The 53807-nt window shown below is 67.9% G+C and carries 59 protein-coding genes and 1 other RNA gene (1 of these 60 running past the window's edge); 22 read left to right on the top strand and 38 right to left on the bottom strand.

What is annotated here, in order from left to right:
* Positions 1 to 35: the 5' portion of an LPS export ABC transporter permease LptF gene (gene lptF, locus ACYQ6W_RS16960; protein ID WP_459676939.1), read on the bottom strand. Its footprint begins 1141 nt before the window's first position; 35 of the gene's 1176 nt are visible here — the first part of the coding sequence; its start codon is at positions 33 to 35; its stop codon lies beyond the left edge, outside the window.
* Between the two features lie 145 nt (positions 36 to 180).
* Between lptF and ACYQ6W_RS16955 the strand changes: the two genes are divergently transcribed.
* Positions 181 to 774 (top strand): hypothetical protein, encoded by a 594-nt coding sequence (locus ACYQ6W_RS16955; RefSeq protein WP_459676938.1) that lies wholly within the window; start codon positions 181 to 183, stop codon positions 772 to 774.
* On the opposite strand, the gene ACYQ6W_RS16950 is transcribed toward ACYQ6W_RS16955, so the two are convergent.
* Positions 771 to 1820, bottom strand: coding sequence for a GlxA family transcriptional regulator (locus ACYQ6W_RS16950; protein ID WP_459676937.1), 1050 nt, complete (start codon positions 1818 to 1820; stop codon positions 771 to 773). The two genes, ACYQ6W_RS16955 and ACYQ6W_RS16950, sit on opposite strands and share 4 nt — an antisense overlap.
* A gap of 33 nt (positions 1821 to 1853) precedes the next feature.
* Between ACYQ6W_RS16950 and ACYQ6W_RS16945 the strand changes: the two genes are divergently transcribed.
* Positions 1854 to 2480, top strand: a complete 627-nt coding sequence (locus tag ACYQ6W_RS16945; RefSeq protein ID WP_459676936.1) for an isochorismatase family protein — start codon at positions 1854 to 1856, stop codon at positions 2478 to 2480.
* Positions 2481 to 2483: 3 nt separating this feature from the next.
* On the opposite strand, the gene nudC is transcribed toward ACYQ6W_RS16945, so the two are convergent.
* The gene (gene nudC, locus ACYQ6W_RS16940; protein ID WP_459676935.1) at positions 2484 to 3428 is read right to left on the bottom strand and encodes an NAD(+) diphosphatase; all 945 of its coding nucleotides are present in this window, start codon (positions 3426 to 3428) and stop codon (positions 2484 to 2486) included.
* A gap of 69 nt (positions 3429 to 3497) precedes the next feature.
* Between nudC and ffs the strand changes: the two genes are divergently transcribed.
* The 6 genes from ffs to ACYQ6W_RS16910 all read left to right on the top strand — a co-directional run bounded on the left by ffs (position 3498) and on the right by ACYQ6W_RS16910 (position 7800).
* An RNA gene (gene ffs, locus ACYQ6W_RS16935) (signal recognition particle sRNA small type) lies at positions 3498 to 3595 on the top strand.
* 79 nt (positions 3596 to 3674) lie between these two features.
* The gene (locus tag ACYQ6W_RS16930) at positions 3675 to 5651 is read left to right on the top strand and encodes a DNA polymerase III subunit gamma/tau (RefSeq protein ID WP_459676933.1); all 1977 of its coding nucleotides are present in this window, start codon (positions 3675 to 3677) and stop codon (positions 5649 to 5651) included.
* Positions 5648 to 5971, top strand: a complete 324-nt coding sequence (locus ACYQ6W_RS16925; protein ID WP_459676932.1) for a YbaB/EbfC family nucleoid-associated protein — start codon at positions 5648 to 5650, stop codon at positions 5969 to 5971. The genes ACYQ6W_RS16930 and ACYQ6W_RS16925 overlap by 4 nt, the downstream gene beginning before the upstream one ends.
* An 18-nt stretch (positions 5972 to 5989) precedes the next feature.
* Entirely contained in the window at positions 5990 to 6583 is a 594-nt protein-coding gene (gene recR, locus ACYQ6W_RS16920; RefSeq protein WP_459676930.1) for a recombination mediator RecR, read from the top strand.
* Positions 6584 to 6721: 138 nt separating this feature from the next.
* On the top strand, positions 6722 to 7183 hold the full coding sequence (locus ACYQ6W_RS16915) for a glycine zipper domain-containing protein (RefSeq protein WP_459676929.1): 462 nt from the start codon (positions 6722 to 6724) through the stop codon (positions 7181 to 7183).
* Positions 7184 to 7335: 152 nt separating this feature from the next.
* Positions 7336 to 7800 (top strand): CsbD family protein, encoded by a 465-nt coding sequence (locus ACYQ6W_RS16910; RefSeq protein WP_459676928.1) that lies wholly within the window; start codon positions 7336 to 7338, stop codon positions 7798 to 7800.
* Positions 7801 to 7825: 25 nt separating this feature from the next.
* On the opposite strand, the gene ACYQ6W_RS16905 is transcribed toward ACYQ6W_RS16910, so the two are convergent.
* Genes ACYQ6W_RS16905 through ACYQ6W_RS16895 form a run of 3 tightly spaced genes read right to left on the bottom strand, consistent with a single transcriptional unit; the run spans position 7826 to position 11461 of the window.
* A complete protein-coding gene (locus ACYQ6W_RS16905; RefSeq protein ID WP_459676927.1) occupies positions 7826 to 8635 on the bottom strand; it encodes an arginyltransferase in 810 nt (269 codons plus the stop codon).
* A gap of 55 nt (positions 8636 to 8690) precedes the next feature.
* The gene (locus ACYQ6W_RS16900; RefSeq protein WP_459677121.1) at positions 8691 to 9152 is read right to left on the bottom strand and encodes an RDD family protein; all 462 of its coding nucleotides are present in this window, start codon (positions 9150 to 9152) and stop codon (positions 8691 to 8693) included.
* Positions 9153 to 9157: 5 nt separating this feature from the next.
* On the bottom strand, positions 9158 to 11461 hold the full coding sequence (locus ACYQ6W_RS16895) for a penicillin acylase family protein (RefSeq protein ID WP_459676926.1): 2304 nt from the start codon (positions 11459 to 11461) through the stop codon (positions 9158 to 9160).
* Between the two features lie 204 nt (positions 11462 to 11665).
* On the opposite strand from ACYQ6W_RS16895, the gene ACYQ6W_RS16890 reads away from it, so the two are divergent.
* The 4 genes from ACYQ6W_RS16890 (at position 11666) to crcB (ending at position 14583) form a co-directional block, all read left to right on the top strand.
* Positions 11666 to 12502: an alpha/beta fold hydrolase gene (locus ACYQ6W_RS16890; RefSeq protein ID WP_459676925.1), complete on the top strand. Its 837-nt coding sequence runs from the start codon at positions 11666 to 11668 to the stop codon at positions 12500 to 12502.
* A gap of 181 nt (positions 12503 to 12683) precedes the next feature.
* A complete protein-coding gene (gene speD, locus ACYQ6W_RS16885; RefSeq protein ID WP_459676924.1) occupies positions 12684 to 13145 on the top strand; it encodes an adenosylmethionine decarboxylase in 462 nt (153 codons plus the stop codon).
* Positions 13146 to 13239: 94 nt separating this feature from the next.
* Positions 13240 to 14106, top strand: coding sequence for a polyamine aminopropyltransferase (gene speE, locus ACYQ6W_RS16880; RefSeq protein ID WP_459676923.1), 867 nt, complete (start codon positions 13240 to 13242; stop codon positions 14104 to 14106).
* 90 nt (positions 14107 to 14196) lie between these two features.
* On the top strand, positions 14197 to 14583 hold the full coding sequence (gene crcB / locus ACYQ6W_RS16875) for a fluoride efflux transporter CrcB (RefSeq protein WP_459676922.1): 387 nt from the start codon (positions 14197 to 14199) through the stop codon (positions 14581 to 14583).
* A gap of 11 nt (positions 14584 to 14594) precedes the next feature.
* Here the strand turns inward: crcB and ACYQ6W_RS16870 are convergent, their stop codons facing one another.
* The 14 genes from ACYQ6W_RS16870 to aroA all read right to left on the bottom strand — a co-directional run bounded on the left by ACYQ6W_RS16870 (position 14595) and on the right by aroA (position 27160).
* Positions 14595 to 14915, bottom strand: coding sequence for a HigA family addiction module antitoxin (locus ACYQ6W_RS16870; RefSeq protein ID WP_459676921.1), 321 nt, complete (start codon positions 14913 to 14915; stop codon positions 14595 to 14597).
* 9 nt (positions 14916 to 14924) lie between these two features.
* A complete protein-coding gene (locus ACYQ6W_RS16865; RefSeq protein ID WP_459676920.1) occupies positions 14925 to 15206 on the bottom strand; it encodes a type II toxin-antitoxin system RelE/ParE family toxin in 282 nt (93 codons plus the stop codon).
* Positions 15207 to 15271: 65 nt separating this feature from the next.
* Positions 15272 to 16582 (bottom strand): bifunctional folylpolyglutamate synthase/dihydrofolate synthase, encoded by a 1311-nt coding sequence (locus ACYQ6W_RS16860; RefSeq protein WP_459676919.1) that lies wholly within the window; start codon positions 16580 to 16582, stop codon positions 15272 to 15274.
* A gap of 13 nt (positions 16583 to 16595) precedes the next feature.
* The gene (gene accD / locus ACYQ6W_RS16855; protein ID WP_459676918.1) at positions 16596 to 17483 is read right to left on the bottom strand and encodes an acetyl-CoA carboxylase, carboxyltransferase subunit beta; all 888 of its coding nucleotides are present in this window, start codon (positions 17481 to 17483) and stop codon (positions 16596 to 16598) included.
* Between the two features lie 39 nt (positions 17484 to 17522).
* The gene (gene trpA / locus ACYQ6W_RS16850; RefSeq protein WP_459676917.1) at positions 17523 to 18353 is read right to left on the bottom strand and encodes a tryptophan synthase subunit alpha; all 831 of its coding nucleotides are present in this window, start codon (positions 18351 to 18353) and stop codon (positions 17523 to 17525) included.
* Complete coding sequence (gene trpB, locus ACYQ6W_RS16845) at positions 18350 to 19561, bottom strand: tryptophan synthase subunit beta (RefSeq protein WP_459677120.1); 1212 nt, start codon at positions 19559 to 19561, stop codon at positions 18350 to 18352. Before trpB ends, trpA begins: the two co-directional genes overlap by 4 nt.
* 20 nt (positions 19562 to 19581) lie before the next feature.
* Complete coding sequence (locus tag ACYQ6W_RS16840) at positions 19582 to 20271, bottom strand: phosphoribosylanthranilate isomerase (RefSeq protein ID WP_459676916.1); 690 nt, start codon at positions 20269 to 20271, stop codon at positions 19582 to 19584.
* Complete coding sequence (gene pyrF, locus ACYQ6W_RS16835; RefSeq protein WP_459676915.1) at positions 20268 to 20978, bottom strand: orotidine-5'-phosphate decarboxylase; 711 nt, start codon at positions 20976 to 20978, stop codon at positions 20268 to 20270. The genes ACYQ6W_RS16840 and pyrF overlap by 4 nt, the downstream gene beginning before the upstream one ends.
* Positions 20979 to 20982: 4 nt before the next feature.
* Positions 20983 to 21336, bottom strand: a complete 354-nt coding sequence (locus ACYQ6W_RS16830) for a LapA family protein (RefSeq protein WP_459676914.1) — start codon at positions 21334 to 21336, stop codon at positions 20983 to 20985.
* Between the two features lie 434 nt (positions 21337 to 21770).
* A complete protein-coding gene (gene ihfB / locus ACYQ6W_RS16825; RefSeq protein ID WP_459676913.1) occupies positions 21771 to 22070 on the bottom strand; it encodes an integration host factor subunit beta in 300 nt (99 codons plus the stop codon).
* A 117-nt stretch (positions 22071 to 22187) separates the two neighbouring features.
* Positions 22188 to 23093, bottom strand: a complete 906-nt coding sequence (gene sppA, locus ACYQ6W_RS16820; RefSeq protein ID WP_459676912.1) for a signal peptide peptidase SppA — start codon at positions 23091 to 23093, stop codon at positions 22188 to 22190.
* Positions 23094 to 23187: 94 nt separating this feature from the next.
* The gene (gene rpsA / locus ACYQ6W_RS16815) at positions 23188 to 24909 is read right to left on the bottom strand and encodes a 30S ribosomal protein S1 (protein WP_459676911.1); all 1722 of its coding nucleotides are present in this window, start codon (positions 24907 to 24909) and stop codon (positions 23188 to 23190) included.
* A gap of 245 nt (positions 24910 to 25154) precedes the next feature.
* Positions 25155 to 25802 (bottom strand): (d)CMP kinase, encoded by a 648-nt coding sequence (locus ACYQ6W_RS16810; RefSeq protein WP_459676909.1) that lies wholly within the window; start codon positions 25800 to 25802, stop codon positions 25155 to 25157.
* Positions 25799 to 27160 carry a 3-phosphoshikimate 1-carboxyvinyltransferase gene (gene aroA, locus ACYQ6W_RS16805; protein WP_459676908.1) on the bottom strand — a complete coding sequence of 454 codons (1362 nt, stop codon included), beginning with the start codon at positions 27158 to 27160 and terminating at the stop codon, positions 25799 to 25801. The genes ACYQ6W_RS16810 and aroA overlap by 4 nt, the downstream gene beginning before the upstream one ends.
* A 115-nt stretch (positions 27161 to 27275) precedes the next feature.
* Here aroA and ACYQ6W_RS16800 point away from each other — a divergent pair, with 115 nt between their 5' ends.
* Positions 27276 to 27614 carry a TIGR02300 family protein gene (locus ACYQ6W_RS16800; protein WP_459676906.1) on the top strand — a complete coding sequence of 113 codons (339 nt, stop codon included), beginning with the start codon at positions 27276 to 27278 and terminating at the stop codon, positions 27612 to 27614.
* Between the two features lie 252 nt (positions 27615 to 27866).
* Positions 27867 to 29342 (top strand): sensor domain-containing diguanylate cyclase, encoded by a 1476-nt coding sequence (locus ACYQ6W_RS16795; RefSeq protein ID WP_459676905.1) that lies wholly within the window; start codon positions 27867 to 27869, stop codon positions 29340 to 29342.
* Between the two features lie 15 nt (positions 29343 to 29357).
* Here ACYQ6W_RS16795 and ACYQ6W_RS16790 read toward each other — a convergent pair whose 3' ends face one another.
* The 15 genes from ACYQ6W_RS16790 to urtA all read right to left on the bottom strand — a co-directional run bounded on the left by ACYQ6W_RS16790 (position 29358) and on the right by urtA (position 42280).
* Complete coding sequence (locus ACYQ6W_RS16790) at positions 29358 to 29843, bottom strand: GNAT family N-acetyltransferase (protein ID WP_459676903.1); 486 nt, start codon at positions 29841 to 29843, stop codon at positions 29358 to 29360.
* Positions 29836 to 30201: a cupin domain-containing protein gene (locus tag ACYQ6W_RS16785; RefSeq protein ID WP_459676902.1), complete on the bottom strand. Its 366-nt coding sequence runs from the start codon at positions 30199 to 30201 to the stop codon at positions 29836 to 29838. Before ACYQ6W_RS16785 ends, ACYQ6W_RS16790 begins: the two co-directional genes overlap by 8 nt.
* 103 nt (positions 30202 to 30304) lie before the next feature.
* A complete protein-coding gene (gene ureG / locus ACYQ6W_RS16780; protein WP_459676901.1) occupies positions 30305 to 30931 on the bottom strand; it encodes an urease accessory protein UreG in 627 nt (208 codons plus the stop codon).
* A complete protein-coding gene (locus ACYQ6W_RS16775; RefSeq protein ID WP_459676899.1) occupies positions 30928 to 31665 on the bottom strand; it encodes an urease accessory protein UreF in 738 nt (245 codons plus the stop codon). The genes ureG and ACYQ6W_RS16775 overlap by 4 nt, the downstream gene beginning before the upstream one ends.
* Positions 31601 to 32086 (bottom strand): urease accessory protein UreE, encoded by a 486-nt coding sequence (locus ACYQ6W_RS16770; RefSeq protein ID WP_459676898.1) that lies wholly within the window; start codon positions 32084 to 32086, stop codon positions 31601 to 31603. The genes ACYQ6W_RS16775 and ACYQ6W_RS16770 overlap by 65 nt, the downstream gene beginning before the upstream one ends.
* Positions 32087 to 32088: 2 nt before the next feature.
* A complete protein-coding gene (locus ACYQ6W_RS16765; RefSeq protein ID WP_459676897.1) occupies positions 32089 to 32544 on the bottom strand; it encodes a hypothetical protein in 456 nt (151 codons plus the stop codon).
* Between the two features lie 310 nt (positions 32545 to 32854).
* Positions 32855 to 34561 carry an urease subunit alpha gene (gene ureC / locus ACYQ6W_RS16760; protein ID WP_459676895.1) on the bottom strand — a complete coding sequence of 569 codons (1707 nt, stop codon included), beginning with the start codon at positions 34559 to 34561 and terminating at the stop codon, positions 32855 to 32857.
* Positions 34562 to 34564: 3 nt separating this feature from the next.
* The gene (locus tag ACYQ6W_RS16755; RefSeq protein WP_459676894.1) at positions 34565 to 34876 is read right to left on the bottom strand and encodes an urease subunit beta; all 312 of its coding nucleotides are present in this window, start codon (positions 34874 to 34876) and stop codon (positions 34565 to 34567) included.
* Positions 34877 to 34886: 10 nt separating this feature from the next.
* Positions 34887 to 35189 carry an urease subunit gamma gene (locus ACYQ6W_RS16750; protein WP_459676893.1) on the bottom strand — a complete coding sequence of 101 codons (303 nt, stop codon included), beginning with the start codon at positions 35187 to 35189 and terminating at the stop codon, positions 34887 to 34889.
* 15 nt (positions 35190 to 35204) lie between these two features.
* Positions 35205 to 36062: an urease accessory protein UreD gene (locus ACYQ6W_RS16745; protein WP_459676891.1), complete on the bottom strand. Its 858-nt coding sequence runs from the start codon at positions 36060 to 36062 to the stop codon at positions 35205 to 35207.
* Positions 36063 to 36369: 307 nt separating this feature from the next.
* Positions 36370 to 37065 (bottom strand): urea ABC transporter ATP-binding subunit UrtE, encoded by a 696-nt coding sequence (gene urtE, locus ACYQ6W_RS16740; protein ID WP_459676890.1) that lies wholly within the window; start codon positions 37063 to 37065, stop codon positions 36370 to 36372.
* Positions 37066 to 37221: 156 nt separating this feature from the next.
* Positions 37222 to 37986 carry an urea ABC transporter ATP-binding protein UrtD gene (gene urtD / locus ACYQ6W_RS16735; protein WP_459676889.1) on the bottom strand — a complete coding sequence of 255 codons (765 nt, stop codon included), beginning with the start codon at positions 37984 to 37986 and terminating at the stop codon, positions 37222 to 37224.
* Positions 37983 to 39149 carry an urea ABC transporter permease subunit UrtC gene (gene urtC / locus ACYQ6W_RS16730; RefSeq protein WP_459676887.1) on the bottom strand — a complete coding sequence of 389 codons (1167 nt, stop codon included), beginning with the start codon at positions 39147 to 39149 and terminating at the stop codon, positions 37983 to 37985. Before urtC ends, urtD begins: the two co-directional genes overlap by 4 nt.
* Positions 39146 to 40816 carry an urea ABC transporter permease subunit UrtB gene (gene urtB / locus ACYQ6W_RS16725; protein ID WP_459676886.1) on the bottom strand — a complete coding sequence of 557 codons (1671 nt, stop codon included), beginning with the start codon at positions 40814 to 40816 and terminating at the stop codon, positions 39146 to 39148. Before urtB ends, urtC begins: the two co-directional genes overlap by 4 nt.
* 135 nt (positions 40817 to 40951) lie before the next feature.
* Entirely contained in the window at positions 40952 to 42280 is a 1329-nt protein-coding gene (gene urtA, locus ACYQ6W_RS16720; RefSeq protein ID WP_459677118.1) for an urea ABC transporter substrate-binding protein, read from the bottom strand.
* 240 nt (positions 42281 to 42520) lie between these two features.
* On the opposite strand from urtA, the gene ACYQ6W_RS16715 reads away from it, so the two are divergent.
* Positions 42521 to 45901, top strand: a complete 3381-nt coding sequence (locus ACYQ6W_RS16715; protein WP_459676885.1) for a hybrid sensor histidine kinase/response regulator — start codon at positions 42521 to 42523, stop codon at positions 45899 to 45901.
* Positions 45898 to 46791, top strand: a complete 894-nt coding sequence (locus ACYQ6W_RS16710) for a response regulator (RefSeq protein ID WP_459676884.1) — start codon at positions 45898 to 45900, stop codon at positions 46789 to 46791. Before ACYQ6W_RS16715 ends, ACYQ6W_RS16710 begins: the two co-directional genes overlap by 4 nt.
* A gap of 202 nt (positions 46792 to 46993) precedes the next feature.
* On the opposite strand, the gene ACYQ6W_RS16705 is transcribed toward ACYQ6W_RS16710, so the two are convergent.
* Complete coding sequence (locus ACYQ6W_RS16705; protein WP_459676883.1) at positions 46994 to 47320, bottom strand: hypothetical protein; 327 nt, start codon at positions 47318 to 47320, stop codon at positions 46994 to 46996.
* A gap of 112 nt (positions 47321 to 47432) precedes the next feature.
* Positions 47433 to 47636 (bottom strand): cold-shock protein, encoded by a 204-nt coding sequence (locus ACYQ6W_RS16700; RefSeq protein WP_459676882.1) that lies wholly within the window; start codon positions 47634 to 47636, stop codon positions 47433 to 47435.
* Positions 47637 to 47870: 234 nt separating this feature from the next.
* Here ACYQ6W_RS16700 and ACYQ6W_RS16695 point away from each other — a divergent pair, with 234 nt between their 5' ends.
* The 6 genes from ACYQ6W_RS16695 (at position 47871) to ACYQ6W_RS16670 (ending at position 52147) form a co-directional block, all read left to right on the top strand.
* Positions 47871 to 48239 (top strand): DUF6481 family protein, encoded by a 369-nt coding sequence (locus ACYQ6W_RS16695; RefSeq protein ID WP_459676881.1) that lies wholly within the window; start codon positions 47871 to 47873, stop codon positions 48237 to 48239.
* 68 nt (positions 48240 to 48307) lie between these two features.
* Positions 48308 to 49645 (top strand): O-antigen ligase family protein, encoded by a 1338-nt coding sequence (locus ACYQ6W_RS16690; protein ID WP_459676880.1) that lies wholly within the window; start codon positions 48308 to 48310, stop codon positions 49643 to 49645.
* Positions 49646 to 49667: 22 nt separating this feature from the next.
* Positions 49668 to 50555: a GNAT family N-acetyltransferase gene (locus ACYQ6W_RS16685; protein WP_459676879.1), complete on the top strand. Its 888-nt coding sequence runs from the start codon at positions 49668 to 49670 to the stop codon at positions 50553 to 50555.
* Positions 50552 to 51094, top strand: coding sequence for an isochorismatase family protein (locus tag ACYQ6W_RS16680; protein WP_459676878.1), 543 nt, complete (start codon positions 50552 to 50554; stop codon positions 51092 to 51094). Before ACYQ6W_RS16685 ends, ACYQ6W_RS16680 begins: the two co-directional genes overlap by 4 nt.
* Before the next feature lie 73 nt (positions 51095 to 51167).
* Entirely contained in the window at positions 51168 to 51920 is a 753-nt protein-coding gene (locus ACYQ6W_RS16675; protein WP_459676877.1) for a hypothetical protein, read from the top strand.
* Positions 51917 to 52147: a hypothetical protein gene (locus ACYQ6W_RS16670; RefSeq protein WP_459676875.1), complete on the top strand. Its 231-nt coding sequence runs from the start codon at positions 51917 to 51919 to the stop codon at positions 52145 to 52147. Before ACYQ6W_RS16675 ends, ACYQ6W_RS16670 begins: the two co-directional genes overlap by 4 nt.
* Here the strand turns inward: ACYQ6W_RS16670 and gltX are convergent.
* Complete coding sequence (gene gltX, locus ACYQ6W_RS16665) at positions 52144 to 53490, bottom strand: glutamate--tRNA ligase (RefSeq protein WP_459676874.1); 1347 nt, start codon at positions 53488 to 53490, stop codon at positions 52144 to 52146. The genes ACYQ6W_RS16670 and gltX overlap by 4 nt on opposite strands.
* Between the last annotated feature and the right edge of the window lie 317 nt (positions 53491 to 53807).

Below are 53807 nucleotides of genomic sequence, written 5' to 3'. Positions count from 1 at the left end.
AGCGGGTTACGTATCGGAAAGGAGGCGAATGCCATCAGCGGTGTTCATATCCTTCGGGCCCTGCTGAGCGGCATGTCAGGGGCGCGCGCTTGTACTGGAGGCCGCGCAGATTCACAAAAACGACCTTTCGCGGCCCGTGCGTCCCTGCCATAGCGGGGCGATTCCGGCTATAGGATGTCGATGAAGAAGACGAAGCCGCCGAGAGTGCGGCCGCCGGCCCACCGCCTGCGCGACGCGCTGCTCCTGCCCTTGGCTCTGCTGCTCGTGCTCTTCGAGCTGACCTTGCAGACGATTGCCCGGGCCGTGCGTCACTTCGGGCCGCTGCGCCGGCTGGAGGCGGCGATCGCGCGCTTGCCGCCCTGGGCCATCCTGCCGCTCTTCCTCATCCCCGAAGCCATGAGCCATGTCGGCGGTTTCTACGCCGCCTATCTTCTGGCCCACCGCAAGCTCGTGGCGGCGACGCTGGTCGCCATTCTGGTCAAGGGCGTGGGCCTCGCCGTCGCACTCTGGATCTATCAAGCCTGCCGTCCCGCTCTGATGACGATCAGATGGTTCGCATGGCTGCATGGCAAGGTTGCGGCAGCCCGCATGTGGGCAATGATCCGCATCGGCCCCGCGCTCCGCCGCGTGCGGCGGGCGCTGGCCGCGTTGCGGGCGCTGGTCCCCTGGCACCGGCGCCGGCCGGAACCAGGGGCGGCGCATAGCGGCCGGCGCTTCGCCGCCATCCGCGTGCATGTTCGCCTCCGCGTCCGGCGGTTGCGGCGCTTCCGCTAGGCGGGCGCCGCCGCCGAGAAGTGCCGCCGGTAGTCGCTGGGCGCAACGCCGAGCTGGCGCAGGAAAGCCCGGCGCATCCGCTCCTCGTCTCCGAAGCCGCAGCGGCTCGCGATGCGGGCGACCGGCGTCGCCGTTTCCGTCAGCATGCGCCGCGCCGCTTCCAGCCGAAGGGTCTCGACGGTGCGGGCGGGCGTGGTGCCGCAGCGTGCGGCATAGGCGCGGGCGAAGCTGCGTGGCGACATGCCGACCTGTTCCGCCAATGCCTCGACGCGCAGATCGGCCGTCAGATTCTCCCCGATCCAGGCATGCAGGGCCTCGAAATCGCCCTGGCGGTCGGCGCTCTGCGCCGCGAGCAGTCGGCTGAACTGAGCCTGGCCGCCCGGCCGCTTGAGAAAGACGACGAGACTCTGCGCGACGGCGAGTGCCACGGCGTGGCCGAGATCCTCTTCCACGAGAGCGAGGGCTAGGTCGATTCCCGCGGTGACGCCGGCCGAACTCCACACCGTGCCGTCTTGCACGAAGATCGGGTCGGTCTCGACGCGCAGGCTCGGATAGCGCGCGGCGAGGTTACCGCACTCGGCCCAATGGGTTGTGGCGCGACGGCCCTCCAGCAGCCCGGCGGAGGCGAGCAGGAAGGTGCCCATGCAGACGGATGCCGTGCGCCGGGCCCGTGCGGCGGTGGCACCAAGCCAGGCGCGGAGGGCGAGGTTGTCCTCCTCCTGCCGCACCGTGTCCCCGCCCGGCACGATGAGCGTGTCGGGCGCGGCCGCGGCGTTCCAGGCTTCGGTCTCCAGGATGATGCCGGTGTCGCTGCGCACGGGGCCGCCCCGTTCGGAAACGGTGCGCAGCCGGTAGGCCGGGCGGCCGGTGCGCGCTTCATGCTCCTCGGAGGCCAGGGTGAAGACCTGAGCCGGTCCCGCGATGTCGAGCAGCAGGGCGCCGGGGAAGGCGAGGATCATGATCTCGCGCGGGGCGGCGGCGCTGGCAGGAAAGGAGGGCTGCTTGTCCTTCAGGTCGGAGGCGGACGGGTTCAGCATGCCGCTCATACGCATCCTCCTGAACCGGAACGGATCATCGCCATGACCGACGCATCCTCCCCTGTCAACGCGGGGCCTGCCCGCACCCTGCTCGATCTCGGCAATGCCGTGCCGCCGCAGCCCAAGCTTGGCGACAGCGTGCTGATCGTCATCGACGCGCAGGAAGAATATCGCAGCGGCGGCCTGCCGCTGACCGGGATTGAGGCGGCGGTCGGCCATCTCGCGGCGCTGATCGGGGCGGCGCGTGCGGCGGGTGCTGCGGTGATCCACATCGCCCATCGCGGCGCCGAGGGCGATTTCTTCGATCCGGTGGGCAAAGGTGCCATCATGGCCGAGGTCGCGCCGATCGAGGGCGAGCCCGTGCTGTGGAAGCCCGAACCCTCCGCCTTCACCGGCACCGATCTCGCGGACCGGCTGGAGGCGCTCGGCCGCCGCAGCCTCGTCATCGCCGGCTTCATGACGCATCTCTGCGTCAGTTCCACCAGCCGGGAAGCGATGGAGCGGGGCTATGCGGTGACGGTCGCCGCGGACGCCACGGCGACGCGGCCGCTGCCCGACGCGCTCGGCGGCGTTGATCTCACGGCGGGGGAGGTGCAGCGCGCCGCGCTTGCAGCGCTTTCCGACGCCTTCGCGCGGATCGAACCGGCTGCCGCCGCGCTGCAGGCCTGACGCTCAATCGCCTTCGGCCAGCCAGTCCTCGATCAGGCGGCGGGCGATGCTGTCCGGCCCCGGCAGGCGGAAGCCATGCGCTTCCGCGTTGCGGCATTGCTCGCGGGTGAACCAGCGCGCATCGGCCAGTTCCGCGTCATGGAAGGTGATCTCTTCGGATAGGCCTTCGGCATGGAAGCCGAGCATGAGGGATTGCGGGAAGGGCCAGGGCTGGCTCGAGTGATAGGTGACGGTCCCGACGGCGACACCGGTTTCCTCGGCGACCTCGCGCCGCACCGCTTCCTCCAGGCTCTCGCCCGGCTCCACGAAGCCCGCGAGGGTGGAATACATCCCCTCCGGGAAGCGACTGGCATGGCCGAGCAGGGCCCGGTCGTCCTTCAGCACCAGCATGATCACCGCGGGGTCCGAGCGCGGGAAGTGGTCCGTCCCGCAATTCGTGCAGTGCATGACGTGGCCCGCGCTTTGGGGCACGCAAGCGCCGCCGCAGACGCTGCAGAAGCGTGTGCGGCTCTGCCAGTGGATGAGCCCGCGCGCATAGGCGAGGATCGCCGCTTCGCCCTCCGGCAGGCTGCCGCCCAGGCCGCGAATGTCGGCAAAGGCCGCGCCGTCGGTCGGCAGCAGGATCTCCGGGGCCTCGTGCTGGTTGAGGTCGAGGGCGAAGACCGGCCGGCCCTGCCAGGCACCAAGGAAGATCCAGTGCTCCTCCTGCGGCGCGAAGCGCGCCGCCTCGGCGCCCGTGAAGAATCGCGCGGTGCTGCCGAGAAATAGGCTCTGCGTCCGCCAGATGGGGGCGATCAGCGCCTCGGGGTGCGCGCGGGCTTCGGCGAGGAAGGCCGCATCGGTGCGGCGTTCGGCCATGCGGTCGAGCGGGGCGCCCGTATAGACGTTCGGGCGCCGGGGGCGAATCGGGGGGAAGGGTAGGTTCTGGGCCACGCGCGTTGTTCGCATGGCATGTCCGGCCCGACAAGCGGCGATGGCGCTTGCGAGGCGCGGCCGGCGCGCGTAGATAGCGCCTCAGGGGGGTCGGCGGCGGACGAGCGCCTTGCCAACCCGGTCAGGTCCGGAAGGAAGCAGCCGTAACGAGTTCCGCTCGGGTCGGTGTCCGGCCCCCCGCTTTCCCAACATCCCCATCGGCCCGACCCATCCCCGCTTCGGCACTTGCCTACCGGCCGCTCCTGTCGTGTAGAAGGGCGCGTGGCCGAGAACGACACCCCTGACGATCCCTTGCCCGAACCGCCGGCCCCCGAAGGGGGCGGCCTCTTCGGCGATGCGCCGGCCGGCCATCAGGCCGAAGCCCCGTCGGCTGCCTATCGCGTGCTGGCACGGGCCTATCGTCCGGCCCGATTCGAGGATCTGATCGGGCAGGAGGCGATGGTGCGCATTCTGCGCCGCGCCTTCGCGACCGGACGCATTGCCCATGCCTTCATGCTGACCGGCGTGCGCGGCACGGGGAAAACCACCACCGCCCGCATCATCGCCCGCTGCCTCAACTGCACCGGGCCGGACGGGCAGGGCGGCCCGACCGCCGATCCCTGCGGGGTCTGTCCCAATTGCCGCGCCATCATGGCCGATCGTCATCCGGATGTGATCGAGATGGACGCGGCCAGCCGCACCGGCGTGGATGACGTGCGCGAGATCATCGAGGCGACGCGCTTTCGCCCGATGGAAGCGCGGGTGAAGGTCTTCATCATCGACGAAGTCCACATGCTGTCGCGGAACGCCTTCAACGCGCTGCTCAAGACACTGGAAGAGCCGCCACCGCACGTGAAGTTCGTCTTCGCGACGACCGAGCTGCGCAAGGTGCCGGTCACCGTGCTCTCCCGCTGCCAGAAATTCGACCTGCGTCGCGTGCCTGCGGCCGAACTCGCCGCCCATTTCGGGCGCATCGCGGCGAAGGAAGGGGTCGCCGTGGAGCCGCCGGCGCTGGAACTGCTGGCGCGCGCCGCCGATGGTTCGGTGCGCGACGGCTTGTCGCTGCTCGATCAGGCGATCGTGATGGGGGCGGCCGAGGGGGGTGCGATTACTGCCGAGGCGGTGGCCGACATGCTGGGCCTCGCCGATCAGGGCCTCGTCTTCGATCTTCTCGAACATGTGATGGCAGGCCGCGCGCCCCAGGTGCTCGCCATTCTGGATCAGGCGCATGAGCGCGGCGCGGATGCCAGCCTCGTGCTGCAGGACCTGCTGGCGCTGACCCATCTGCTCAGCCGCCTCAAGGCCTCCCCCGATCTGCGCGACAGTGCCGAGTTGCCGCAGTTGCAGCGCCAGCGCGGCGCGGCGCTCGCCGAGCGGCTGTCGCTGCCGGTGCTGGGCCGCGCCTGGCAGATGCTGCTCAAGGGCGTTTCCGAAGTCGAACAGGCGCCAGACCGGCGGGCCGCCGCCGAGATGGTGCTGATCCGCCTCTGCTACCTCGCCGACCAGCCGACGCCGGGCGATCTCGTCCGCCGTCTGACGGGCCAGGGAGAGAGCGTGCGGCCGAACGCCGCGCCGCCGGGCCTGCCCGAAGGGGGCGATGGCGCTCCGCGGGCGATGATGGGCGGCGGCGGCAGTGCGGTGCTGCGCGCCGTACCCGCCGTGGCAGCCCCCGAGGCCGCGGCAGTGGCCGCCCCCGAGACGGCGCTTGCGCCGCCTGTCCTCGATGGACCGCCGCCGCACGACCCGATACCCGCGAGCTTTCGCGACGTCATCTCCCTGGTGCGCGACCGCGGCGAGATGACGCTCTACGGCCATCTCCTGCACTCCGTGCATCTCGTCCGCTATGCGCCCCCGGTGATCGACATTCGGCCCGAGCGGGATGCGCCGCGGGATCTCGCCAGCCGCCTCGCGGCACTCCTGGCGGAGACCACTGGCCAGCGCTGGACCATCGCGCTGTCGCATCAGGATGGCGAGCCGACGATCGACCAGCAGCGTCAGGCGGCCGATCTGCAGCGGGAGGAGGAAGCGGCGAGCCACCCGCTCGTGCGCGCCATCATGGAAGCCTTCCCAGGTGCGCGGCTGCAATCGGTACGCGATCCGCTGGCTGACGAATACCGGCTGCCGCCGGCCGTGGCCGCGGCGCCCGACATCGCCGAGGGCAGTGACCCGGATGATCTCGTCCTGCCGGACGACATGCCGGACTTCGCGCCCTTCGACGCCGAGTTGATCGACGAGATGGATATGGAGAACGACCGATGAAGAATCTCGCGGGCCTCATGAAGCAGGCCTCCCAGATGCAGCAGAAGATGCAGGAGATGCAGGCGGCGCTCGAGCAGGCCGAGGTCGAGGGTCAGGCCGGCGCCGGCATGGTGACCGTCGTGCTCAGCGGCAAGGGCGACATGAAGCGCGTCAAGATCGACCCGAAGCTGGCCGATCCCGCCGAGATGGAGATGCTCGAGGATCTTCTGCTCGCGGCCCATGCCGATGCTCGCCGCAAGGTGGACGCGATGTCGGCCGAGCAGATGCAGAAGGCGACCGGCGGGCTGCAGCTGCCGCCCGGCATGAAGCTGCCGTTCTGAGGAGCGGGGCCCGCCGGCATGGGCGGCCCTGAAATCGACCGGCTTGTCGGGCTGCTCGCGCGGCTGCCGGGGCTCGGCCCGCGCAGCGCGCGGCGCGCCGTGCTCAAGCTGCTGCAACAGCCCGAAACCCGCATGCTGCCTCTGGCGCAGGCGCTGGTGGAGGCGGCGCGCGCCGTCCACCCCTGCGGCATCTGCGGCAATCTCGATGCCCAGGACCCCTGCGGCATCTGTGCCGATCCAGGCCGCGACCGCACGCTGATCTGCGTGGTCGAAGGCGTGGGCGATCTCTGGGCGATCGAACGGGCGGGGGCGCATCGCGGCCTCTACCACGTGCTCGGCGGCGTGCTGTCGCCGCTGGCCGGGATCGGGCCGGAGGACTTGGACGTCGGTGGCCTGCTCGCGCGGCTGGAAGACGGGACGGTGCGCGAGGTCATTCTCGCCCTCGGCGCGACGGTGGATGGCGCGGCCACGGTGCATTGGCTGGGCGATCGGCTGGCTTCGGCCGGTGTCACTGTCAGCCGCGTCGCCCAGGGCGTTCCGATCGGCGGGGCGCTGGAGGTGCTGGACGACGGCACGCTGGCGACGGCGCTGCGCGCCCGCAGGCCTGCCTGAACCCCGCCACAAAGGTCGTTTCAATATGTTAAAGTCTCTGCGCCGCCCGGGGCTGGCCAGCGATTTCGATTTTCATTTAAGAGGTTGATCCGCGGTCCTCCGTCAGGAGGGCACAGCATCCTAAAGGGGAAACACACGATGATCCGGCTGAACACCATCAAGATCCTGGCGCCGCTCGCGGCCCTCGGCGTGCTGGCTGGCTGCGCCGCACCGACACCGACGGGCCCGACGATCACCGCCGTTCCCCCGGCCGGCAAGAGCCTCACCCTGTTCCAGAACGAGGACTACACCTGCCGTAACTATGCGCAGCAGGCGGTGGCCTATCCGGCGGCGACCCAGAACAGCCAGGGCAATGGCGTCGCGACTGCCGCCATCGGCACGGGTCTCGGTGCGGCGGCGGGTGCGCTGCTGGGTGCCGCCGCCGGCAATGCCGGCATGGGTGCGGCGATCGGCGCCGGCGCCGGTCTGCTCGGCGGTTCCGCCGTGGGTGCGAGCCAAACCCAGCACAAGGCGCAGGGCCTGCAGCAGATCTACAACAACGCCTATGCCCAGTGCATGACCTCCAAGGGCAACGGCATCGTCCCCGGCTACGGCTACTGACCGACGACGCCTAACGCGCGACGCGGGAGCATCGGACGCCGATATCGGCGGGGCCGGTGCTTCCCATCGCCGGAATCCCTCCCATCTGATGGTTCATGCCGGGTGGCGTCGCCTTGCGGGCGCGCCACTTCCATCAGAAAGGAGCGTTCCGCATGAACAAGGATCACATCGAAGGCGCTTTCGACGAAGCCAAGGGCACCGTGAAGGATGCCGTGGGCGGCGTGATGGGCGACGCGAAGACCCAGGCCGAAGGCAAGGCCGACAAGATCGCCGGCCGCGCCCAGCAGGTTTGGGGCGACGCGCGTGACGCCGTCGACGATCTGGCGGCCGACGCGGCGGAGGCCGCGGCCGAACTCGCCGATCATGCCGAGCCGGCCTTCCGCCAGACCGCCGAGGCCGTGCGCCAGAAGGCCAGTGCGCTGGGCGGCAAGGTCTACGAAGCCGGTTCCGCCGCAGGCAGCACCGTCGCTCATACCGTCAAGGAACAGCCTATCCTGACGCTGATCGGCGCCGCGGCGATCGGCTATCTCGCAGGCTATCTGCTGCACTCCTCGTCGAGCCCCTTCGCGCCGGAGCCGGAGCCGCGCTACCGCCGCATGGCGCGTCGCTGGAGCTGAAGCGTCGTCACGCGGGGCGGCGCGGTCAGCCCGTGCCGCCCTCCGCGGGCCAGACGCTGGAGACGGCTTCGCTGAAGCGCGCTTCCTCGGTCGCAGGCGCAGGCTCGGCCGCCTCGTCGGCCATGATCCGCCAGGCGCCACCGCTGAGGATCTCGAAGGGCCGAAAGCGGGTCTTGTAGGCCATCTTCCGGCTCTCGGAGACCCAGTAGCCGAGATAGACGTAAGGCAGGCCCATCGACCGGGCCTGCGCGATCAGATGCAGGATCGTAAAGCTGCCGAGGGATTTGAAGGCGCTACCGGTCTCGTAGAAGCTGTAGACCGCGGAAAGCCCGTCAGCTAGGCGGTCGATCAGGCAGCAGCCCACGAGGCTCTGCGCCGGGTCCCGGAACTCCACCAGGAAGGTGTCGATAGGCGTGTCCTCGATCATCGCCCGGTAGTCATAGAAGCTCATCGCCGCCATGTCGCCTTCGGCATGGCGCGCGCGCTGATAGCGCTGGAATAGCTGATACTGCTCGACGCTCGCGATTGCCGGCACTTCCCGCGCGGTCAGCGCGATGTTTGACCGCAGCAGGCGGCGCTGGCTGCGATCCGGCTCGAAGAGACCGACGGGGATGCGGATCGGCACGCAGGCGCGGCAACTGGGGCAGACGGGGGCATAGGCGATGTTGTGGCTGCGGCGGAATCCGGCGCGGGACAGCCGGTCGTGCAGAGACTCGGCCTCCGGCCCCGTGAGTTCCGTCACCACCTTGCGCTCGGTGCGGCCCGGCAGATAGGGGCAGGGCAGCGGTGCGGTGGTGTAGAAGAAATTCGGCCGACGGATGGTCCGGTAGTTCATCGCCGCCATAGGCCTCCTGCTCCGCGCGGGCTGCGCGGCTTCTGCAGATGTCGTGTCACCATCGCCGCGGCTCCAGGGCGCCCGCGCGCACGATGACAAGACCGGACAGCATGTCGTGGATCGCGCGGCGCCGGACGGTGAAGAGGGCGACGGCCAGCCAGATCACGCCGGCCAGGAGCGTGAGATAGAGCAGACCGGTGAAAGCGATGGCCTGCACCAGCGTGGCGCGGCCCAGATCGTCCGACCGCCGGGTGGTGAGGCCGACGGTCATCTGACCGGGCGTCGCCATCGCGGGGCTCGCGATCCAACCCGCGAGATAGACGAGGGCGACCAACAGCACGAGATGCGCCGGCCCGTGCAGCAGGCCGAGGCTCATGACGTGGATGAGTGCGAAGACCAGGGCAAACCCCAGGGTCAGCAGCATGATGAGGAAACTGTCGATGAAGAAGGCCGCCACCCGGCGGCTCGGCACGCCCCAGGTCAGGCTGTCGTCGTCAGCGGGCAGGGCGTTCATCATCGTGCTCACGGCTGGGATTTTGGCATGATCCTGATCTGCCGGGAAACAACATTCGGTTCCGGTCCGAGTTGCACGCGGGCGCCCGCGCGCCAGCGTTGCAGGAAATCGAAGGCGTGCTGATCCAGCAGATCGCCGGACTGGCCGGGTGCAATGATGAAGAGGCTGCGGTCGAGATTCGCGATGTCGTAGACGCCGCGGAACTCCGCCCCGTGCACGGCGGTGAATTCCGCGCGCCCGGGCCCGAAGCCCGGCGCCTGGGCCTGCACGGTGGTCTCATCCCCCGGCACCGGCACCTGCGCGTCGCCGAGGGCGCCGATCACAGGCAGCCGCGCCACGATCGGATGCGCGAAGAGCGCCGGATGCGCGCGGCCCCAGCGCCACTTCGCGGCATCCGCGCCCCAGAGCGGCCGCAGCTTGGCGATGGCATCCTGGAGTGCTGGTCCCAAAGCGGGGCGGCAGTTGCCGCTGCACCACAGCGCCGCCGCCCGGTCTGCACCGGCCTCGGGCAGCAGCAGGCTGAGCACGAAGCGGTCCCGCGCGACGGCGGGGCTGTCCTCCGGCACGCCGTTCGCCTTCAGCACGCGGTCGCCGAAGGCGCGCATCCAGGCATCGAAGATGAGCGGCTGCGGCAGGTCCGCGCTCATCCGTCCGTCCCAGCTCTGCAGCAGGGTCAGTGCAGCGGCGGCCGGATCCTGCGGCGGCAGGCTCACCGTCTTCAGCACCGGCAGCAGGCGCTGGGCGAAGTTGCTGACGACGTCCATCTGCATGGCGGCGAAGCCGCGCAGACTGGTTTCCGGCTGGGCTGCGAGCAGGGTGCGGATGCGGGTGGCGCGCCAGTCGCCGTAGGTGTCGCCACTGATCATGACGGGAAAGTCAGGCCCAGCCGTGGGTTCGTTTGCGTTGACCAGAAAACCGGACGGTGGATTGACAGCGTGCGGCAGGGCGGCCCCGCTGGCCCAGCCCGTCCAGTCATGCGCGCCGTCCGCGCCATCCACCGGCCAGCGCCCGTCACCGGCGCGCCGCACCGGCACGCGGCCCGTGGTGTAGAAGGCGATGTTGCCGGCGGTGTCGGCTGCCATGAGATTCTGCACGGGGCTCGTGATTTGCGTTGCCGCAAGACCCGCATCCGAGACCCAGCGCGCATTGTCCAGTGCGAGGAGACCGTTTGCCGCCGTGTCGTGCGGGGCGAGGCTCGCCATCTCCACGGTGAGCACCGTGCGTGCCTCGGGTCCGTCGCCAATCACCGGCCCGTGCCGCGTCGTCCGCACGTCGAGCACGACGTCCGGCTGACCGCGCACCTGGATGACTTCGCGGCGGTGGCCGAAGGGCCGCGGTCCGTCCGGCGTCTCGTAATGCTGGCCGTCGGTGGTCACGTGTTCGATGAACACGTCCTCGGTATCCGCGCCCGTGGTCGTGAAAGTCCAGGCGACGTGCTGATTGTGGCCGATGACGAGGAAGGGGACGCCGGGGACGGTGGCGCCGGCCAGAAGGCCGTTCGGCGTATCGATGCGGGCGAGATACCAGATGCCGGGAAAGCCGTAGCCGAGATGGGGGTCGCCGGCGAGCAGGGGGCGCCCGGTATCGGTGTGGCTGCCCGCCGCGGCCCATTCGTTGGAGGCTTGCGCCGGCTGGGTGAAGGGCTCTGGGAAATGGCGCAGCAAGGCGAGCGTCCGACGTGCCATTGCGGCCGTGCCCGGCGGCATCGCCGCCGCTTCGTCCGTCCGCTTCGTGGGCAGTGCCGGCGGCCACAGGCTGTCGATCTGGGCGCGCGGCATGGTGCCGGAGAGCGAGAGGCGCGCAAGCTCCGCCTGCCAATTTCCCGAGAGCCAGAGGCCCATCATCTTGCCCCAGAGCAGGCTGTCCGCGACGGTCCAGGGGGCAGGGCGGCCCAGCAGCACGTATTCGGGGGCGGCGAAGCGCCCGCGTTTGGCAAGCCAGGCGTTCACCCCATCCGCATAGGCCTGCAGCATGGACCGCGCCGCGGGCGACAGGTCGGCGACATCGGCCTCCGCGCTGGCCCGCAGCCCGAGCGTCCGCATCTCGCGGTCATTGTCGAGCGCGCGGGGGCCGAGCAGGGCCGCGAGGGTGCCACCCGCTGCCCGCCGCATCAGGTCCATCTGGAAGAAGCGGTCCCGCGCATGGACGTAGCCGAGAGCGGCGGCGGCATCCGTCTCGGAGGCCGCCCGGATGAAGGGAATGTCGTTGCTGTCGAAGGCGACGCCGACGGGATCGGTGACCGTCGCGATCGTCACCACGTCGTCCTGCGGCGGCAGAATGCGCCAGAGGATGGCGGCGAGAGTCGCAGCCACGATGCAGACCAGCAGGACGGCTGCCGTCAGCGCGCGTCTCCACGCCCGTGAGAAGCGGCGCCGGGCGGGGCGGCCAGCCGGGCTGCGCCTGTCCTCGGTCTCTGCGATGATGGCGGTCCCCGATGGTTGAAAGCCTTTGCCGCAAGGGTCATGACTGGGGCGGAAAGTGCAAGTGCCGTCTGCATGACGGTCGGGAGGAATGCCATGGAACCGCGGTCAGGCTCGGTCCGCTATCTGCTGACGGACGGCTTTCACGACATGGCTTTCACCGAATGGGGACGGGCAGGGGCGCCGGCCGTCGTCTGCGTTCATGGTCTGACCCGCCAGGGGCGGGATTTCGACCGCCTGGCGCGCAGCCTGGCGCCTGACTTTCACGTGATCTGCCCCGATCTGCCGGGGCGCGGCGGGTCGGACTGGCTGTCCGATGCCAGCCTCTACCAGCCGCTGACCTATGTGACGGCGCTCGCCGCCCTGCTCGCGACCCTGCCGCCGGCCGTGCGCTGGGTCGGCACCTCCCTGGGCGGCATCTGCGGCATGATCCTGGCGGCTCAGCCGAAGACGCCGATTATCCGCATGGTTTTGAACGACATCGGCCCCTTCATCCCGGAGGCGGCCGTGGCGCGGATTCGCGACTATCTGGAGCCGCCGCCGGTCTTCACCGACCTTGCCGCGCTGGAAGCCCATCTGCGGCAGATCCATGCGCCCTTCGGCGTGCCGGACGACGGCGCCTGGGGCGAGATGGCGGCGGCCTCGCACCGTGCGGTGCCGGGCGGGGTGACGCTGCATTATGATCCGGCCGTGGCACTCGCCATGCGCGCGGGGGCCGTGGCGGACGTCAACCTCTGGCCGTTCTGGGAAAAGATCGAGGCTCCGATTATGACGATCCGCGGGGCGTTGAGCGATCTTCTTCTTCCCGAGACCTTCGCACAGATGGCGCGGCCGGAGGGCGTGCAGCTTGAACTCGCAGGCGTCGGCCACGCCCCCGCGCTGATGGACGCGGCGACGATTGATGCCGTGGGGCGGTTTTTGCGGCAGGATTGAACCAGCCATCCGTCTCGGGGGAGAAACTCTTCCCCAAATGCATAGCCGGGGACGGCCCCGGTGGCCATAATTTCACTTGCGCCCTGGGGCCCCTGCCCGCATAACCCGCCGCCTTGGCCCCAGGGGGCATGCCATGAGGGCATGTCCAACAGGCCGTCCTACTGGTTGAGGGAGCATGCGCATGAACGCACTTGCCCGACTGGGGATGGTCTCGGATTTCCCGAGCGAGAACCAGACGTCTGCAATCACCGCCGAGGCGGAGGCGCAGAAGGATTATTGGATCGAACGCGACGGGCAGCGGTTCGCGGGCACGCATCTGCTGGTCGATCTCTGGGGTGCGAGCAATCTCGACGCGCCGGATCACATCGACCGCGCCCTGCGCGAGGCGGCCATTGTCTCCGGCGCCACGATCCTGCATTCGCATTTCCACCACTTCTCCCCGAATGGTGGGGTGTCCGGCGTGCTCGTGCTCGCCGAGAGCCACATCTCCATCCACACCTGGCCCGAGAAGAACTTCGCTGCCATCGACATGTTCATGTGCGGCGAATGCGACCCCAACCTCGGGATCCCGGTGCTGCAGGCGGCCTTTTCGCCGTCGCGGATCGACCTGGACGAGCAGCGCCGCGGCAGCCGCGGCGAATAAGCCGTCCAACCACCTCCCTCGCTGCGTGAAACGCATCCCGCCTGTGGCGCCTGCCACGGGCGGGATGCGCCCGACATGATTTTCGGAGCAGGCCATGGCGACCGATAGCTGGCTCAACGAAACCCTCTATCCCGACTGGGGGCAGCGCTTCCGTGTGAAGCGGGAACTCGCCCGCGTACAGAGCGACTTTCAGGACATCGCAGTCTTCGAGAGCGAGAGCCATGGCCGCGTGCTCGTGCTCGACGGTGTGATCCAGATCACCGAGGGCGACGAGTTCGTCTACCAGGAAATGCTGACGCATGTGCCGCTGCTGGCCCATGGCGAGGCGCGCCGCGTGCTCATCATCGGCGCGGGCGACGGCGGCGTGCTGCGCCGGGTGCTCGAGCACAGCACGGTGGAGAAGGCCGTGATGTGCGAGATCGACGGTGAAGTCGTTCGTCTCGCCAAGGAGTTCATGCCGGGTATCGCGGGCGACGCCTGGACCAACCCGCGTGGCGAAGTCATCATCGGGGACGGCATCGACTATGTGCGCCGCGCGCCCGATGCGAGTTTCGACGTCATCATCGTCGATTCCACCGATCCGATCGGCGTCGGTGAAGTTCTCTTCACCGACGAATTCTACCAGAACAGCGCGCGCATCCTGACCGCCGGCGGCCTGATCGTGAACCAGTGCGGCGTGCCCTTCATGCAGGCCGACGAGCTGCGCGAGACGAGCCTGCGCCGCCGCCAATTCTTCCCGCATGTCGGCGCCTATGTCGCGGCCGTGCCGACCTATGTCGGCGGCTTCATGACGCTCGGCTGGGCGGCGAAGCAGCCGGGCATCGCGCGCGTTGACGTGGAAACCATCCGGTCGCGCGCCGCGCGCGCCGGGATCCTCGGCCACACCCGCTATTGGACGCCGGAGGTACACCATGCGGCCTTCCAGCTGCCGCCCTATATCGCGGAGCATCTGCCGGCCTGACCGGCCTCTTCCCAGCGGCTCGGATCGCCTTCATTCTTGGGTGCCCCGAGCCGTGAGGAGAGAGACGATGGCGCGTGCCCGATGAATCCGATGAGCTACCTTCTCATCGCCATAGGCGGTGCCATCGGCAGCATGGGCCGTGCCTGGGTCGGCACCGTGGTCGCGCGCAGCCTCGGGATGAGCTTTCCCTGGGGCACCCTGATCATCAACGTCGTGGGGTCCGCCGTCATCGGCATCGTGGCGGCCACGGCGCTCTCGCCGAGCCGCACGGTGGTTTCCCCAGAACTGCGCATCTTCCTGATGGTGGGCTTCTGCGGCGGCTTCACCACCTTCTCGTCCTTCAGTCTGCAGACCTTCGAACTGCTGCGCGACGGACGGGCGGCCGCGGCACTCGCCAACGCCCTGGCCTCCGTCCTACTCTGCATCGCTGCCGCGGCCGCCGGCTATCTCGCCACGGCCTCGCTCGTGCCGCGGTAGGGGACCGAATCCTAGGCGGCGCTTGCCATTTCCGCCCGAGTTTGCTCCAGATCATGAGCAGTCTGCAGGTTCATCCAGAACTCGGCGCTGTTGCCGAAATGATTCGAAAGAAGAATCGCCGTTCGGGCGGTGATACTGGTCTCGCCACGCAAAAGGCGCGTCACCAAGTTGGGAGGCACTCCAAGGGCGCGCGCAAGGGCGCGCGCGGAGAGGCCCAGTGGCTCCATGAAATCATGGCGCAAAACATCCCCGGGGGTGATGAGCCCGATGGAATCGCCTTCATCTGACCCATCGTTAGTGGCGCGGTGACGGCGCGGCAGCTTTTCTGTCATCCATGTCTCCTAGTGATAATCCGCGATTTCCACTTCGTAGGCATGGCCATCCCGCCACATGAAACACAGTCTCCACTGATCGTTGATCCGAATGCTATGATGCCCCGTACGATCACCCTGGAGGCGCTCCAGCCGATTGCCGGGCGGCACGCGCAGATCATTCAGTGCAATGGACGCATCCAACAGCCGCAGCTTGCGGCGTGCCGCAAGCGCGAGATCCGGGGGAAACCCTTTGGGAAGCCTATTCGCAAACACCGCTTCCGTGCGCCTGTCGCGGAATGACTTGATCACCCCGTTACATAGAACGTAACATCGTTCCTGTAAAGATCGTCGGCATGCGCGGTGCCGCCCCTCAGCTACTTCTGACGGAGCAGCGCGCCGGCGAGATAGAGCGAGCCGCAGATCAGCACTCGCGCCGCGGGCGCTTCGGGTTTCGTCGCTCGCAGCCGGCTTAGCGTCTCCGCCACGCGGCCGCCAGGCCGAGCCACGCCGCCTGAGGCGGCAACGACCTCCTCTACCGGAAGCGCCAGATGCTGCCCGGGCTCGGCGACCGCCCAGACGCTGGCGGCAAAGGGCAGCAGGGGCTTGAGGAACTCCGCCGCGTCCTTGCCCTGCTTCATGCCGATGACGAGATGCAGTGGCCGGTCCGTCCAGGTCGCGAGATGAGCCGCGAGGGCCACACCCGCTCCCGGGTTGTGGGCGCCATCCAGCCACAGCTCCCAAGCGGCCGGCAGCAGTGCGGCGAGCGATCCGCCCAGGCGCTGCATCCGCCCCGCCCATTCGGCCCGGCCTACGCCGATCTCGAAGGCACGGTCCGGAATCATCAGGCCAGAGGCGCGCAGCGCCGCGACCGCGATGCCGGCATTGTCGTGCTGATGCGGCCCCGCGAGGGACGGGCGGGGCAGCGCGAGCGGCCCGTGTGCATCCGCATAGGCGAGCCCGTCCGGCGTTTCGGAAATCGTCCAATCCCGCCCGCGCGCGAGCAGAGGCGCGCCGCGTTCCGTCGCCCGACGGGCGAAGACCTCCAGCACGTTCGGCGCCTGCGCGCCGGTGACGACCGGCACGCCTGGCTTGATGATGCCGGCCTTCTCCCCGGCGATCCCGGTCAGGCTGTCGCCGAGAAAGTCCCGATGGTCGATGGAGATCGAGGTGATGGCGCAGGCGGCCGGGCGCTCGATCACGTTGGTCGCGTCGCCGCGGCCGCCGAGGCCCACCTCCAGAATGCAGAGATCGGCCGGATCTTCGGCAAAGAGCAGGAAGGCGGCAGCGGTGATGACCTCGAAGACGGTGATCGCCGCGCCGTCGTTCACGCGCTCCACCCGTTCCAGGGTTTCCGCCAGTCTTTGATGGCTGACGAGCCCAGCCGACAGGCGGATGCGTTCGTTGAAATCGATCAGATGCGGTGACGTGTAGACCTGGGTGCGTAGCCCGGCAGCCTCGGCAATGGCACGGGCGAAGGCGCAGGTGCTGCCCTTGCCGTTGGTGCCGGCAACATGCAGTACCGGCGCCAGCCGCTGGTGCGGATTGCCGAGCTTGCCGAGCAGGCCGTGCAACCGCCCCATGTCGAGGTCGATCGCTCGCGGATACAGGCTGAGGAGCCGCTCCAGGATGCCGTCGACACGCGGGTCCTGGCTGCGCTCGCGCTCGCGGATGGCGAGGCCCGCCATGATGCGTGGCGCCTCAGGCCGCGACGGGTTCCGGCGCCGGCGCTTCGGTCGCGGCGGCGGGAAGCAGCAGGCCGATCACGCGGCCCAGGGTCTCGGCCATCTCGGCGCGGCGCACGATCATGTCGATGATGCCGTGCTCATAGAGATATTCCGAACGCTGGAAGCCGTCGGGCAGCTTCTCGCGCACCGTCTGTTCGATGACGCGGGCGCCGGCGAAGCCGATCAGTGCGCCGGGTTCGGCGATCTGGATGTCGCCCAGCATGGCGAAGCTCGCAGTCACGCCGCCGGTCGTGGGGTCGGTCAGCACCGTGATGTAGGGCAGGCCGGCTTCCTTCACCATCTGCGCCGCGATCGTGGTGCGGGGCATCTGCATGAGGCTGATGGCGCCTTCCATCATGCGGGCGCCGCCAGAGGAGGTGTAGATGATGAGCGGGGCCTTCTGCAGCACGGCGAGGCGCGCGGCGGCGACGATGCCTTCGCCGACGGCCGCACCCATCGAGCCGCCGAGGAAGGAGAAATCCATCGCGGCGACGACGGACTTGCGGCCGCCGATAGTGCCGTGGCCGACGAGGATCGCATCGTCCAGCTTCGTCTTGTCGCGGGCTTCCTTCAGCTTGTCCGTGTAGCGCTTCTGGTCGCGGAAGCGCAGTGGGTCCTGCGGCACGCGCGGCGTTTCGATCAGGGTGTATTGCCCATTGTCGAAGGTCCAGGTCAGGCGTTCCTTCGCCGAGGCGCGCATGTGGTTGCCGCAATGCGGGCAGACCTTCATGTTCGCCTCGAGATCACGCTGGAAGATCATCTGCTGGCAGGCGGAGCACTGGTGCCAGAGGTTTTCCGGCACGTCCTTGCGGCCGAGCAGGGTGCGGATCTTGGGGCGGACGAATTCGGTGAGCCAGCTCATGTGCAGTCTCTCAACTCAGGAACGGACGGAGGGCCGGGGTCAGGCCGCGGCGCGGACGCCGCGCACGGCCTCCGCCAGGGCGCGCACCTGATCCAGCACGAGGTTGGCCGCGCCGGGGCGGGCGCGACCGTGCTCGTCGAGATTCTTGGCGAGCGTGTCGATGAGCGCGGAGGCGACGATCGCCGCGTCGCCGATGCGGGTCGCTTCCGCCGCCTGTTCCGGCGTCCGCACGCCGAAGCCGATGGCGATGGGCAGGTCGCTGAACTTGCGGATGCGCGGGATGGCGCTCGACAGGTCGGCGGCGGAGGCGCTGCGCGTGCCGGTGATGCCGGCGATGCTCACGTAATAGATGAAACCGGAGCTGCCTTCGAGCACGTAGGGCAGGCGGGTCTCGTCCGTCGTCGGCGCCACGAGGCGGATGATGTCGAGCCCATTGGCGCGGGCCTGCGGGGCCAGCAGATCGGCCTCCTCGGGCGGCAGGTCCACGGCGATCAGCCCGTCCACCCCGGCGGCGGCCGCATCCTGGCAGAAGACGTCCGTGCCATAGGCGATGATCGGGTTGAGGTAGCCCATGAGGATGATCGGCGTGCGATCGTCCGTCTCGCGGAAGCGCCGCACCATGGCGAGGGTGCCCTTCAGCGTGGCGCCGGCGGCGAGGCCGCGCTGGCCGGCGAGCTGAATGATCGGGCCGTCGGCCATCGGGTCGGTGAAGGGCATGCCGATCTCGATGAGGTCGGCGCCGGCGCCGGGCATGCCGTTCAGGATCGCCTGGCTCGTTTCGAGATCGGGGTCGAACGCCTCGAGGAAGGGAATGAGCGCGCCGCGCCCTTCCTTCTTGAGGCTCGCGAAGCGGGCGGCGATGCGGCTCACAGAGCATCTCCCGTATGGGCGGCGACCGTGAAGATGTCCTTGTCGCCCCGGCCGCTGAGGTTGAGGAGAATGATCTGGTCGGGGCCCATCTGGGGCGCGATCTTGCCGAGATGCGCCAGGGCATGGGCGCATTCCAGCGCCGGGATAATCCCTTCCACGCGGCAGCACAGCTGGAAGGCCGCCAGCGCCTCGTCGTCGTTGATCGGCACGTAAGTGACGCGGCCGGTCTCGAAGAGGAAGGAATGCTCCGGCCCCAGGCCCGGATAGTCCAGCCCGGCGCTGATCGAATGCGCTTCCTGGATCTGCCCATCCGCATTTTGCAGCAGATAGGTCATGTTGCCGTGGAGGACGCCGGGCTTGCCGCGCGCGAGGCTTGCCGCCGTCTGATCCGTGTCGATCCCATGGCCGCCGGCTTCCACGCCGATCAGCGCCACCGGGTCGTCGAGGAAGGGGTGGAAGAGGCCGATGGCGTTGGACCCGCCGCCGACCGAGGCGATCGCCACATCCGGCAGACGCCCTTCGGCCTCCATCAGCTGAGCCCGCGCCTCATTGCCGATGACGCACTGGAAGTCACGCACCATGGCGGGGAAGGGATGCGGGCCGGCGGCGGTGCCGATGAGGTAGTAGGTGTCGTGGACGTTGGCGACCCAATCGCGCAGCGCCTCGTTCATCGCATCCTTCAGCGTGCCGGCGCCGGCGGAGACCGGCTTCACCTCGGCGCCCAGCAGCTTCATGCGGAAGACGTTCGGCTTCTGCCGCTCCACGTCGGTCGCGCCCATGTAGATGGTGCAGGGCAGGCCGAAGAGGGCGCAGACGGTGGCGGTCGCGACGCCATGCTGGCCGGCACCGGTTTCGGCGATGATGCGCGTCTTGCCCATGCGGCGGGCGAGCAGGATCTGCCCCATGCAGGCGTTGATCTTGTGCGCGCCCGTGTGGTTCAGGTCCTCGCGCTTGAAGTAGATCTTGGCGCCGCCGAAATGGCGCGTCAGGCGCTCGGCGAACCAGAGGGCGCTCGGCCGACCGACGTAGTTCTTGAGGTAGCCGTCCAGCTCGGCCTGAAAGGCGGGGTCTTCCTGCGCGGCGCGATAGGCGGCCTCGACCTCGCGGATGACAGGCATCAGCGTTTCGGCGACGTAGCGGCCGCCGAACTTCCCGAAATGGCCCCGGTCATCCGGGAATTGGCGCAGGCTGTTTTGGCCGCCTGGCAGGCTTGGAGAGAAATGCTGGTTCACGGGACCCCCTGACGGGTGCTCTCATACTCTGGTGACGGTGCCGCCGAAAGGGTGGAGCCGGCCCTTCGTGACGCTGTGATGAAATCCCTGATGCGCGCCGGGTCCTTGACGCCGGGCGCGCGCTCCACGCCGGAGGAGACGTCGACCGCTGGGGCGCCCGAGACGGTAATCGCCTCGGCGACGTTCTCGGGCGTAAGGCCTCCGGCGAGCAGCCAGGGCAGCCGCGGCGTCCAGCCGGCGAGGATCGACCAGTCGAGCGCGGTCGCGTTTCCACCTGGGCGGTTTGCGCCTGCCGGCGGCTTGCTTTCGACCATCAGCGCGTCGAGGCCGCCGACCGCCGCCTCGGCCGCCTGCAACTCGTCAGGCGCCGAGATGCCGCGGGCGAGCCAGACGGGGCGGCCGAAGCGGGCGCGGATGGCGCGGGCCTGCTCCGGTGTGTCGTAGATCTGGAAGATGTCGAGCGGCATCCGCTCCAGCACGGCGGCGATCTCGTCCAGGCTCGGTTTCACGAAGAGACCGACGGCCGGCGGGCCGGTGGGCCGGCGCGCGCGGATGGCGGCCGCCGCCTCGGCGGTGACGAAGCGCGGGGAGGGGGGGAAGAAGACGAAGCCGACGTAATCCGCACCGGCATCGACGGCGGTTTCATAGGCTTGCGGATCGTTCAGGCCACAGATCTTGACCTTCATGCCGCCCGATCCTCCGCTAGATCGGTGGTGATGGCGGCCGCGGCTTCGGCCGGGTTGGCAGCCCCCGTGATCGGCCGGCCGATGACGAGCCAGCTGGCGCCTGCCTGAATCGCATCGCGGGGAGTCAGCGTGCGCGCCTGATCGCCCAGGGGCGTGCCGGCGGGCCGGATGCCGGGGACGACGAGCAGCGGGTCAGGCCCGATCTCGCCGCGCAGCATCGCCACTTCCTGCGGGCTGCAGACGAGCCCGTCTGCCCCCGCGCGGAGCGCGAGCTTGGCGAGGCGCAGCACCTGGTCCGCCGGGCTGGCCGCAACGCCGGTCTCCGCCAGCGCTTCGGCGGAGAGGCTGGTAAGGACGGTCACGGCGAGGAGCTTCGGCCGCGCGGCGCCGGCTTTTTCAGCCGCGTTCCGCGCGGCGGCAATCATCGCCGAACCGCCGGAGGCGTGCAGTGTCAGCATCGCGGCGCCGAGCGGCAGGACGGCGGAAACCCCGCCTGCCACGGTATTCGGAATGTCATGCAGCTTGAGATCGAGGAAGACCGGCTTCTCCGTGACGGCGCGCACGCCCGCTGGCCCGTGGGCGAGGTAGAAGGCGAGGCCGAGCTTCAGCAGGCCGACATGGGGTGTGAGGCTGCCGCTCCAGCTCTGTGCCGTCGCGAGATCCGTGGTGTCGATCGCGGCGATGATGGGGTTGTGCGGAGCACGCATGGTCTCAGCCTTTGACCGGCAGCGCGGTGCTGGAGGGCGGCGGCACCACGGTGGGAAGGGTGTCGGCGCGGACGATGGGGGGCTGGCGCCGCTGCTCGGCGAGCGCAAGCTGTGCCTGAAGTCGGCGGACCTCGGCTTCCGCCCGGCGGGCGCGGCGGCCGAGACCGAGATGATCGAGCCACACCACGGCCGCCCCCAGGAAGAAGGCAATCGCCATGGCGACCAGCACGGCAACGGAGAGCGGGAGAACGACGGCGTATGCCGTGGGCCAAAAGCCCAGCGTGACGCTTTCGCGGTTCGACAAGCCGAAGATCGCGAGGACGAGGACGAGAATGAGGGCGGGGATCAAGCGGAGCATGGCGTGAGTGTATGCGATCGGCGCGAAAGGGGGAAATACGCGCGGGTCGCCCTCTCGCCTTCGTCAGGAGAAACGTAGCCCCGCCGTCAGTGGTGGCGTATCCACCATCGCAGGCTCAAGGCGAAGGCACTGATCACCAGAGGTGTCACCCATGCCAATGTATCAACGGACATTAGTCCATGAGCCTTTCGAGGAATGACTGCGCCGCTAGATGGCAGGATACGCCCGCGGCGATCCAACACGCCACGATAAAAAGGAGATGCCAGCTGAGATGCAAGGGGCTGGACCGTTCAGTCCAGGCAACGCCCGGCACGACGAAAGCCGCTACCACGGCGCTGACGGCAAGAGAGTTGAAGAAGTTTGCCGCGAGCTTCAGCTTTTCGTTCCGCGCCGTCCTGCCGAGCCGCGTTTCGCGAGGCAGGCGTGGCACCGGCCTAGTCTCCGGCTTTGGCCGGGCCCTTGTTCACCCGGTTGCGAAGTTCCTTGCCGGCCTTGAAGAAGGGCACCACCTTCTCGTCCACCGCGACCGCCTCGCCCGTGCGCGGGTTACGGCCGGTGCGCGCGACGCGCTGCTTCACGGTGAAGGCCCCGAAGCCCCGCAATTCCACCCTCTCGTTGCGGGCGAGCGCCTGGCTGATCTGGTCGAAGATGGTCGCGACGATGGTCTCGACGTCCCGGGCTGTGAGATGCGGGTTGGCTTCTGCCAGGGCGGCGATCAGCTCGGATTTGGTCATGAAGCCGGCCTTCACCCTCTTTCAGAACGCGCAACGCCTCAGGGGCCCGCGAGGCGCCGCACCCCGAACCCCTTTGCAAACGGAACGAACGCACGGGCCGTTCCGCCGAAACAAAGTCTAGAGGCTGGAAGGCTGCCAGAGAGCCATGGCGCCGTCAAGCGTAACTCTCTGGGAAAACAAGAGATTAGCCAGGCCGCTCGGGTGCCAGCCGAAGAGCGAGGGGCCGTGGTCTCGGGCTTGGACCCGCACCAGAGGCAGGTCGCTTGGAACGCCCTTCACCTGCGCCAGCCAGCGGCGGGCGGCATCCTCCCCGCCGATCGCGTCGATCAGGTGGAGGGGCAGCGCCTGGCGTCCGGTATAGGCGCGCCCATCCGCGAGTTTCCGGACATCGGCGACACTCATGTGCCGCCCCTCGGCCACCATGCCGACGAACTGATCGTAGAGATCCATGAGGAGCGCTTGCAGCGCCTGCTGGCCGGCCAATGTCATCGGCGCGGAAAGGCTCGGCTGGCCTTTGAGCGGACCGGAGACCAAGGTCTGCACGTCGATCCCGAGCTTCTCCAGCAGTCCCGAGAATTCCGGCGCCTCCATGATCACGCCAATCGAGCCGGTGATGGTGGCGTTGCGGGCGAAGATGCGGTCGGCTGGCACCGCGATCATGTAGCCGGCGGAGGCGGCCACACCCTGCATCACGGCGACCACGGGCTTCTTGGCCGCGACCTTGGCGATCGCGTCGTGCAGCGCCTCGCCGCCGGAAACCGCGCCGCCGGGGCTGTCGATCACCACCATCAGGGCGGCCACCTGCCGGTCATCCGCGAGATCGTCGACCGCCTGGGCCAGCTTCTCCTCATTGCCGATGATGCCCTTCACCTGCAGCAGCGCGACATGCCGCCCTTCCGGCAAAGCGAAGCCCCAGACGCCGAGCGCGGCAACCACGATTGCGGCGACCGCCACCAGCCGCCACAGCAGGATGCCGCGCTTGAGGCGGCGGCGGTCGAGAAAGAGATCGGTTTCCAGGCTCATCGGCGGTCCTGAGAGAGGGCAAAGAAAAAGCCGTGGGCAGCGCCTTCGCGCCACCCACGGCCCTTTCTACTCAGCCCGAAGGCTGGGCGTCTAATCAGGCGTCGGTCTGCTGGTTGCGGCGACGGATCGCCGCACCCAGGATGTCGCCCAGCGAGGCGCCGGAATCGGCGGAGCCGTATTCCTGAACCGCCTGCTTGTCTTCGTCCATCTCCTTGCCGCGGATGGTCAGCGCGAGCTTGCGCGCCGCACGGTCCACGGAGATGACCTTGGCGTCGACCTTCTCGCCAACCGCGAAGCGGTCGGGGCGCTGGTCGGCCTTGTCGCGGGCCAGCTCGGCGCGGCGGATGAAGCCGGTCAGCACGTCGTCCACCGAGACTTCCACGCCATTGGCCTGCACCGCGGTCACCACGCAGGTGACGATGTCGCCCTTGTGGACGCGGTCGAACACGCCGGCCGCCGGATCATCGCTGAGCTGCTTGATGCCGAGGCTGATGCGCTCCTTCTCGACGTCGACGTCGAGCACCTTCGCACGGATCACGTCGCCCTTGTTGTAGCGCGTGATCGCCTGCTCGCCCGGCTCGTCCCAGGACAGGTCGGACATGTGGGCCATGCCGTCGATGTCCGGCGTGATGCCGATGAAGAGGCCGAACTCGGTGATGTTGCGGATCTCGCCTTCGATCTCGCTGCCCACCGGATGCTCTTCGACGAACTGCTCCCACGGGTTGCGCTGAACCTGCTTGAGACCGAGCGAGATGCGGCGCTTGCCAGCATCCACGTCGAGCACGAGCACGTCGACTTCCTGGCTGGTGGCGACGATCTTGCCCGGATGGACGTTCTTCTTCGTCCAGGACATCTCGGACACGTGCACCAGACCCTCGACGCCCGGCTCCAGCTCCACGAAGGCGCCGTAGTCGGTGATGTTGGTCACGCGGCCAGTGAACTTGCCGCCCGGCGGATACTTCGCGGCCACGCCTTCCCAGGGATCGACCTCGAGCTGCTTCATGCCGAGGCTGATGCGCTGGGTGTCCTGGTTGAAGCGGATGACCTGCACCTTCACCGGCTGGCCGATCTGCAGGGCCTCGCTCGGGTGGTTGATGCGGCGCCAGGCGATGTCGGTCACGTGCAGCAGGCCGTCCACGCCGCCGAGGTCCACGAAGGCTCCGTAGTCGGTGATGTTCTTCACCACGCCATCCAGCACCATGCCTTCCTTGAGGCCCTGGATCAGCTCGCTGCGCTGCTCCGCACGGGTCTCTTCGAGGACGGCGCGGCGGGAGACGACGATGTTGCCGCGGGCGCGGTCCATCTTCAGGATCTGGAAGGGCTGCGGGGTGCCCATCAGCGGGCCGACGTCGCGCACGGGGCGAATGTCCACCTGGCTGCCCGGCAGGAAGGCCACGGCGCCGCCGAGATCGACGGTGAAGCCACCCTTCACGCGGCTGTAGATCGTGCCGTTCACGCGCTGGTTGGCGGCATGCGCCTTTTCCAGGTTGCTCCAGGACTCTTCGCGGCGCGCCTTCTCGCGCGACAGCACGATGGAGCCGTCGCGGTCCTCGTAGCGCTCGACATAGAGCTCGACCACATCGCCCACGGCGACTTCCGGCTTCTGGCCCGGCGGGCCGAATTCCTTGAGGGGGACGCGGCCTTCGCTCTTCAGGCCGACATCGACGATGACGGCATCGTCGGTGACGCGGAGCACACGGCCGGAGACGACGGAACCATCGAAGCCGCTGTCACGGCCGAGGGTCTCGTCGAGCAGGGACGCGAAATCCTCCTCCGCGGCATGGCCGGACGGGCGGAGGGCGGAACTGGCTGACATATGGCGGTTTCTGTCCTTGATCAGAGCATGCGGCCCCGGGGCCGCACAGGGTCTGCGCATCGAAGGCGCCGGGACGATCCCAGGCCGACACGACTTGCCCACGCTGTGGTGGGCCGATGAATACGAGCTATCGCCCCTATGGGCGCGTTAGCCGGCCGACAGATACGCCGAGTTCGGCCTGAGTCAAGCGAAAGCGACGTGATGGCGCGCGGGGCAGCTAACGCACCGAAGCGAAACGATCCTCGCTACTCCCCGAGCCGGGAGCGGATGATCGCCTCGGCGCGCGCCAGGGCCTCTGGCGCCGACAGGCGCGAGGTATCGAGGATGATCGCATCCTCCGCCGGACGCAGGGGCGCGGCGGCGCGGCTGGCATCCGCCGCGTCGCGCGCCGCCATCTCTGCCTGGATGGTCGCAAGGTCGGGCGGCGCGCCGCCCTTGGCTTGCAACTCCTCGAAGCGACGGGCGGCCCGGACCTCCAGGGATGCGGTCACGAAAAGTTTAACACGCGCCTGAGGCAGGACGACGGTCCCGATGTCCCGGCCATCCAGCACCGCGCCACCGGCCGCAAAGCGCCGCTGAAAGTCGAGCAGGGCCGCCCGCACACCCGGATGGGCGGCGACGCGGGAGGAAGCGGCGTCCGCCGCCGGGCCGCGCAGGTCGCTCCGGTCAAGGTCCGCGGGCGTCAGTGCTTCCGCCGCCGCCTGGGCGGCCTCGGGGTCTGCCGGATCAGCGCCTGCATCGAGCACGCGGCGGCCGGTCGCGCGGTAGAGCAGCCCGGTGTCGAGATGCGGCAGGCCGAGCACGGCGGCCAGGCTACGGGCGAGGGTGCCCTTGCCGGAGGCCGCCGGCCCGTCGATCGCGACGGTCAGCGGCGGGGCGTCTTCCTCCGTCACGGCGCCACCATGGTAGCACCGAGGCCGCGCATGAGATCGGCGAAGCCGGGGAAGCTCGTTTCGATGAAGGCGGCGTCATCGGCGGTGATCGGCCGCTCGGCGGTGAGGCCCAGCACCAAGGCCGACATGGCGATGCGATGATCCATATGCGTCTCGACCGTGCCGCCACCGGCAGGCTTCCGGCCCCCCGTCCCATGGATGATGAGGTCGTCGCCCTCGATCTCGACCTGGATGCCGTTGACGGTCAGCAGAGCCGCGGTCGCGGCCAGGCGGTCGCTCTCCTTCACCCGCAGCTCGGAGAGGCCACGGAAGCGGCTGGTGCCCTGCGCGAGCGCCGCGGCCACGGACAGCACGGGGAACTCGTCCACCATGGAGGGGACCCGGGCGCGCGGCACCTCGATGGCGCGCAAGGCGCTGGCGCGCATGGTGATGTCGCCCACCGGCTCGCCCCCGGCGACGCGCTCGTTCTCGATCGCGAGGTCCGCGCCCATTTCGATCAGGCTGGTGAAGAGGCCGGTGCGCAGCGGGTTCAGTCCTACATTTTCTATGGTGGCGGCCGAGCCCGGCACGAGAAGGGCGGCGACGATCGGGAAGGCGGCGGAGGAGGGATCGCCCGGCACCAGAATGTCGGCCGCCGTCAGCGTGGGCTGGCCGGCGAGGCGGATGGTGCGGCCCGCGCCCTGCACCTCGACCGAGACCGTCGCGCCGAAATGGCGGAGCATGTTCTCCGTATGGTCGCGGGTCGCTTCCGGCTCCACCACCACCGTTTCGCCTTCGGCATTGAGCCCCGCGAGCAGGATGGCGGACTTCACCTGGGCGGAGGCGACGGGCAGGCGGTAGGACAGGGGGGCGGGCGCCGCCACGCCTTCGATGGCAAGCGGCAGGCGGCCGCCTTGCCGGCCGCTGAAGCGTGCGCCGGTCGCGGCCAGCGGGTCCGTCACCCGCTTCATCGGGCGCTTCCGCAACGATCCGTCCCCGGTCAGCACGGCGAAGATCGGATGGCTCGCCAGGATGCCGCAGATGAGGCGGGCGGCGGTGCCGGAATTCCCCATGTCGAGCACGTCGGCGGGTTCCGTCAGCTTGCCGCGGCCCTGGCCGCGCACCGTCCATTGCCCCGGCGCATGTTGTGTCACCGTGGCGCCGAGCGCGCGCATGGCGTCGGCCGTACGCAGAACGTCCTCACCCTCCAGCAGGCCGGTGATTCGCGTCTCGCCCTCGGCCAGCGCGCCGAACATGAGGGCGCGATGGCTGATGGATTTGTCCCCCGGAACCTGGATGCGGCCGGTGAGGGGGGCCTGGGCGGGATGGCTTTGCAACGGCTGCGCGGCGGCAGCGCCGGTCTTCGGAGAATGGTCCATCAGCTTCTCTTGACGCGAGGGAGGCACATGCGAGGAATGGGGGTTTGACAGCGGCGCCTGAGGATGGCAAGGCCGCCCCCTTTCCGAACCCCGGCTACCCCTGACGAGGCTCTCGATGGTCAAGCCTGAATTAGGCACCAAGCGCACCTGCGTCTCCTGCGGGACACGCTTCTACGATCTGGGCAATGCGACGCCCACCTGCCCAAAATGCGGCACGGAACAGCCGCCTGAGCAGCCGCGCCTGAAGCGCGGTGGGCCGCCGGTGGACGACCGGCGCCTGAAGAAGCCGGCCGCTTCGCCGCGCGAGGAGGAGGCCGACGTCGAAGCCGTGGAGGTCGAGGAAATCGTCGAGGACGACGACGTGCTCGATGACGGTGCCGATCTGGATGATGATGACGACGCGATCGAGACCGAGATCGAGGTCGAGAAGGATACGGACGAGCGGGACAACTAAGATCCAACGGTCGCCCTCTCGCGTAGAGTTGCGTAAGAGGGCGATTGCGGGAGATCGGATCATGCGCCTTGCTACAAGGCGCGTCGCAGGGGCGGGCGCCGGCCCTGCGAGCGGTCCTCGGGCGGCCGGGAAATCCGGAGGGGCCGGGTCCTGTTGCGGCCCGGCGTTCCTTCCCGAGGTTGAAACGTCGTTTTGATGCCGAACCCCGCTACGCGCTCCGGCTCCTTGTCTCCCCGCGCGACGTTTCGTCTGGTGGCAGGGCTTAGTGCGCTCGCCCTGCTGCTGCTCTTCGCCGGCTGTGTCTCCGTCCTCGTCGAAGGCCGCCGCGAGCTGGAGCGGCGGGCGGACATGATGGCGGCGAACATCCTCGTCCTCGCCGACGAGACGGTGCGGATCGAGATCAACCGCTACGACACCCGGCTCATCGACCTTCGCTCTGCCTTAGAGAAGAATCCCCGCAGCACGGCGGTCGCGGATCTGTTCGGCGGCCCTGCCGCGCGCGACACGCTCGGGGACTTCGTCGTCACCGACAAGGCCGGGAGGGCCCTGGCGAGTTCCCGCCCGGAGGTAACGGCGTCCTACGCCGCCCTCCTGCCTGAACTCTTGGCCCAGGAACAGGCCGGGCTTCGCGGACTCGGCATCAGCACCATCACCGTCGAGGGCCAGGGCCGCCCGCAGCTCGCCTTGATCCGGCGCTGCGAGGGCGCCGGCTGCGGCGAGGCGGGTGCAGTCATTGCCCTGATGCCGATGGGCTGGATCCAAAGCGTCTTCGACGCGATCAATCTCGGGCGTAATGGCGCGATCGGCTTGCTCGACAGCAAGGGTCTCCTGCTCGCGCGCAAGCCCATGGTCTCATCTAAGCTCGGCACCCGGCTCTCCTATGGCAGTGCGCTGAAAGGTCTGCCGCGCGGCACGATCGTGGTCCGGCAGCACCAGTCGCGGGTGGATGGCGTGCTGCGGCGCATCTCCAGCGGCTGGGTGGATGGCCTGCCGCTCGTCGTCACCGTGGGCATTTCGACGAGCGACATCTTCCAGCACTGGAACGCTCTGGCTCTGATCATCATCGCGGCCATTCTGCTCCTGTCGGTCGCACTGCTGACCCTCGCCGCCTTCCTCAGTCGGCAGCTGCATCGCAAGATGCTGGTGGACAAGCAGCTTCTGGCCGCCAATGCCCGGCTGGCCGAGCTTGCCCGAACCGATCCGTTGACCGGTCTGCTCAATCGCCGTGGCTTCGACGAGAATCTGGGGCGGGAATGGCGCCGTTGCCGGCGCGCCGGGCGGCCGATCAGCCTGATCATGCTCGATGCCGACGCTTTCAAACCCTACAACGACCATTTCGGGCATCAGGCGGGTGACCAGGTGCTGCGGGCGATCGCCGAATGCATCCTGTCCTGCATCCGCCGCCCCGGCGACATCGCGGCGCGCTACGGCGGGGAGGAATTCGCGGTAGTCCTGCCGGATACCGGGCGGACCGGCGGGATGCAGGTGGCCGAGGCGATTCGCACGGCCATCGAGGCTCTGGACATTTCGCACGCCCCTGGCCGGTCGCGGATGACGGTGAGCGTCGGCCTCGCCTATGCCGAACCGGGGCCGGATGGCAGCGCGGATGCGCTGCTCACCGTTGCGGATGCGGCGCTCTATGACAGCAAGGCGAATGGCCGCAATCGAGTCTCCGCGCGTGCCTTCACGCCCGAGCCTGAGGCGACGGCCGAGGGCGCGGCCCTGTAAGCGCCCCGTGCGCTGTCAATCCGCGGCCCGGCGGCTACCCGAGGCAAGCGGCTTCGCCATGTCGACCAGGAACCAGCCGGGCCTGTGTGGATTGGGTCGCCGCCCCGTCTCGCGATAGCCGAAGGACTGGTAGAGCGCGATGTTCCGCTCCATCCGGGCGTTCGTGTAGAGGCGGATCTCGCCATGTCCCGCCGCGCGGACCAGGTCCTCGGCGTGGCGCAGCAGGCGGATGCCATGGCCTTGCCCCTGGAATGCGGGTGCGACCGCCACGCTGTAGATGAGGCCGTGGTCGGCATGCAGCTCGAGCACCAGCAGGCCGGCGAGGCCGAAGGGTTCGCGCAGCAGCCAGACCTCACCGGCGGCGATGCGCGGCGCGTAATCGGTGGTCACCGGCAAGGGCGGGGCGCCGAGCAGGTCCGTATAGGGGCGGTAGGCCGCTTCGGTGAGGCTGCGGACGGCCTCGAGGTCCTCCGGCATCGCGCGCTCGAAGGGGTTAGCCATCGTGGCGCTCCGCCTCGCCGCCTGTGGGCCCCCAGAAGATCACCCAGGTCGCAAAGTCCTCGCTCATGTCGTGGAAGCGGTGGTCGTCTCCTGCCGGGACGAAGAGCACGTCGCCGGCTTTCGTCTCGGTAAAGGCGCCCTCGTGCTCGAAGCGCGCCCTGCCCGCGGCGACGACGTAGAGTTCATCCTGCGCGTGTGCGCTCTGCCGGTCGGTGCCGCGCGGCGCGAAGATTTCGACCGACATGGTGCCGTGGCGGAAGGCATCGGCGAAGGGCACGCCCTCGGGCCAGACCGCCGTTTCTCGCCCCGGCAGCCGGGCAAGGAGAGCCTCCAGTGACGCCTTCACGATCGTGGCCATGGCAGGCCTCCTGCGGCGATGGAGCCCCGAGCCTAATACGGACGCGCCCGCGCGAGCTTTGCATCTCGCGCGGGAAAGCCTTTCCGGGAATTGCGTCCCCGCGTCAGGCGGCGCGGCTCAGCCCGCCATGCCGCTCGATGAAGGCGGCGATATCGGCGACCCCCTGGCCCGCGCGAATATTGGTGAAGACGAAGGGGCGCTCCCCGCGCATCTTGCGCGCGTCCCGGTCCATCACGTCGAGGCTTGCGCCGACATAGGGTGCGAGGTCGATCTTGTTGATGACCAGAAGATCGCTGCGCGTAATGCCCGGGCCGCCTTTGCGGGGGATCTTGTCGCCAGCCGAGACGTCGATGACGTAGATGGTGATGTCTGCCAGTTCCGGGCTGAAGGTCGCGGCCAGATTGTCCCCGCCGCTTTCGATCAGAATGACGTCGAGCCCCGGAAAGCGCTTGTTGAGATCGGCGACACCGGCGAGGTTGATGGAGGCATCCTCGCGGATCGCGGTATGCGGGCAGCCGCCGGTTTCGATGCCGAGGATGCGGTCCGGCGTCAGCGAGCCTGCGCGCGTCAGGAACTCGGCATCTTCCTTCGTGTAGATGTCGTTGGTGATGGCGGCGATGTTGTAGGTCTCGCGCAGGGTTTTGCAGAGCGCGTCCATCAGTGCGGTTTTGCCGGTGCCGACGGGACCGCCGATGCCCACGCGAAGCGGGCCGTGGGGCGAAGAGCTCATGAGCGGAACAACCTCGTATATTGGGTTTCGTGATGCATGGCGGCGAGATCGGCGCGCAACGCGCCGCTGCCGATCTCGTCCAAGGTCAGGTCGCGGCTTGTTTCGGCCACCGCGATGAGGACGGGTTCGAGGGCCGCGAGAATCCGCAGCCCCTTCTGCTGGCCGAGCGGGATGATGCGCACGGCGGCTGAGACCATATTCGCGGCGAAGGCGTGCAGGAAGCCGAGCACGGCGCGTTCCTCGCCCACGCCCTGGGCCGCGGCGACCACACCGATGGCGACGGGATAGGCAACGTCCTGGCCTGTCAGGCGATCCAGCAGCGGATGCGGCCAGGCGGCGGCCGCGGTGACGAAGGCATTGCCCTGGGCGGTCGCTTCCAGATGCCGTTCCCGGCAGCCGGGCAGGGCGGCGGCAAGCTCCAGGATGGTGTCGAGGCTTGCCTGGTCATTCCCGCGCACCGCGCGATGGGCATGGCGCAGCAGGATCGCGTCGTTGCGCCCCGAGCCCTCCTCCAGGATGTCGCAGATCCAGGTGACGATGCCGGCGGTGGACTTGGCATCGCCCGTCTCCACCGCCCATTCGATGCCGTGGCTATAGGCGAAGCCACCCGTGGGGAAAGCGGGGGAGAGCCAGGCGAGTAGGCGCAGGAAGCCCGCTTCGTCCAGGCTTTCAGTGGTGGTGATGGTCGTCATCATCGTCATGGTGGTGGTGATGGCCGCCCGTACCGGGCGCATAGGCGCCGGACTCGGGATCGAATGGGGCCTCGTTCTCCTCCGCATGGCCGCCGAGCAACTCCACCATCTCGGCGATGACGTGGTCGTAGCGGATGCGGATTTCGCCGGGCAGGAATTGCACCGGCAGGTGCCGGTTGCCGAGATGCCAGGCGATGCGCATCAGCGCATCCTCGTCATGCGCATGGATGTCGAGAACGCGCTCCGGCATGGCCTGCACGGCGAGGATGCGCCCGTCCTCCAGCCTCAGACCGTCTCCGTGCTTGAGCGCCACCGCCTGCGGCAGATCGAGCAGGCAGTCTGCACCACTCACGGTCTTCAGCAGGAAGCGGCGCCGGTGCCGGTGATCATGGTCGAGCAGCACGGCATCCGCTGCTTCCGCCGCGTTCCAGCTTCCGGCGGTGAGATGTTCAGTCGCACGCATGGTCATAGTATATCAGCCTCTCGCGAATTCCGCTCAGGATGTGCCCCCGCTGCCCATATTCCCACGCGGAACGCAGTCTTCGTGTCTTTCGGCTTTACGTTTAAATCGAGCCGAATTTGGTAGAAGAGATTCGATAGAAGTTCGTCATGTGTCTCGCGGCTTTTCTGTCGATTGCTTACCCGAATCTCGTTTTGAAATTTCTGTAGAGCAATCAGAACATTCTGCGATGCAACAAGGTTCAAGTTGTTGCATGCTAATGAGAACGCACGTTGGCCATCTTCAGTGCCTTCGCCGTCAATGATTCCGCTAATTGCAGCAGTAAAATTCTTATAGTGCTCAAGTTTTTCTTTTCTAAGCTCAGCATCCCGCTCACGAGCCTTGGTGAACCAGTATGTTGGAACTACCAAAACGACGGCGCCGATAGCGGTGATGAGCGAGGCAGCGATCACCGCGTTCATGATCTGCCAACCTCATCCGCGTCATGCCCGGGCTTGACCCGGGCATCTACCCGTTTGGGCGCCCTGGCGGGTTGACCCCCGGGACAAGCCCGGGGCTGACGCTGTGGAGAGGTCGTGCCGGGCATCGACCCGTTAGGGCGCCCCGGCGGGTAGACCCCCGGGACAAGCCCGGGGATGACGCTGTGGAGCGGCCGTGCCGGGCATCCGCCCGTCTGGGCGCCCCGAGGGTCTACCCAAACGTCCGGCACGCTGGGTAGACCCCCGGCACAAGGCCGGGGGTGACGCAGGAGCGAAAGGGTGACCGGCCTCATCAGAACAGAAAATACCGCTGCGCCATGGGCAGTTCCGTCGCCGGCTCACAGGTCAGCAGCACGCCATCCGCCCGCACCTCATAGGTTTCCGGATCAACTTCGATCACCGGCTGCGCATCGTTGTGCACCATGCTTGCCTTGCCGATGCCGCCGCGGGTGTTCTTCACCGCGAGCAATTCGCGCGACAGACCGAGCTGGCGGCCGAGATCGGCATCGAGCGCGGCGCCTGAGACGAAGAGCACGGAGGAGAGCGTGAGAGACCGTCCGAAATTGCCGAACATCGGTCGCGCATGGATGGGCTGCGGCGTCGGGATCGACGCATTGGGATCGCCCATCATCGCCATGGCGATGGTGCCGCTCTTCAGCACGAGGTCCGGCTTCACGCCGAAGAAGGCGGGGTTCCACAGCACGAGATCGGCGAGCTTGCCGACTTCGATGGAGCCGATATGCTCCGAGATGCCATGCGCGATCGCCGGGTTGATGGTGTATTTGGCGATATAGCGCTTCACGCGGGCATTGTCGGCAGCACCATCGCCCGGCAACGCGCCGCGCTGCACCTTCATCTTATGCGCCGTCTGCCAGGTGCGGGTGATGACCTCTCCCACGCGGCCCATCGCCTGGCTGTCCGAGCTGATGATGGAGAAGGCGCCGATGTCGTGCAGAATGTCTTCGGCCGCGATCGTCTCGCGCCGGATGCGGCTTTCGGCGAAGGCGATGTCCTCTGGGATTTCCGGGTCCAGATGATGACACACCATGAGCATGTCGAGATGCTCGTCCAGCGTATTGCCGGTATAGGGCCGCGTCGGGTTGGTGGAGGAGGGAATGACGTTCGGCAGGCCGGCGACGCGAATGATGTCCGGCGCATGGCCGCCGCCCGCACCCTCCGTATGATAGGCGTGGATGGTGCGCCCGCCGATGGCGGCGATGCTGTCTTCCACGAAGCCGCTTTCGTTCAGCGTATCGGTGTGGATCATCACCTGCACGTCGAACTGGTCGGCGACCGTCAGGCAGGTGTCGATCGCCTTCGGCGTAGTGCCCCAATCCTCATGCAGCTTGAGCGCGCAAGCACCGGCCCGGATCATCTCCTCCAGCGCTTCGGGGCGGGAGGCATTGCCCTTGCCGGCGAAGGCGAGGTTCATGGGCAGGCCTTCCGCCGCCTGCAGCATGCGGGCGAGGTGGAAGGGGCCGGGCGTGCAGGTGGTGGCCGCCGTGCCCGTCGCAGGCCCCGTCCCGCCACCCAGCATGGTGGTGAGGCCGGAGGCGAGCGCTTCCTCCACCTGCTGCGGGCAGATGAAATGGATATGGCTGTCGAAGCCGCCGGCCGTCAGGATGCGGCCTTCGCCCGCGATGATCTCGGTGCCGGGCCCGATGATGATGTCGAGATTGGGCTGCGTGTCCGGATTGCCGGCCTTGCCGATGCCCGCGATGCGCCCGCCCTTCAGCGCGACGTCGGCTTTGACGATGCCCCAATGGTCGATGATGAGCGCATTGGTGATGACGGTATCGGCAGCCCCGCCGACGTTCGTCACTTGGCTTTGGCCCATGCCGTCTCGGATGACCTTGCCGCCGCCGAACTTCACCTCCTCGCCGTAGGTGGTGAAATCCTTCTCCACTTCCACGAAGAGTTCAGTATCGGCCAGCCGCACCCGGTCCCCCACCGTAGGGCCGAACATATGCGCATAGGCATGACGAGACATACGAGCCATGGGTCAGCCTCCGAGTGCGCCGGAGACTTCGCCCCGGAAACCATGGATGATGCGGGCGCCGCGGATCGGGATGAGCGTCACCGTGCGGGATTGGCCGGGCTCGAAGCGCACGGCGGTGCCGGCGGCGATATCCAGCCGGTAGCCGAGGGCCGCGGCGCGGTCGAACTGCAGGCCGGGATTGGTCTCGGCGAAATGATAGTGGCTGCCTACCTGCACCGGGCGGTCCCCGGTATTGGCGACGGTGAGGGTGATGGCGGCGGCGCCCGCATTCAGCTCGATATCGCCGTCGGCCGAGATGATTTCTCCGGGAATCATGGCGCGCCCCTTAGCGGATCGGGTTGTGGACGGTGACGAGCTTGGTGCCGTCGGGGAAAGTCGCTTCCACCTGCACGTCATGGATCATCTCGGGGATGCCCTCCATCACCTGGTCGCGCGTCAGCACATGCGCGCCGGCTTCCATGAGATCGGCGACAGTGCGGCCGTCCCGCGCGCCTTCCACCACGAAATCGGTGATGAGGGCCACGGCCTCGGGGTGGTTCAGCTTCACGCCGCGCTCCAGTCGGCGGCGGGCGACGCTTGCCGCCATAGCGATCAAGAGCTTGTCTTTTTCACGTGGCGTCAGGTTCACCTGAAACCTCCTCCCTCACAATTGCCAGACGCGCGGCAGAGCCGCGCCGCCGCGCAGGATATCGAGTGCGACCATCACCGCCTGGCGCAGCACCGCCCCATCTCGGGCCAGAAGCCTCGCAAGAACAAGGCCATTCCAGGCCGAGACCCCGGCTTCCAATGCATGGTCTGGCAGCAGGCCGGTGCCGAGGGCTTCTCGCAGGGGGGAAACGAAGCCCTCGGCCTCGGGCGTGACGAAAACCACCGTCGCCATGGCGCGGGCATCGGCGAAGGTGCCGGCCCGGCCCATGAGCATGGCGACCTCACCCTGCAGCCGCGTCGCGTCATGCAGCAGCAGGCGGCCCGCCTGTCGGATGATGATGCGGTCCATGAGCTGGAGGGTCTCCACCCGTTCGCCCATCGCCTGCCGCCCGAAGATGAGGCTTTCGACGCCCAGGAAACGGGCGCCGGCAGCGAGATCGACGGTGAGGCTGCGGCTCACGGCTGCGCGGTCGAAGAGGATGGTCTCTTGCGGCAGCCATTCCAGCAGCGCGCCCTTCGCGACGCGGAGGCTGGAGCGGATGGTGGCGGGCGGAGAACCGGGGCTCGCCCGGTAATAGCGTTCGGCCGCCTGGGTGGTGGCGACGAAATGCGTCCCGGCCCGCGCCTCGCATTCGGCCGCGAGATCATCCCCGCCGGTAATGCCGCCCGAGGTATTGAGCAGTACGGTTTCCGGAATGCCGCCGGGTTCGGGGCGGGGTTGGCGCGCCTTGAGGCAGCCTTCCTGGCGCAGCACGGCGAGCACCGTCTGCGTCCCGCGTCGGTCGAAGGCGACGCGCAGGCGGCCATAGGCGCGCTGGGCCGCGGCGGAATAGGTGAGGGGGGCAGCGTCCATGCCTCTCTGTGGCACGAACGGCGTCGGAGTTCTATCCAGGGTCATGTCATCGGGTCACCACGCGGCGTCGCCATAGTCCCCGTATTCATCGATGTCGACAGTTCCCATGGGTTGCGTGACGATGTTCTGAAGGTCGTGGTCTATGGGCGGTGCGTCTGGTTCATGCTCGCGAAGCCAGTAACGGAAAAGACGCATCGGACGCCTGCGTTGCTCGAGAGGCGCAGGAAGGTGCGCTTGCGTCGGGCAGCCATCTTGTAGGGGTTGGACTCCCCTAACGAAATGAGTCTGAGTTGCAATGAAATTCACCTCAGACCGACAGATGGCGCCGTACCTCCGTCTCGTCCAGGCTGTCCCGGTCGCCCGCGACGACGATGGACCCGCGATCCATCACCGCCAGCGTCTGCGCCAGCTCATGGGCGAAATCGTAATATTGCTCGACCAGCAGAATCGCCATGGTGCCGCGGCTGCGGAGCAGGGCAATGACACGGCCGATATCCTTGATGATGCTGGGCTGGATGCCCTCGGTCGGCTCGTCCAGCACCAGCAGGCGCGGGCGCATGACGAGCGCGCGGCCGATGGCGAGCTGCTGCTGCTGCCCGCCTGACAAGTCACCGCCGCGCCGGCTCAGCATGGTCTTGAGAATCGGGAACAGATCGAAGATCTCCTCGGGGATCTTCCGCTCCCGTCGAGGGAGCACGGCGAAGCCTGTTTCCAGGTTTTCGCGCACGGTCAGCAGGGGAAAGATGTCCCGCCCCTGCGGCACCCAGGCGATGCCGCGGCGCGCCCTTTCGTAGGAGGGCATGCGCGCGATGCTCTCGCCCTCCCAGCGGATGTCTCCGCCCGAAATGGGATGCGCGCCGGTGATGGCACGCAACAGGCTCGTCTTGCCGACGCCGTTGCGGCCGAGGATGGAGGTGACGGTACCCGGCGCCGCGGTGATGGAGACGCCGCGCAGCGCGAGCGCCGCGCCGTACTGCAGGTTGATGGACTGGACTTCAAGCATTCGGACGACCTCCGATCTTCTTCGTCATGCCCGGCTTCATGCCGGGCATCCACCCGGTAGAGAGACGAGACGGACGGGTAGATCCCCGGGACAAGCCCGGGGAGGACGCGGCAAGAGCCGGCGGTGACGATGCGGGTGTGGCAGTTCGTTGCATCCTCACCGCCCCAGATAGACGTCGATCACCTTCGGATCGGCGCTCACGTGATCGAGCGAGCCTTCCGACAGAACCGAACCTTCGTGCAGCACCGTCACCTTCACGCCAAGCGCGCGCACGAAGGTCATGTCATGCTCCACCACCACGACAGAGCGCGTCCGGTTGATGTCGCGCAGGAGATGCGCCGTCTGTTCCGTCTCGGCGTCCGTCATGCCGGCCACCGGCTCGTCCACCAGCAGCAGCTGCGGGTCCTGCGCCAGCAGCATGCCGATTTCGAGCCATTGCTTCTGCCCGTGCGAGAGATTGGCGGCGAGCCGGTCCCGATGCGCCGTCAGCCGGATCGTCTCCAGCAGTTCCTCGATCTTCGCCCGTTCCGCCTGGGTCTTGCGGGCGCGCAGCGTGAACCAGGGGGACCGGTTGCCGGCAAGCGCCAGGAGGAGATTGTTCCAGACGGTGTGATTCTCGAAGGTCGTCGGCTTCTGGAACTTCCGCCCGATGCCGAGCTTCGCGATGGCCGGTTCGTCCAGCCGGGTGAGATCGGTCGCAGCGCCGAAGATCACCTGGCCGGTATCCGGCCGCGTCTTGCCGGTGATGATGTCCATCATCGTGCTCTTGCCGGCACCGTTCGGGCCGATCACGGCGCGCATCTCGCCGCGCGCCAGCGTCAAGGACAGGTTGTTGATCGCCTTGAAGCCGTCGAAGGTCTTGTTGACGCCGCTGAGATAGAGCAGGTCGTCGCTCACGGCGCCGATGGGCTGCGCGTTCATGCTGGTGTCTCCTCGGCGCTGCCGCTTTCGCGTCGGTCGGCCGCCCCCGCGTCGATGGCGGCCAAGCCCTGCGGTTCCTGCGCCGTCGGCAGTACGGTCTCTCCCCGGCTGCGCCAGGTGCCGAGGATGCCGCGCGGCAGGAAGAGGGTGACGAGGATGAAGAGTCCCCCGAGCACGTAGAGCCAGGCGCCGGGCAGGGCGCCAGTCAGGATCGTCTTGCCGAAATTCACCAGCACCGCGCCGAGAATGGCGCCCGACAGCGTGCCACGCCCGCCGACCGCGACCCAGATCACCGCTTCGATGGAATTGGCGGGGGCGAATTCGCTCGGGTTGATGATGCCGACCTGCGGCACGTAGAGCGCACCACCGATGGCGGCGATCACGGCCGAGACCGTCCAGACCACGAGTTTGTAGTATTCCGGCCGGTAGCCGAGGAAGCGCGTGCGGCTTTCCGCATCCCGCACCGCGACAAGCACCTGGCCATAGCGACTGCCGACGAGGAAGCGGGCGCCGAGGAAAGCGGCCGCCACACAGAGGGCGGAGATCAGCATCAGCGCCGTCGTGGTACCGCTACGGTCGAGCGAGAAGCCCAGGATGTCCTTGAAGCCCGTCATCCCGTTATTGCCGCCGAAGCCCATGTCGTTGCGGAAGAAGGCGAGCAGCAGCGCATAGGTCAGCGCTTGGGTGATGATCGAGAGATAGACGCCGGAGACGCGGCTGCGGAAGGCGAGGAAGCCGAAGAGGGCGGCGAGCACGGCCGGCACGATCAGCACCATCAGCATGGCGAAGGGGAACCAGGCGAAGCCGTGCCAGTACCAGGGCAACTGCTTCCAGCCGATGAAGATCATGAAGTCCGGCAGGTTCGCATTGGCATAGACGCCGCGCGCGCCGATCTCGCGCGTCAGATACATGCCCATGCAATAGCCGCCGAGGGCGAAGAAGGCGGCATGGCCGAGCGTCAGGATGCCGGCGAAACCCCAGACGAGATCGACGGCCAGCGCCAGCAGCGCGTAGCAGAGGTATTTGCCCGCGAGACCCACGACGAAATCCGAGACATGGAGAGCGCTGGCCGGAGGTGTGGCCAGGTTGAGGATGGCGAGGAGGAGGGCGACGCCGATGATGATCACCGGCGTCAGCGTCAGGGAAAGGCGTGTGCGTGTCATGCTTCCACCGCCCGTCCCTTGACCGGGAACAGCCCGCGCGGGCGCCGCTGAATGAAGAGAATGATGATGACAAGAACCACGATCTTGCCGAGCACGGCGCCGGCGACGGGTTCCAGCCCCTTGTTGACGATGCCGAGCGTGAGGGCGGCGAGCACCGTGCCCCACAGATTGCCGACGCCGCCGAAGACCACGACCATGAAGCTGTCGATGATGTAGTTCTGGCCGAGATTGGGGGAGACGTTGTCGATCTGGCTGAGCGCGACGCCCGCGACACCGGCGAGGCCTGAGCCGAGGCCGAAGGTCATGGCGTCGATCCAGGGCGTGCGGATGCCCATCGCCGCCGCCATGCGCCGGTTCTGCGTCACCGCGCGCATGCGCAAGCCGAGCGGTGTGTAGCGCATCACCGCCATCAGCCCGGCGACGACGGCGAAGGCGAAGAGGATGATGCACAGCCGGTTGATGGTGATGGTGAGGCCACCGGCCATGAAATAGCCGCTCATCCAGCCCGGGCTTGCGACGTTCTGGTTTTCCGCGCCGAAGATCGAGCGGACCGCCTGCTGCAGGATCAGACTGAGGCCCCAGGTCGCGAGCAGCGTCTCGAGCGGGCGGCCGTAGAGGAAGCGGATGAGGCAGCGCTCGATGAGGATGCCGATCAGCCCAGCCACCACGAAGGCGGCCGGAACGGCGATGAGCACGCTGCCGCCGAAGAGCCCGGGCGCGTAGCTCTGGATCGCCTGCTGCACGCAATAGGTCGTATAGGCACCGATCATCACCATCTCGCCATGCGCCATGTTGATGACGCCCATCACGCCGAAGGTGATGGCGAGGCCGGCGGCGGCGAGCAGGAGGACGGAGCCGAGGCTGATGCCGTAATAGACGGTCTCCAGCCAGTTCCAGAGCTTGAGCGTGAAGTCGATATGGGTGATCGCGGCGGTGACGGCGGCGGCCGCCGGCGGGGCGAGACCGGAGAGGGAGGCGAGCTCGTTGCGCGCCGTGAGATCGCCGCGCGCGGCAATGGTCTTGACGGCGGCGAGCTGCGTCGCTTGGTCGGTGCCCGGTGTCACCAGCTCGTCGGCCGCCAAGGCTTGTGCCAGCGTGGTGCGAACGCTGCTCTCCGTCTCGCGGGCGAGCGCCTTCTGCACGATGAGGCGGCTGTCGGGCGAGGGCGATTCGAAGATCGCCTCGGCAGCGGCGCGGCGGCGGGCAGAGGAGGGGTCGGAGAGATCCATCACCCCCAGCGCCGTGGTGATGGCGCCGGTCACCATCGTATTGGCGATCACCTTACGGATGTTCATGAAGGGCGGCGCGTGGATCTTGGCGCCGGTCCGCGCATCCATCCAGGCATGGCTCTCCATGTCATGGATGAAGAGCCCGTTGTCTGGCCGCGGATATTTCCAGGTGTAGAGTTCGTTGTCGCCGAGCGCCTTGAGAACCGCGCGCGCCCGCGGATCCCCGGAGACGGCGATCGCTTGCACGGCGTTCACGATGGTGTCGAAATCGGCACTGGCGAGGCCTGCGTAAGGGTCAGCCCTCGTGGTGGGATTGGCAGCCGTTGACTGCGCATGGACCGGGGCAGACAAGCCGATGGCGAGGCTTGCGACCAGCATGATCAGGAGGGCGAGGCCGGCGCGGCACCAGGATAGCCCGCATTTGGATTTTATGCGCAATGATCGCACTCCTTCAAATGCTCGCATGCGTGCTGATAAGCGTCATGCGCGGCGTCATGCCGCGCATCCATGCTCCGGGCGCCCCGGCGGGTGAACCCGCGGGACAAGCCCGCGGGTGACGGAAGGCGAGGCAAATCAAGCCTTGTTGACGCTGCCCAGGCACTTGCCCTTCACGACGTCGTAGTTGCCGCAGTTCATCGGCGGTAGCCAATCGCCGATCAGGTCCTTCGATTCCGGCAGATACGGGGACCAGGGCTGGCCGACGACGGTGCCCGGTGTCTGCCACACCACGTTGAACTGGCCATTGTCCTGAATTTCGCCGATCAGGACGGGCTTGGTCAGGTGATGATTGGGCATCATCGTCGCGATGTCGCCGGTGAGGTTCGGATGGGCGACGCCGATCAGCGCCTCGATCACCGCGTCATGGTCGGTGGTGTTCGCCTTTTCCACCGCCTTCACCCACATGTTGAAGCCGATATAGGCTGCTTCCATCGGGTCGTTCGTGACGCGCTTGTCGTTCTTGGTGAACTTCTTGAAGTCCGAGATGAACTGCTCGTTGTCAGGCGTGTCGACGCTCTCGAAGTAGTTCCAGGCGGCGAGATGGCCGACCAGCGGCTTGGTATCGATGCCAGCCAGTTCCTGCTCACCCACCGAGAAGGCGACCACCGGAATATCCGTCGCCTTGATGCCCTGGTTGCCGAGTTCCTTGTAGAAGGGCACGTTGGCGTCGCCATTGATGGTGGAGACGACGGCGGTCTTCTGTCCAGCAGAGCCGAAGCTCTTGATCTGGGAGACGATGCCCTGCCAGTCGGAATAGCCGAAGGGCGTGTAGTTGATCATGATGTCGGAGGCGGCGACGCCCTTCGACTTCAGATAGGCCTCGAGGATCTTGTTGGTGGTGCGGGGATAGACGTAGTCCGTGCCCGCCAGAACCCAGCGCTTCACGTGCATGGTGTTCATCAGGTAGTCGACCGCCGGGATCGCCTGCTGGTTCGGCGCCGCGCCGGTGTAGAAGATGTTGCGGCTGCACTCCTGCCCCTCATACTGCACCGGGTAGAAGAGGATGCCGTTGAGCTGCTCGAAGACCGGCAGGACGGATTTGCGGGAGACCGAGGTCCAGCAGCCGAAGACGGCGTCGCACTTGTCGACCGAGAGCAGCTGCTTCGCCTTCTCGGCGAACAGCGGCCAGTTGGAGGCGGGGTCGACGACGACCGGCTCCAGCTTGCGGCCGAGCAGGCCGCCATTGGCGTTCTGCTGGTCGATCAGCATCAGCATCACTTCCTTCAGCGGCGTCTCGCTGATCGCCATGGTGCCGGAGAGGGAGTGCAGGATGCCGACCTTGATCGGGTCGGCGGATTGGGCGCGGGCGGGGCGTGTGGTCGCCACCGTGCCAACGGCCGCACCCCCCAGGGTCGCGGCCGCGGCGGCGGCGAGCGACAGGCCGCCGAGCGAGCGGCGGCCCATTTCGACCTTCGGGGTCTCGGTGGCGGTGGTTGGCGAAGAGGTCTCAGACCGGATCTCGTCCGTCATCGTCGCGGCTCCTGTTTTCGGAAAAGCGTCATGCGTCGTAAATGCGAGCTGACGAGACTGTGAGGGCTTCGGGCGGCCGCGGCCCATACGTCAAAGCGCGTATGACAGCCCGAGGGCGGTGTGGTGAGATGACGGACCGAAGGAACGGAACGAGATGCGGGCTGGGGTGAGGCGATGAGGATCGGGGCGCCCGCGGGCTCTGCCCGGCTCGCGCGGCAGCGCATCACCCGGCAGAGACGGGAATACAACCGCTGGGTCGCGAACCAGACCCTCGAAGACTATGCGCTGCGCTTCACCGCGAAAAGCGCGCGCAAATGGTCGCCGCTCCGCGTCGCCAATACGGCCCTCGGTGCCGTCTCCTTCCTGGCGCTTGAAGCGATCGGCGGCACTATCACGCTTGCCTACGGCTTCCAGAATTCGATCCTCGCCATCGCCTTCGTCAGCGTGATGATCTTCGTCATCAGTATTCCGGTCTGCGCCCACGCCGCGCGCGCCGGCGTCGACATCGACCTGCTGACCCGCGGCGCCGGCTTCGGCTACATCGGCTCGACCATCACCTCGCTGATCTATGCGAGTTTCACCTTCATCTTCTTCGGGATCGAGGCGGTCATTCTCGCTGCCATGCTGCAGCACTTCTTCGGCGTGCCGGAATGGCTCGGCTACATCCTCTGCGCCGTCGTCGTCGTGCCGCTGGTGACGCATGGCATCACCTTCATCAGCCGCTTCCAGCTCTGGACCCAGCCGGTCTGGTTCATCCTCAACCTGGTGCCCATCGTCGCCGTGTTGGCGACGCATCCTGACTGGCTGCCGGGCTGGACGCGCTTCACCGGGGCCGCGGGCCACGCCGGCTTCTCCCTGGTGAGCTTCGGCGCCGCCGCCTCCATCCTCTTCGCCATGATCACGCAGACGGCCGAGCAGGTGGATTTCATCCGCTTCCTGCCGCCCCGCAGCGCCATCGGCGGCCGGCGCTGGTGGACCGCCCTGCTGCTCGGCGGCCCGGGCTGGATCGCGATCGACGTCATCAAGCTGCTGGCGGGGTCATTGCTCGCCTATGTCGCGCTGCAGAGCGGGCTCGGCGTGCAGGATGCGGTGCAGCCGGCCGCGATGTACCACATCGCCTTCGGCACCATCCTCTCGCCGCCCGTCGCCCTCGCCGCGACCTGCGCCCTCGTCGTCGTCTCGCAGGTCAAGATCAACGTCACCAATGCCTATGCCGGCTCGCTCGCCTGGTCGAACTTCTTTTCGCGCCTTACGCACAGCCATCCCGGCCGCGTCGTCTGGCTCATCTTCAACATCGTCATCGCCCTGCTGCTGATGGAGACGGGCGTCACCAAGACGATTCAGCACACGCTGGTCGTCTATTCCGACGTCGCGGCCGGCTGGATGGGCGCGCTGGTCGCCGATCTCGTCGTCAACAAGCGGCTCGGCCTCAGCCCACGTGGCATCGAGTTCAAGCGGGCGCATCTCTTCGACATCAACCCGGTCGGCGTCGGCGCCATGCTGCTGGCGGTGGTCGTCTCGCTTGGCGCCTATGCCGGGGCCTTTGGCGCGGGGGCAGCGGCGCTTTCCACCTTCCTCGCCTTCGGCAGCGCCTTCCTCGCCGCCCCCGTCATCGCCTGGGCGACGGGCGGTCGTACCTATCTCGCCCGCCGTGGCCGTGCCGCCTGGGCCAGCCGCGGCACCATCGCCTGCAGCGTCTGCGAACATGAATTCGAGCCTGAGGACATGGCCTATTGTCCGGTCTATTCCGGGCCGATCTGCTCGCTCTGCTGTTCGCTCGACGCGCGCTGCCACGACGCCTGCAAGCCGCATGGCCGCGTGGGCGAGCAGATGGCGAAAAGCTTCCGCTTCGTCCTGCCCGCGCCCATCCTGGCGCTGACCCGCGCACGCCTCGCCCGCTTCCTGGGCGTCCTCTTCCTCTTCGCTGCCGGCACCGGCCTGCTGCTCATCGCGATCGATGCGCAGACGGTGAGCAGCGGCCCGATCAGCGAGGCCGCCGCGACGGCCGCTTTCTGGAAGACCTTCCTCGTCATGCTCGTCATCGGCGGCGTCGTCTCCTGGCTCGCCGTGCTGGCGCAGGAGAGCCGGCGCGCGGCGGAGGAGGAGACGCGGCGCCAGACGGCCCTGCTGCTCGACGAGATCAGCGCCCACCGCCAGACCGATGCCGAGCTACAGCGCGCCAAGGAAGCGGCGGAGGCCGCCAGCCGCGCCAAGAGCCGCTACGTCGTCGGCATCAGCCACGAGCTGCGCAGCCCGCTCAACGCCATCCTCGGCTACGCCCAGCTCTTGGAGAAGGATGCGGACATCCCCGCCCGCAAGCGCGAGGGCCTGCGGATCATCCGCCGCTCCGGCGAGCATCTGACGGCGCTGATCGGCGGCCTGCTCGACATCTCCAAGATCGAGGCCGGGCATATCGAGCTGTATCGGGACGAGATCCGCCTGCCGGAATTTCTCGACCATCTCGTGCAGATGATGCGGCTGCAGGCAGAGACGAAGGGCATTGCCCTGCATTACCGGGCCGATCCGCTGCCCCGCGTGGTCTATGCGGATGAGCATCGGCTGCGCCAGGTGCTGATCAACCTGCTCTCCAACGCCATCAAGTTCACGAGCGCCGGCAGCGTCACCTTCATCGTGCGTTATCGCAGCCAGGTGGCAGAATTCGAGATCGCCGATACGGGCCGGGGGATTGCCGAGGCCGACCTCGCGCGCATCTTCGAGCCGTTCCAGCGCGCGGGCGATCAATCCGTGCCCGGCACCGGCCTCGGCCTCACCATCGTGCGGCTGTTGACGGAGGTGATGGGGGGCGAGGTGACGGCGACCAGCCGGCTGGGCGAGGGCAGCCGCTTTCGCCTGCGGCTGATGCTGTCGGAGGCGGCAGAAGCCCTGAAGCCTGCGCCGGCCGAACTCGAGATAACCGGCTATCGCGGCCGGCGGCTCACGGTTCTGGTAGCGGATGACGACGCGACGCAGCGCTCGCTCATGCTCGATCTCTTGACGCCGCTCGGCTTCACCGTGGTGGGCGCGGCGGGTGGCGCCGATTGTCTGGCGATGACGGAGCAATGGCGGCCCGATCTGTTCCTGCTCGACCTCTCCATGCCGGACATGACGGGATGGACCCTGGCCCAGAGGCTGCGCGAGGAGATGGAAACGGCCGCGCCCATCATCATCGTCTCCGCCAACGCGCGGGAGCTGGAAGCCGCACCACGCGAAGGGCAATTTCATAATGATGTCATGGCCAAGCCCGTCCGGCTCGATCTGCTGCTGGAGAGCATTGGCCGTCTCCTCGCTCTCGAATGGACGCGCCTTGCCACCACCGCGCTGCCTGAGCAGGCGGTGGAAGGCACCGAACTTACACCGCAACAGCTCGGCGAACTCAGGGAGTTGGCCGCCATCGGCTATGTCCGCGGCATCCGCCAGCGGCTGGATGCGCTGGCGGAGGAGCAGCCTGGCCTCGCCGCCGATCTCGAACCCCTGCGGGCGCTGATCGCGGATTACCGGCTGGACGCCTTCATCGCGGCGCTCGACGCCCGACGGCCGCCGGAGGCTGCGGAATGAAGCGCCGTGACATCATCCTGGTGGTCGATGATACACCCGGGACCCTCGGCGTTCTCGGGGATGTGCTGGAGGATGCGGGCTATACGGTGCTGATGGCGCAATCGGCCCAGGCGGCCATGACGGTGCTGGAACGGGTGCAGCCCGACGTCATCCTGATCGATGCGGTGATGCCCGGAATGGACGGCTTCGAGGCTTGTCGGCGGATGAAGCGTAACCCGGCGCTTGCGTCCGTGCCGATCATCTTCATGACCGGTCTCACCGAGAGCGAGGACGTGGTGCGCGGCCTTGAGGCTGGCGGGGTGGATTACGTGACCAAGCCGCTGCAGCTCGACGAGGTGGTGGCGCGCATCCGCGTCCACCTCACGGGAGCGCGGCGTACGCAGAGCGCCCAGGCGGCGCTGGATACCGCGGGACGCTTCCTGCTCGCGACCGACACGGAGGGGGAATTGCAATGGGCGACGCCCCAGGCGGCGCAGTTGCTCGCGCGCCTGCCTCCTGCGGAGGAGGATGGGCCTGCCTGCCCGTGGGTTGCGGACTGGCTCTCCGAATCGACAGCCGCGACGCCGGGAGAGGTGGCGGCGAGCCTGGGCGACGGGACGGTGGTGCAGTTCGTCTATGTCGGGCGGATGGCGCCGGACGAGATCCTCTTTCGCGTCCAGGAAGCCCGGCATTCGGGCGAGGAGGTGCGGCTGCGCGAGCGGCTGGGCCTGACGGCGCGCGAGGCCGAGGTGCTGCTCTGGATCGGTCATGGCAAGGGCACGCGGGACATCGCCGAGATCCTCGGCATGAGCCCGCGCACGGTGCAGAAGCATCTCGAGCAGATCTACACCAAGCTCGGGGTGGAGAACCGGGCGGCGGCGGCAGCCATCGCCATCCGCAGCCTGGGGTGAGGCCGCGCCACGGATAGATGCCCGTGACAAGGACCGGCATGACGCCAGGAAGGATGGTTCTGGAGAGTCTTTACGGTCTGCCAGGTTTTGACGGACGTGCTCTCTTCACCGTCACCCGCGGCTCATGCCGCGGGTCTACCGGTTGTGGCGCCCAAAGGCCGTCGGGGCGGCTTCGCCCGGCTCAGGACCTGGCGGTTGGGATTTACTTTGACCCCTTCATCACGAAAAGCCCGACCCAGCTCTGCACCTTGCCGTTGTAGATGCGGAACTTATAGCCGATCGGCCGGTGGCTGCCGTTCGACAGGGTGGCGATCGCGAGGCAGGCGATCTCGCTGTCGCTCTGCTTGTCCGTCGTGATGCCGGCCAGATCGGTCACGCTGAAGGGAGCGTTGGATTTCTTGAGCGCGACCTCGATGCCGCTGCGTGCCTGATCGCTGTCGCAGGCCGGCAGGGCGGGTTGCGCGAAGGCCGTGCTGGCACCGAGTACCAAGCCCAGGCTCGCGGCGCAAAAAGACACACCAAGTCTCATTCCGTCTCTCCGTTGAGGAAGGGCGGATCGGCGAACCGCCCGGCTGTCAGATGGCGGCGTTCGACAAAAAAGAAACCGCCCTAGTCATTCCTCCCAGGGCGGTGTGCTCGTTTCAGAGCTTCTGGATGTTGGAAGCGGCCTGCTTGCCGCGTTCGGTGATGATCTCGTAGCTGATGCGGTCCCCTTCGGTGACGCTCTTCAATCCGGCGGCCTGGACCGCAGTAATGTGCAGGAAAACGTCCTTTCCACCTTCCTGCGGGGTAATGAAGCCGTACCCCTTCTCCATGTTGAACCACTTCACGGTACCAGTCGCCATAACAGCTCACTCTCAGAGTTGCAGAACCTAAGGAATAGCCTCGGAAAAGCGCCTCCGCTACCCCGCTTGCCAATATAGTCGAGACAAGGGAGGCGGCAAACGCGCACCTCCCCCAAAATAATGGGCGCTTCACCCTGGCTTTAACCAGTGTATGAAGCGCCCATGCTAAAACCGATGGCGACAGGAGGGCGGCTTCCCGGGCCCTGTCCTTGGCGCCGCTAGAGAGAAGAGAGTATGGCTGGCTTCAAGGCAAATAGTTTCAACGACCGCCGCGACGCGGCACTCAAGGCCAAACAGGCGCTTCTGGAAAAATTCAAGGCTCGGCCCCAGGGGGACCACCCCCGCCTCATCGCTCTTGCCGAAGAGCGCAAGCGCATCGCCGAGGCACGGGCGATCCGTGATGCCGAGCGTGAGGTCCGCCGGCAGGAGGAGTTGAAGCGCCAGGCCGAGGAGCAGGAGCGCCTGCGTGCCGAAGAGCTGGCCCGGATCGAAGCCGAGCTGGAAGCGGCCGAGCAAGCCCGCCTGGCCGAAATCGAGCTAAAGGCGAAGCAGAAGGCCGCCCGCGACGCCCGCTACGCCGCGCGCAAGCTCCGCCGCCGCTGAGGCTCGGCCTCTGGGGTGGCGGCGCGCCGCCCTTTTCGTCCAGCTTCACGATATGATACGATATCGGAATGGACGGGGTGGGTGCGATTTTCTGGCCCGCGATGGTGGGCGCGGCCGTCTTCCTCGCCGCGGCGCTTGCCTGGTTCGCGCCTGAGGCCTTCTGGATTACCCTTCTTCTTGGGCCAGGCCTTTTGCTGCTGGCCCTGGCCGCCGCCTTTCCGGCGCGGGCGACGATGCTGTGGTTGCTCGCGGTCGCAACCTGCCCGGAAATGTGGCTGGCCGATCTCCTGAGACTGCCGGACCCTGAACTGCTGATCGGTCTCGGCAAGGCTGCGGGCCTTTTGCTCGCCTTGCTCTGTCTGCTGCGCTACGGGCCGCGGCTGCACCTTGTCCATCCGGCGCTTGCTTTTCCGATCATGACGCTGGGTGGCGCGCTGCACGGCTACTGGCCCGGCCTCGGACTCGCCGAGGTGCTGCGCAGTCTGGTGGGCTCGGTCGCGCCCTTCGCCTTTTCCTTCCTCCGCGTGCCACCGCTCTGGTGCCGTCAGGTCATCACCGCCGTCATCCTCGCCCCCTTCGGGGTTGTGGGTTTCGGCAGCCTTCTCGCGCTCGCCGGGTTTCGCCCGCTCTATCTCTTGCAGGACGGCGCCCTTCGTCTCGGCGCCTCCAGCCATCCCGCCTTCCTCGCGGGGTTCACCCTCACCAGCCTCTATGCCTTGCTGTTCGAGCGGGTGCGCGGCCCGGTGAGGTGCTGGATCATCCTACTGGGCGGCGACCTGCTCATCCTGGTCGCGACGGGGGCCCGGGCGCCGCTCGCCCTCGCCGCGCTCTTTCTTCTCCTGGTGACGCTCGGGGTGCGCAGCCCGGCCTGGCCCTGGCGCGCGCGGCTCCCTATCCTCCTGGCGGGCTTCGCGGCGCCGGCCGTCGCCATCTTCGCCGCGCCCTTTCTCGGCTTCGTCCGGCTCCTGACCCTCGCGGAGCAGGGCGACGTTGCGAGCCTGAGCAACCGCACGCTGATCTGGCCGGTTTATGAGGCGGCGATCTGGCGCTCCCCCTGGCTCGGCTGGGGCACGGGCGCCGGAAAGGTGGTGGTGCCGGTGGGCACCCCATTGTGGCAGCTGCTCGGCACCAATGCCGCGCATGACGAATATCTGCGCATCGCGGTGGAGGGCGGCGCCATCGGCCTCGGCCTGCTCCTGTTGCTCTTCCTGCTGTGGTGGCGGCAGGGGGCGCACTGCATGCGCCGGCCTGAGCGGCAGGTGATGATGCTGGTGGGTCTTGTCTTCGCCGTCCATTCGGCGACCGACAACACGCTCATCGCGACCACGGCGACGCTCTTCTTTGCCTGGGTCACGGCCGTCTTTGCCCGCGCGAGGGCGGAGGCGGAGGCTGGCGTCGTACCCTAGCCTCGGGCAGAGTGCCGCCCGCATGACCGAGTATCACATCACGACGCCGAGCCCGGCCACGGACGCGCATTTCCATGCGATCGAGGATGCGCTCATCGCCTTCAGCGACCCGCGTGCGGGGACGGGGGACTGGCCGGACCGCACCCTGTGCCTCGCCATTCCGGGCCGGGACGGTACTATTGCGGGCGGCCTCTGGGGACGCTTCTACTACGACTGGCTCTTCATCGAACTCATCTGCGTGCCCGAGACGCGGCGGGGGGAGGGGCTCGGTTCGGCGCTCCTCGCCATGGCCGAGGCGCAGGCGCGGGCATGGGGCGCGGTCGGGGTCTGGCTCGATACCTTCAGCTTCCAGGCGCGCGGCTTCTACGAACAGCACGGCTATGCCGTCTTCGGTGAGATGTCCGATTTCCCGCCTGGCCACCAGCGCTTCTTCCTGGCGCGTCGGCTGGACCCGACCGGCCCCGCCCGCGTGGTGCATCGCGGGATCACGCCGATTGCGGAAGCGGGCCCTGAGCATCGGGCGGCGATCGCCCGTCCGCTTGAGCGTTTCAACGATGCGGCGTTGGGCGCCGGTCCCTGGCCGGACGAGACGCTCTGCTACACGGTGGAAACGGCGAAGGGGCGCATTGTCGGCGGGCTCTGGGGCCGCAGCTACTACCGCTGGCTGCACATCGATCTGCTCTTCCTGCCCGAGGCGGCGCGCGGCCAGGGGCTCGGCACTGCCCTTCTTGGCCGCGCCGAGACGGAGGCTGCGGCCCGCGGCTGTGTCGGCGTCTGGCTTGACACCTTCAGCTTCCAGGCGCCGGACTTCTATCCCCGCCACGGCTACCGCGCCTTCGGCCGGCTGGATGCCTATCCTGGCCCGCACGAGCGGACCTTCTTCGCCAAGAGGTTGGACGCACCCACGTGACCAAGACCCCCTTGTCTCCGCTGATCGTCATCGATCTGCAGGCCGATATGTTCGACGGACGCAATCAGCCACCGATCCATGAAGCGGATGATCTGATCCGACGGACGAGGCAATTGCTCGCCTGGGCCCGTGCAGCCGGTCGACCGGTTGCCTTCGTGCGTCATGACGGGCCGCCTGGTGATCCCCTGGAACCCGGTGCCGCGGGCTGGCCGATCTGGTCCGCCATCGGGCAAGAGCCGCATGAGCCGACATTCCCGAAGACGGTGGGGGACGCCTTCTCCAATCCGGATCTGGTGGCATGGGTTACAGCGCAAGGCGCGTCAGGGGTGATCCTGGCGGGCGCGCAGAGCGACTACTGCATCCTTGCCTCCACCCGCGGAGGACTGGCGCAGGGCCTCGCCGTCACTGTCGCCGCCGATGCCCATAGCACCTGGGGAACGGAAGCCGAGACGGCCGAGGCGATCATCAGGCGCCACAATGCGCTCTATCGGTCGCTTGGTGCGGAGTTTGCGACCGTCGCCGATTTGACCGCTGCGTGACCGTCTTGGCTGCACGGTTTTGCTGATGCGCCAGAGCGCGTAAAGCATCGGCCTCTGCCGCACCGGAGAGTTCATGCCGCTTCTTCTTCACGCCGGACCATCTATCCTCGCCGCCTTCCTCGCCTCCATGGTCGAGTTCGTCGAGGCGATGACAGTGGTGCTCGCCGTCGGCGCGATGCGCGGCTGGCGCAGCGCACTCGGCGGCAGCCTGCTCGCGCTCCTCGTGCTGCTGCTGCTCGTCCTCGCACTCGGACCCTTGCTGACGCAGCTGCCCCTGGCCGCCGTGCAACTCGCCCTCGGTCTTCTGCTGCTGCTCTTCGGCATGCGCTGGCTGCGCAAGGCCGCACTGCGGAGCGCCGGCATCATTCCGCTGAACGATGAGGAGGCACTGTATGCCCGCAGCCGCGCGGAACTGGGCGCGGCCGGTCTCGCCCATGGATGGGATCGGCTGGCTCTGTCCACCGCCTTCAAGATCACCATGGTGGAAGGGATCGAGGTCGTCTTCATCGTCATTGCGGTCGGCGCGGCGGGGCCTGGCATGCTGTGGCCCGCGGCCGGCGGGGCGGTGGCCGCGCTTCTCGTGGTCGTGCTGCTTGGCCTGCTGCTGCGCCGGCCTGTCTCCATGATCCCGGAGAACCTGCTGAAGTTCATCGTCGGCGTGCTGCTCTGCGCCTTCGGCTGCTTCTGGGTGGGCGAAGGTGGCGGCATCGTCTGGCCGGGCGGCGACCTTTTCCTGATCGCCCTGTGTCTGGGCTTCCTGGCCGCCGCCCTCGTCGCGGACCGCCTCGCCCGGCAGCGGCGTCTCGCCGCAGGAGGCAGGGCATGAACAGGGGGCTCGGCGCCGTCCTGCGCGGCGTGCGGGACGAGCTTTGGTCCCTCTTCGTGGACGACGCACTCTTCGCCGGCGCGATCCTGCTGTGGGCGCTGGCGGCCGGGCTCGGCCTGCCGCGCCTTGGCCTGCCCACCTGGCTGCCGGGGCCGCTGCTCTTCGCCGGCCTCGTCGTCATCCTGGTGGCCGGCGCCTGGCGCGCCTGCCGCAAGCGGGGGTTTTAGCCCGCCGACTGCTTCAGGCGGCGCGCAGCCTTGTCGCGGCCGATGAGCAGCAGCAGATGGCGCAGGTCAGGGCCGCTTTCCTCTCCCGTCAAAGCCAGGCGCAGCGGGTGATAGAGGGCGCGGCCGCGGCGGCCGGTCGCGGCCGCCAGCGCCTTCGTCCAGAGGCCGGCAGTCGCGTCATCCCATGGCTCGGGCGGCAGGGCCTCGGCCGCGGCCCGCAGGAAGGCCGCATCCTCTGGCTGCTCGGGTACGAGAATCTCGCCGGCTGCCACCTCCCACCACAGCCGCGCCTCGCGCAGCAGATCGAGATTGCCGCGCACGGCGTGCCAGAAGGCCTCCGTCGCGCCTTCGGGCAGACGGTCCGCGACCTCGGCAAAGTCCAGCCGCTGCAGCAGGTGGCGGTTGATGCCGAGGAGCTGGCGTGGGTCAAAGACGGCCGCCGAATGGGACATGCGACCGAGATCGAAACTCGCTGCCGTCTCCGTGCGGGTGAGCGGCGCCATGCCGTCAGAGGAGCCGAGACGCGCGAGATAGGCGATGATGGCATCCGGCTCCAGCCCGTCTTTTCGCAGGCTGCGCACTGAGAGGCTGTCGAAGCGCTTGGAGAGCTTGCCGCCTTCGGCATCGGTCAACAGCGGCAGGTGGGCAAAGCCGATCTGCTCCGGCTTTCCGCCCAGCGCGCGCATCAGATCGATCTGGATGCCGGTGTTGGTCGCGTGGTCTTCGCCGCGGATGATGTGGGTGATGCCGAAGTCGAGATCGTCCACGACCGAGGTGAAGGTATAGAGGAAGGTGCCGTCGGCGCGGATCAGAACGGGGTCCGAAAGGGTGGGCAGCTTAACCCGGCGCTCGCCGAACACCATGTCCGGCCAGGTGACCTCTCCGTCGGACAGTTTGAAGCGCCAATAGGGGCGCTTGCCGTTGGCCTCGGCCTGGGCCCGCTGCTCGGCCGTCATCTGCAGCATGGCCCGGTCGTAGACCGGGGGCAGGCGCCGCTTCAGGCGCAGGGCGCGCTTGGCGGCGAGTTCCTCTTCGCTCTCGAAGCAGGGATAGAGCAGGCCCACGGCCTTCAGCCGATCGGCCGCGGCCTCATAGGCCGCCAGACGCTCGCTCTGGCGCACGAAGCTGTCCCAGCTGATGCCGAGCCAGCGCAGATCCTCCTGAATCGCCGTTTCATATTCCGGCTTGGACCGCCCGGCATCGGTATCGTCCATGCGCAGCATCAGGCTGCCGCCGTGGCGGGTTGCGAACAAGTGGTTGGCGACGGCGGTGCGCAGATTGCCGACGTGAAGATAGCCGGTCGGGCTGGGTGCGAAACGGAGGCGGGGCGTGCTGCTATTCATGGCGCAAACCCATGCCCTAGCCGGCCCGCGCCGTCAAAGCCGAGAGGGAAGGTCAGACGGCAGGTCGGGGAATGCCTGCAGGCTTTTGTCGCAGACGAGGCGGCGGCCGGGGGGCGCGGTCTCAGGCATCCACCGTGCCGCGCGCCGTCGCTCGCTTCGCCGCAGGGGGTGCCGCGGTGGTCCGGCCCGCTGCGGCGCGTGCGGCCGTCTCGGCTTGGACCTTAGAGGCTGTTTGAAAATGGTTGTGGCGGCTCGGCGCGGTCTGATTCAAGCTTGGGATGTGGACCCAAGAGAGCCGAGGCCGGATGGCCGACATC

It is taken from the genome of Acidisoma sp. 7E03 (assembly GCF_054665075.1).
The sequence above is the reverse complement of the archived record's forward strand: the minus strand, read 5'-3'. Positions and strand labels throughout refer to the sequence as shown.

What these genes read in the sequence shown, in the direction of transcription:
- aroA (WP_459676908.1), bottom strand. Translation starts at nt 27,160, where the DNA reads ATGGACCATTCTCCGAAGACCGGCGCTGCCGCCGCGCAGCCGTTGCAA.
- speD (WP_459676924.1), top strand. Translation starts at nt 12,684, where the DNA reads ATGAACGCACTTGCCCGACTGGGGATGGTCTCGGATTTCCCGAGCGAG.
- ACYQ6W_RS16840 (WP_459676916.1), bottom strand. Translation starts at nt 20,271, where the DNA reads ATGAAGGTCAAGATCTGTGGCCTGAACGATCCGCAAGCCTATGAAACC.
- ACYQ6W_RS16925 (WP_459676932.1), top strand. Translation starts at nt 5,648, where the DNA reads ATGAAGAATCTCGCGGGCCTCATGAAGCAGGCCTCCCAGATGCAGCAG.
- ACYQ6W_RS16670 (WP_459676875.1), top strand. Translation starts at nt 51,917, where the DNA reads ATGAACAGGGGGCTCGGCGCCGTCCTGCGCGGCGTGCGGGACGAGCTT.
- ACYQ6W_RS16745 (WP_459676891.1), bottom strand. Translation starts at nt 36,062, where the DNA reads ATGGACGCTGCCCCCCTCACCTATTCCGCCGCGGCCCAGCGCGCCTAT.
- sppA (WP_459676912.1), bottom strand. Translation starts at nt 23,093, where the DNA reads ATGAGCCTGGAAACCGATCTCTTTCTCGACCGCCGCCGCCTCAAGCGC.
- speE (WP_459676923.1), top strand. Translation starts at nt 13,240, where the DNA reads ATGGCGACCGATAGCTGGCTCAACGAAACCCTCTATCCCGACTGGGGG.
- ACYQ6W_RS16890 (WP_459676925.1), top strand. Translation starts at nt 11,666, where the DNA reads ATGGAACCGCGGTCAGGCTCGGTCCGCTATCTGCTGACGGACGGCTTT.
- ACYQ6W_RS16755 (WP_459676894.1), bottom strand. Translation starts at nt 34,876, where the DNA reads ATGATTCCCGGAGAAATCATCTCGGCCGACGGCGATATCGAGCTGAAT.
- ACYQ6W_RS16685 (WP_459676879.1), top strand. Translation starts at nt 49,668, where the DNA reads ATGACCGAGTATCACATCACGACGCCGAGCCCGGCCACGGACGCGCAT.
- ACYQ6W_RS16695 (WP_459676881.1), top strand. Translation starts at nt 47,871, where the DNA reads ATGGCTGGCTTCAAGGCAAATAGTTTCAACGACCGCCGCGACGCGGCA.
- ACYQ6W_RS16860 (WP_459676919.1), bottom strand. Translation starts at nt 16,582, where the DNA reads ATGGCGGGCCTCGCCATCCGCGAGCGCGAGCGCAGCCAGGACCCGCGT.
- ureG (WP_459676901.1), bottom strand. Translation starts at nt 30,931, where the DNA reads ATGAGCTCTTCGCCCCACGGCCCGCTTCGCGTGGGCATCGGCGGTCCC.
- ACYQ6W_RS16915 (WP_459676929.1), top strand. Translation starts at nt 6,722, where the DNA reads ATGATCCGGCTGAACACCATCAAGATCCTGGCGCCGCTCGCGGCCCTC.
- ACYQ6W_RS16785 (WP_459676902.1), bottom strand. Translation starts at nt 30,201, where the DNA reads ATGGCCACGATCGTGAAGGCGTCACTGGAGGCTCTCCTTGCCCGGCTG.
- urtD (WP_459676889.1), bottom strand. Translation starts at nt 37,986, where the DNA reads ATGAACGCGCAGCCCATCGGCGCCGTGAGCGACGACCTGCTCTATCTC.
- ihfB (WP_459676913.1), bottom strand. Translation starts at nt 22,070, where the DNA reads ATGACCAAATCCGAGCTGATCGCCGCCCTGGCAGAAGCCAACCCGCAT.
- urtE (WP_459676890.1), bottom strand. Translation starts at nt 37,065, where the DNA reads ATGCTTGAAGTCCAGTCCATCAACCTGCAGTACGGCGCGGCGCTCGCG.
- ACYQ6W_RS16700 (WP_459676882.1), bottom strand. Translation starts at nt 47,636, where the DNA reads ATGGCGACTGGTACCGTGAAGTGGTTCAACATGGAGAAGGGGTACGGC.
- urtC (WP_459676887.1), bottom strand. Translation starts at nt 39,149, where the DNA reads ATGACACGCACACGCCTTTCCCTGACGCTGACGCCGGTGATCATCATC.
- crcB (WP_459676922.1), top strand. Translation starts at nt 14,197, where the DNA reads ATGAGCTACCTTCTCATCGCCATAGGCGGTGCCATCGGCAGCATGGGC.
- ACYQ6W_RS16715 (WP_459676885.1), top strand. Translation starts at nt 42,521, where the DNA reads ATGAGGATCGGGGCGCCCGCGGGCTCTGCCCGGCTCGCGCGGCAGCGC.
- ACYQ6W_RS16770 (WP_459676898.1), bottom strand. Translation starts at nt 32,086, where the DNA reads ATGCGTGCGACTGAACATCTCACCGCCGGAAGCTGGAACGCGGCGGAA.
- ACYQ6W_RS16775 (WP_459676899.1), bottom strand. Translation starts at nt 31,665, where the DNA reads ATGCGCCCGGTACGGGCGGCCATCACCACCACCATGACGATGATGACG.
- gltX (WP_459676874.1), bottom strand. Translation starts at nt 53,490, where the DNA reads ATGAATAGCAGCACGCCCCGCCTCCGTTTCGCACCCAGCCCGACCGGC.
- recR (WP_459676930.1), top strand. Translation starts at nt 5,990, where the DNA reads ATGGGCGGCCCTGAAATCGACCGGCTTGTCGGGCTGCTCGCGCGGCTG.
- nudC (WP_459676935.1), bottom strand. Translation starts at nt 3,428, where the DNA reads ATGCGAACAACGCGCGTGGCCCAGAACCTACCCTTCCCCCCGATTCGC.
- urtA (WP_459677118.1), bottom strand. Translation starts at nt 42,280, where the DNA reads ATGGGCCGCCGCTCGCTCGGCGGCCTGTCGCTCGCCGCCGCCGCGGCC.
- ACYQ6W_RS16910 (WP_459676928.1), top strand. Translation starts at nt 7,336, where the DNA reads ATGAACAAGGATCACATCGAAGGCGCTTTCGACGAAGCCAAGGGCACC.
- accD (WP_459676918.1), bottom strand. Translation starts at nt 17,483, where the DNA reads ATGAGCTGGCTCACCGAATTCGTCCGCCCCAAGATCCGCACCCTGCTC.
- ACYQ6W_RS16675 (WP_459676877.1), top strand. Translation starts at nt 51,168, where the DNA reads ATGCCGCTTCTTCTTCACGCCGGACCATCTATCCTCGCCGCCTTCCTC.
- ACYQ6W_RS16950 (WP_459676937.1), bottom strand. Translation starts at nt 1,820, where the DNA reads ATGAGCGGCATGCTGAACCCGTCCGCCTCCGACCTGAAGGACAAGCAG.
- ACYQ6W_RS16945 (WP_459676936.1), top strand. Translation starts at nt 1,854, where the DNA reads ATGACCGACGCATCCTCCCCTGTCAACGCGGGGCCTGCCCGCACCCTG.
- ACYQ6W_RS16790 (WP_459676903.1), bottom strand. Translation starts at nt 29,843, where the DNA reads ATGGCTAACCCCTTCGAGCGCGCGATGCCGGAGGACCTCGAGGCCGTC.
- ACYQ6W_RS16900 (WP_459677121.1), bottom strand. Translation starts at nt 9,152, where the DNA reads ATGATGAACGCCCTGCCCGCTGACGACGACAGCCTGACCTGGGGCGTG.
- ACYQ6W_RS16955 (WP_459676938.1), top strand. Translation starts at nt 181, where the DNA reads ATGAAGAAGACGAAGCCGCCGAGAGTGCGGCCGCCGGCCCACCGCCTG.
- rpsA (WP_459676911.1), bottom strand. Translation starts at nt 24,909, where the DNA reads ATGTCAGCCAGTTCCGCCCTCCGCCCGTCCGGCCATGCCGCGGAGGAG.
- ACYQ6W_RS16905 (WP_459676927.1), bottom strand. Translation starts at nt 8,635, where the DNA reads ATGAACTACCGGACCATCCGTCGGCCGAATTTCTTCTACACCACCGCA.
- ACYQ6W_RS16765 (WP_459676897.1), bottom strand. Translation starts at nt 32,544, where the DNA reads ATGAACGCGGTGATCGCTGCCTCGCTCATCACCGCTATCGGCGCCGTC.
- ACYQ6W_RS16710 (WP_459676884.1), top strand. Translation starts at nt 45,898, where the DNA reads ATGAAGCGCCGTGACATCATCCTGGTGGTCGATGATACACCCGGGACC.
- ACYQ6W_RS16870 (WP_459676921.1), bottom strand. Translation starts at nt 14,915, where the DNA reads ATGACAGAAAAGCTGCCGCGCCGTCACCGCGCCACTAACGATGGGTCA.
- ACYQ6W_RS16800 (WP_459676906.1), top strand. Translation starts at nt 27,276, where the DNA reads ATGGTCAAGCCTGAATTAGGCACCAAGCGCACCTGCGTCTCCTGCGGG.
- ACYQ6W_RS16830 (WP_459676914.1), bottom strand. Translation starts at nt 21,336, where the DNA reads ATGCTCCGCTTGATCCCCGCCCTCATTCTCGTCCTCGTCCTCGCGATC.
- pyrF (WP_459676915.1), bottom strand. Translation starts at nt 20,978, where the DNA reads ATGCGTGCTCCGCACAACCCCATCATCGCCGCGATCGACACCACGGAT.
- ACYQ6W_RS16690 (WP_459676880.1), top strand. Translation starts at nt 48,308, where the DNA reads ATGGACGGGGTGGGTGCGATTTTCTGGCCCGCGATGGTGGGCGCGGCC.
- ACYQ6W_RS16705 (WP_459676883.1), bottom strand. Translation starts at nt 47,320, where the DNA reads ATGAGACTTGGTGTGTCTTTTTGCGCCGCGAGCCTGGGCTTGGTACTC.
- ureC (WP_459676895.1), bottom strand. Translation starts at nt 34,561, where the DNA reads ATGGCTCGTATGTCTCGTCATGCCTATGCGCATATGTTCGGCCCTACG.